The sequence below is a fragment of the Mycobacterium sp. NGS51 genome, from assembly GCF_059812525.1.
This window is the reverse complement of the sequence record NZ_JCALCV010000025.1, coordinates 1-57,671: the sequence shown is the minus strand read 5'-3', so window position 1 is coordinate 57,671 and position 57,671 is coordinate 1. Positions and strand designations below refer to the sequence as shown.

52 protein-coding genes and 1 pseudogene (1 of these 53 running past the window's edge) are annotated in these 57,671 nt (G+C 65.9%); 22 read left to right on the top strand and 31 right to left on the bottom strand.

The genetic code is table 11. The annotated features are described in order from the left end of the window. The 6 genes from gyrA to dnaA form a co-directional block, all read right to left on the bottom strand. A protein-coding gene (gene gyrA, locus AC5Y5W_RS23240; RefSeq protein WP_500012250.1) for a DNA gyrase subunit A crosses the window boundary here: on the bottom strand, positions 1–209 show its start. Its footprint begins 2,296 nt before the window's first position; 209 of the gene's 2,505 nt are visible here — the first part of the coding sequence; its start codon is at positions 207–209; the stop codon falls past the left edge of the window. Positions 210–227: 18 nt separating this feature from the next. Next, positions 228–2,261, bottom strand: a complete 2,034-nt coding sequence (gene gyrB, locus AC5Y5W_RS23235) for a DNA topoisomerase (ATP-hydrolyzing) subunit B (protein ID WP_500012252.1) — start codon at positions 2,259–2,261, stop codon at positions 228–230. Positions 2,262–2,480: 219 nt separating this feature from the next. Further along, a complete protein-coding gene (locus AC5Y5W_RS23230; protein WP_500022639.1) occupies positions 2,481–3,038 on the bottom strand; it encodes a DUF721 family protein in 558 nt (185 codons plus the stop codon). After that, complete coding sequence (gene recF, locus AC5Y5W_RS23225; protein WP_500022638.1) at positions 3,035–4,183, bottom strand: DNA replication/repair protein RecF; 1,149 nt, start codon at positions 4,181–4,183, stop codon at positions 3,035–3,037. Before recF ends, AC5Y5W_RS23230 begins: the two co-directional genes overlap by 4 nt. Positions 4,184–4,192: 9 nt before the next feature. Further along, on the bottom strand, positions 4,193–5,392 hold the full coding sequence (gene dnaN, locus AC5Y5W_RS23220) for a DNA polymerase III subunit beta (protein ID WP_500022637.1): 1,200 nt from the start codon (positions 5,390–5,392) through the stop codon (positions 4,193–4,195). Positions 5,393–5,856: 464 nt separating this feature from the next. After that, complete coding sequence (gene dnaA / locus AC5Y5W_RS23215; protein ID WP_500022636.1) at positions 5,857–7,347, bottom strand: chromosomal replication initiator protein DnaA; 1,491 nt, start codon at positions 7,345–7,347, stop codon at positions 5,857–5,859. 622 nt (positions 7,348–7,969) lie between these two features. Here dnaA and rpmH point away from each other — a divergent pair. The 9 genes from rpmH (at position 7,970) to AC5Y5W_RS23170 (ending at position 14,419) form a co-directional block, all read left to right on the top strand. After that, positions 7,970–8,113, top strand: a complete 144-nt coding sequence (gene rpmH / locus AC5Y5W_RS23210; protein WP_081968348.1) for a 50S ribosomal protein L34 — start codon at positions 7,970–7,972, stop codon at positions 8,111–8,113. Positions 8,114–8,134: 21 nt separating this feature from the next. Next, entirely contained in the window at positions 8,135–8,488 is a 354-nt protein-coding gene (gene rnpA, locus AC5Y5W_RS23205; RefSeq protein ID WP_500022635.1) for a ribonuclease P protein component, read from the top strand. Continuing rightward, on the top strand, positions 8,485–8,829 hold the full coding sequence (gene yidD / locus AC5Y5W_RS23200; protein ID WP_500012260.1) for a membrane protein insertion efficiency factor YidD: 345 nt from the start codon (positions 8,485–8,487) through the stop codon (positions 8,827–8,829). The genes rnpA and yidD overlap by 4 nt, the downstream gene beginning before the upstream one ends. A 43-nt stretch (positions 8,830–8,872) precedes the next feature. After that, positions 8,873–9,940: a membrane protein insertase YidC gene (gene yidC, locus AC5Y5W_RS23195; RefSeq protein ID WP_500012334.1), complete on the top strand. Its 1,068-nt coding sequence runs from the start codon at positions 8,873–8,875 to the stop codon at positions 9,938–9,940. Positions 9,941–10,044: 104 nt separating this feature from the next. Further along, positions 10,045–10,605, top strand: coding sequence for a Jag family protein (locus AC5Y5W_RS23190; protein ID WP_500012262.1), 561 nt, complete (start codon positions 10,045–10,047; stop codon positions 10,603–10,605). Positions 10,606–10,665: 60 nt separating this feature from the next. Then, positions 10,666–11,388: a 16S rRNA (guanine(527)-N(7))-methyltransferase RsmG gene (gene rsmG, locus AC5Y5W_RS23185; protein ID WP_500022634.1), complete on the top strand. Its 723-nt coding sequence runs from the start codon at positions 10,666–10,668 to the stop codon at positions 11,386–11,388. Beyond that, positions 11,385–12,350, top strand: a complete 966-nt coding sequence (locus AC5Y5W_RS23180) for a ParA family protein (RefSeq protein WP_500022633.1) — start codon at positions 11,385–11,387, stop codon at positions 12,348–12,350. Before rsmG ends, AC5Y5W_RS23180 begins: the two co-directional genes overlap by 4 nt. A 45-nt stretch (positions 12,351–12,395) precedes the next feature. Beyond that, positions 12,396–13,382, top strand: a complete 987-nt coding sequence (locus AC5Y5W_RS23175) for a ParB/RepB/Spo0J family partition protein (protein WP_500012268.1) — start codon at positions 12,396–12,398, stop codon at positions 13,380–13,382. Between the two features lie 305 nt (positions 13,383–13,687). Next, on the top strand, positions 13,688–14,419 hold the full coding sequence (locus AC5Y5W_RS23170; protein WP_500022632.1) for an acetyltransferase: 732 nt from the start codon (positions 13,688–13,690) through the stop codon (positions 14,417–14,419). Here AC5Y5W_RS23170 and AC5Y5W_RS23165 read toward each other — a convergent pair. From AC5Y5W_RS23165 to AC5Y5W_RS23130, 8 genes are all read right to left on the bottom strand, one after another. Next, positions 14,406–15,626 carry an N-acetylmuramoyl-L-alanine amidase gene (locus tag AC5Y5W_RS23165; protein ID WP_500022631.1) on the bottom strand — a complete coding sequence of 407 codons (1,221 nt, stop codon included), beginning with the start codon at positions 15,624–15,626 and terminating at the stop codon, positions 14,406–14,408. The two genes, AC5Y5W_RS23170 and AC5Y5W_RS23165, sit on opposite strands and share 14 nt — an antisense overlap. Positions 15,627–15,762: 136 nt before the next feature. Further along, positions 15,763–16,110, bottom strand: coding sequence for a thioredoxin (trxA, locus tag AC5Y5W_RS23160; protein WP_500012274.1), 348 nt, complete (start codon positions 16,108–16,110; stop codon positions 15,763–15,765). Beyond that, the gene (gene trxB, locus AC5Y5W_RS23155) at positions 16,107–17,117 is read right to left on the bottom strand and encodes a thioredoxin-disulfide reductase (protein WP_500012276.1); all 1,011 of its coding nucleotides are present in this window, start codon (positions 17,115–17,117) and stop codon (positions 16,107–16,109) included. The genes trxA and trxB overlap by 4 nt, the downstream gene beginning before the upstream one ends. Before the next feature lie 150 nt (positions 17,118–17,267). Further along, positions 17,268–18,002: an RsmA family anti-sigma factor gene (locus AC5Y5W_RS23150; RefSeq protein WP_500022630.1), complete on the bottom strand. Its 735-nt coding sequence runs from the start codon at positions 18,000–18,002 to the stop codon at positions 17,268–17,270. 47 nt (positions 18,003–18,049) lie between these two features. After that, a complete protein-coding gene (sigM, locus tag AC5Y5W_RS23145; RefSeq protein WP_500012280.1) occupies positions 18,050–18,619 on the bottom strand; it encodes an RNA polymerase sigma factor SigM in 570 nt (189 codons plus the stop codon). A 52-nt stretch (positions 18,620–18,671) separates the two neighbouring features. Further along, entirely contained in the window at positions 18,672–22,340 is a 3,669-nt protein-coding gene (gene murJ, locus AC5Y5W_RS23140; protein WP_500022629.1) for a murein biosynthesis integral membrane protein MurJ, read from the bottom strand. Then, positions 22,337–24,730: a hypothetical protein gene (locus AC5Y5W_RS23135; RefSeq protein ID WP_500022628.1), complete on the bottom strand. Its 2,394-nt coding sequence runs from the start codon at positions 24,728–24,730 to the stop codon at positions 22,337–22,339. Before AC5Y5W_RS23135 ends, murJ begins: the two co-directional genes overlap by 4 nt. A 71-nt stretch (positions 24,731–24,801) precedes the next feature. After that, the gene (locus tag AC5Y5W_RS23130) at positions 24,802–25,551 is read right to left on the bottom strand and encodes an NUDIX hydrolase (protein ID WP_500012286.1); all 750 of its coding nucleotides are present in this window, start codon (positions 25,549–25,551) and stop codon (positions 24,802–24,804) included. A gap of 142 nt (positions 25,552–25,693) precedes the next feature. Between AC5Y5W_RS23130 and AC5Y5W_RS23125 the strand changes: the two genes are divergently transcribed. Together AC5Y5W_RS23125 and AC5Y5W_RS23120 are read left to right on the top strand one after the other, a co-directional pair. Then, a complete protein-coding gene (locus tag AC5Y5W_RS23125) occupies positions 25,694–27,136 on the top strand; it encodes a CCA tRNA nucleotidyltransferase (RefSeq protein WP_500012288.1) in 1,443 nt (480 codons plus the stop codon). Between the two features lie 24 nt (positions 27,137–27,160). Continuing rightward, positions 27,161–27,670 (top strand): pullulanase, encoded by a 510-nt coding sequence (locus AC5Y5W_RS23120; RefSeq protein WP_500012290.1) that lies wholly within the window; start codon positions 27,161–27,163, stop codon positions 27,668–27,670. A 183-nt stretch (positions 27,671–27,853) separates the two neighbouring features. On the opposite strand, the gene AC5Y5W_RS23115 is transcribed toward AC5Y5W_RS23120, so the two are convergent. After that, positions 27,854–28,627 carry a TIGR03084 family metal-binding protein gene (locus AC5Y5W_RS23115; RefSeq protein WP_500012292.1) on the bottom strand — a complete coding sequence of 258 codons (774 nt, stop codon included), beginning with the start codon at positions 28,625–28,627 and terminating at the stop codon, positions 27,854–27,856. Beyond that, the gene (locus tag AC5Y5W_RS23110) at positions 28,614–29,963 is read right to left on the bottom strand and encodes an MFS transporter (protein ID WP_500012294.1); all 1,350 of its coding nucleotides are present in this window, start codon (positions 29,961–29,963) and stop codon (positions 28,614–28,616) included. The genes AC5Y5W_RS23115 and AC5Y5W_RS23110 overlap by 14 nt, the downstream gene beginning before the upstream one ends. Before the next feature lie 136 nt (positions 29,964–30,099). Between AC5Y5W_RS23110 and AC5Y5W_RS23105 the strand changes: the two genes are divergently transcribed. After that, on the top strand, positions 30,100–30,705 hold the full coding sequence (locus tag AC5Y5W_RS23105) for a YqgE/AlgH family protein (protein ID WP_499889828.1): 606 nt from the start codon (positions 30,100–30,102) through the stop codon (positions 30,703–30,705). 17 nt (positions 30,706–30,722) lie between these two features. Here AC5Y5W_RS23105 and AC5Y5W_RS23100 read toward each other — a convergent pair whose 3' ends face one another. Both AC5Y5W_RS23100 and AC5Y5W_RS23095 read right to left on the bottom strand, forming a co-directional pair. Next, the gene (locus tag AC5Y5W_RS23100) at positions 30,723–31,082 is read right to left on the bottom strand and encodes a hypothetical protein (RefSeq protein ID WP_500012297.1); all 360 of its coding nucleotides are present in this window, start codon (positions 31,080–31,082) and stop codon (positions 30,723–30,725) included. 30 nt (positions 31,083–31,112) lie between these two features. Beyond that, positions 31,113–32,087, bottom strand: a complete 975-nt coding sequence (locus AC5Y5W_RS23095) for an LpqN/LpqT family lipoprotein (RefSeq protein ID WP_500012299.1) — start codon at positions 32,085–32,087, stop codon at positions 31,113–31,115. Positions 32,088–32,259: 172 nt separating this feature from the next. Here AC5Y5W_RS23095 and leuS point away from each other — a divergent pair, with 172 nt between their 5' ends. Further along, positions 32,260–35,139 (top strand): leucine--tRNA ligase, encoded by a 2,880-nt coding sequence (leuS, locus tag AC5Y5W_RS23090; protein WP_500012301.1) that lies wholly within the window; start codon positions 32,260–32,262, stop codon positions 35,137–35,139. A gap of 4 nt (positions 35,140–35,143) precedes the next feature. Here the strand turns inward: leuS and AC5Y5W_RS23085 are convergent, their stop codons facing one another. From AC5Y5W_RS23085 to AC5Y5W_RS23055, 7 genes are read right to left on the bottom strand one after another with little or no spacing between them, the layout of a single operon-like run. Further along, positions 35,144–35,809 carry an SDR family oxidoreductase gene (locus AC5Y5W_RS23085; protein WP_500012303.1) on the bottom strand — a complete coding sequence of 222 codons (666 nt, stop codon included), beginning with the start codon at positions 35,807–35,809 and terminating at the stop codon, positions 35,144–35,146. Between the two features lie 30 nt (positions 35,810–35,839). Continuing rightward, positions 35,840–36,349, bottom strand: a complete 510-nt coding sequence (locus AC5Y5W_RS23080) for a MarR family winged helix-turn-helix transcriptional regulator (RefSeq protein WP_499889816.1) — start codon at positions 36,347–36,349, stop codon at positions 35,840–35,842. 54 nt (positions 36,350–36,403) lie between these two features. Then, a complete protein-coding gene (locus AC5Y5W_RS23075; protein ID WP_500012304.1) occupies positions 36,404–37,153 on the bottom strand; it encodes an amino acid ABC transporter ATP-binding protein in 750 nt (249 codons plus the stop codon). Further along, complete coding sequence (locus tag AC5Y5W_RS23070; RefSeq protein WP_500012306.1) at positions 37,150–38,943, bottom strand: ABC transporter substrate-binding protein/permease; 1,794 nt, start codon at positions 38,941–38,943, stop codon at positions 37,150–37,152. The genes AC5Y5W_RS23075 and AC5Y5W_RS23070 overlap by 4 nt, the downstream gene beginning before the upstream one ends. A gap of 52 nt (positions 38,944–38,995) precedes the next feature. Beyond that, entirely contained in the window at positions 38,996–39,673 is a 678-nt protein-coding gene (locus tag AC5Y5W_RS23065) for a GntR family transcriptional regulator (protein ID WP_500012308.1), read from the bottom strand. Positions 39,674–39,731: 58 nt separating this feature from the next. After that, on the bottom strand, positions 39,732–40,529 hold the full coding sequence (locus tag AC5Y5W_RS23060) for an LLM class F420-dependent oxidoreductase (protein ID WP_500012310.1): 798 nt from the start codon (positions 40,527–40,529) through the stop codon (positions 39,732–39,734). A gap of 22 nt (positions 40,530–40,551) precedes the next feature. Further along, positions 40,552–41,709, bottom strand: a complete 1,158-nt coding sequence (locus AC5Y5W_RS23055; RefSeq protein ID WP_500012312.1) for an NADH:flavin oxidoreductase — start codon at positions 41,707–41,709, stop codon at positions 40,552–40,554. A gap of 54 nt (positions 41,710–41,763) precedes the next feature. Between AC5Y5W_RS23055 and AC5Y5W_RS23050 the strand changes: the two genes are divergently transcribed. Beyond that, a complete protein-coding gene (locus AC5Y5W_RS23050; RefSeq protein WP_500012314.1) occupies positions 41,764–42,777 on the top strand; it encodes an NAD-dependent epimerase/dehydratase family protein in 1,014 nt (337 codons plus the stop codon). On the opposite strand, the gene AC5Y5W_RS23045 is transcribed toward AC5Y5W_RS23050, so the two are convergent. From AC5Y5W_RS23045 to AC5Y5W_RS23025, 5 genes are all read right to left on the bottom strand, one after another. Beyond that, positions 42,718–43,323, bottom strand: coding sequence for a TetR/AcrR family transcriptional regulator (locus AC5Y5W_RS23045; RefSeq protein WP_500012316.1), 606 nt, complete (start codon positions 43,321–43,323; stop codon positions 42,718–42,720). The genes AC5Y5W_RS23050 and AC5Y5W_RS23045 overlap by 60 nt on opposite strands. Positions 43,324–43,328: 5 nt before the next feature. Continuing rightward, complete coding sequence (locus AC5Y5W_RS23040; protein ID WP_500012318.1) at positions 43,329–44,222, bottom strand: Rv0045c family esterase; 894 nt, start codon at positions 44,220–44,222, stop codon at positions 43,329–43,331. Positions 44,223–44,296: 74 nt separating this feature from the next. Beyond that, positions 44,297–45,391, bottom strand: a complete 1,095-nt coding sequence (locus AC5Y5W_RS23035) for an inositol-3-phosphate synthase (RefSeq protein ID WP_500012319.1) — start codon at positions 45,389–45,391, stop codon at positions 44,297–44,299. Between the two features lie 58 nt (positions 45,392–45,449). Beyond that, positions 45,450–45,992, bottom strand: coding sequence for a PadR family transcriptional regulator (locus tag AC5Y5W_RS23030; protein WP_499889799.1), 543 nt, complete (start codon positions 45,990–45,992; stop codon positions 45,450–45,452). Between the two features lie 123 nt (positions 45,993–46,115). Further along, positions 46,116–46,958 carry a DUF1707 SHOCT-like domain-containing protein gene (locus AC5Y5W_RS23025; RefSeq protein ID WP_500012321.1) on the bottom strand — a complete coding sequence of 281 codons (843 nt, stop codon included), beginning with the start codon at positions 46,956–46,958 and terminating at the stop codon, positions 46,116–46,118. A 112-nt stretch (positions 46,959–47,070) separates the two neighbouring features. On the opposite strand from AC5Y5W_RS23025, the gene AC5Y5W_RS23020 reads away from it, so the two are divergent. The 8 genes from AC5Y5W_RS23020 to AC5Y5W_RS22985 all read left to right on the top strand — a co-directional run bounded on the left by AC5Y5W_RS23020 (position 47,071) and on the right by AC5Y5W_RS22985 (position 57,033). Next, complete coding sequence (locus AC5Y5W_RS23020) at positions 47,071–47,505, top strand: DUF5318 domain-containing protein (protein WP_500012323.1); 435 nt, start codon at positions 47,071–47,073, stop codon at positions 47,503–47,505. Continuing rightward, complete coding sequence (locus AC5Y5W_RS23015; RefSeq protein WP_500012325.1) at positions 47,498–50,026, top strand: transglycosylase domain-containing protein; 2,529 nt, start codon at positions 47,498–47,500, stop codon at positions 50,024–50,026. The genes AC5Y5W_RS23020 and AC5Y5W_RS23015 overlap by 8 nt, the downstream gene beginning before the upstream one ends. Continuing rightward, positions 50,023–51,663 (top strand): glycosyltransferase family 87 protein, encoded by a 1,641-nt coding sequence (locus AC5Y5W_RS23010; protein ID WP_500012327.1) that lies wholly within the window; start codon positions 50,023–50,025, stop codon positions 51,661–51,663. Before AC5Y5W_RS23015 ends, AC5Y5W_RS23010 begins: the two co-directional genes overlap by 4 nt. Positions 51,664–51,822: 159 nt before the next feature. Continuing rightward, positions 51,823–52,113, top strand: coding sequence for a 30S ribosomal protein S6 (gene rpsF / locus AC5Y5W_RS23005; RefSeq protein ID WP_499889791.1), 291 nt, complete (start codon positions 51,823–51,825; stop codon positions 52,111–52,113). 87 nt (positions 52,114–52,200) lie between these two features. Next, the gene (locus tag AC5Y5W_RS23000) at positions 52,201–52,722 is read left to right on the top strand and encodes a single-stranded DNA-binding protein (protein ID WP_499889789.1); all 522 of its coding nucleotides are present in this window, start codon (positions 52,201–52,203) and stop codon (positions 52,720–52,722) included. Positions 52,723–52,753: 31 nt separating this feature from the next. After that, a complete protein-coding gene (gene rpsR / locus AC5Y5W_RS22995; RefSeq protein WP_499889787.1) occupies positions 52,754–53,008 on the top strand; it encodes a 30S ribosomal protein S18 in 255 nt (84 codons plus the stop codon). A 30-nt stretch (positions 53,009–53,038) separates the two neighbouring features. Further along, positions 53,039–53,497, top strand: coding sequence for a 50S ribosomal protein L9 (gene rplI / locus AC5Y5W_RS22990; protein WP_500012328.1), 459 nt, complete (start codon positions 53,039–53,041; stop codon positions 53,495–53,497). Between the two features lie 458 nt (positions 53,498–53,955). After that, positions 53,956–57,033 (top strand): replicative DNA helicase, encoded by a 3,078-nt coding sequence (locus tag AC5Y5W_RS22985; RefSeq protein ID WP_500012330.1) that lies wholly within the window; start codon positions 53,956–53,958, stop codon positions 57,031–57,033. A gap of 126 nt (positions 57,034–57,159) precedes the next feature. On the opposite strand, the pseudogene AC5Y5W_RS22980 reads toward AC5Y5W_RS22985, so the two are convergent. Continuing rightward, positions 57,160–57,671, bottom strand: a pseudogene (locus AC5Y5W_RS22980) (hypothetical protein); the annotation flags it as partial.

The following is a 57,671-nucleotide window of genomic DNA, read 5'->3' as shown; positions in this document are numbered from 1 at the left end:
CTACGGTCGGGGCGGAACCCGGAGTCGAACATCGCGTAGAGCACCCGCCGGTGTACCGGCTTGAGTCCGTCGCGCACTTCCGGCAGCGCGCGACCGACGATGACGCTCATGGCGTAGTCGATGTAGCTGCGCTGCATCTCCTGCTGGATGTCGACCGGTTCGACGCGGTCTCCGGCTTCACCGCCCGGTGGCAGCGTGGTGTCTGTCATCTATATCCCTTGTACGTCTTAAACATCCAGGAAGCGAACGTCTTTGGCGTTACGCGTGATGAAGCTACGCCGCGCTTCGACGTCTTCGCCCATCAGAACCGAGAACAATTCGTCGGCGGCGGCCGCGTCGTCGAGAGTCACCTGGCGCAGCACCCGAACCGATGGATCCATGGTGGTCTCCCACAGCTCCTTGGCGTCCATTTCGCCGAGACCCTTGTAGCGCTGGATGCCGTCATCCATGTTGATCTTCTTGCCGGCGGCCTTACCCGCCTCCAGCAGACCGTCGCGTTCCCGGTCGGAGTACGCGAACTCGGGATCAGATCCGCGCTGCCACTTCAACTTGTACAACGGCGGCTGCGCCAAGAACACGTGCCCGTTCTCGATCAGCGGACGCATGAAGCGGAAAAGCAGTGTCAGTAGCAACGTGGAGATGTGCTGACCGTCGACGTCGGCGTCGGCCATCAGCACGATCTTGTGGTAGCGCAGCTTGGTGATGTCGAATTCGTCGTGAATGCCGGTGCCCAGCGCGGTGATGATCGCCTGGACCTCGGTGTTCTTCAGCACCCGGTCAATACGGGCCTTCTCGACGTTGATGATCTTGCCGCGCAACGGAAGGATCGCCTGGAACATCGAATCGCGGCCGCTCTTGGCGGAGCCACCGGCCGAATCACCCTCCACCACATACAGTTCCGACTTACGCGGATCGGTGGAACGACAGTCGGCGAGCTTGCCGGGCAGCCCACCCAAATCGGTAGCGCTCTTGCGGCGCACCAGTTCTCGGGCTTTACGGGCAGCGATGCGGGCTTGCGCCGACGACACCGCCTTGTTCACCACCGTCTTGGCGTCACTCGGATTGGCCTCGAACCAGTGGGTGAGCTGTTCGTTGCACACCTTCTGCACAAACGACTTGACTTCGGTGTTGCCCAGCTTTGTTTTGGTTTGACCCTCGAACTGCGGTTCGCTGACCTTCACCGAAATCACCGCGGCCAAACCCTCACGGATGTCATCCCCGGTGAGGTTGGGATCTTTGTCTTTGAGCAGCTTCTTGTCTTTGGCGTATTTGTTCACCACCGAGGTCAGCGCCGCGCGAAAGCCCTCCTCATGAGTACCGCCCTCGTGCGTGTTGATCGTGTTGGCGAATGTGTGTACTGACTCCGAATAGCCGGCGTTCCACTGCATGGCGATTTCGACCTCGTGGCCCGGGCCCTTGCCGGAGAAGTCGACGATGCTGCTGTGGATCGAATTCTTGGTGCGGTTGATGTGTTTCACGAAGTCGACCAGGCCGCCCGGGTAATGGAAGGTGCGGTGCTTGACCTTCTGCGGAGCGTTGCGCTCGTCGGCCTGCTCACGCGCTGACTTCGGCGCTTCGGCCGTGTCGCTGACGACCTCGTCGACCACTTCCTCGGCAGCGACGCGCTCGTCAACCAGGTCGATGGTCAACCCCTTGTTGAGGAAGGCCATTTCTTGCAGCCGCCGCGCCACCGTCTCGAAGTCGTATTCGGTGGTCTCGAAGATGTCCGGGTCGGCCCAGAAGCGCACCGTCGTTCCGGTCTTCTTGGTCTTCTCGCCCTGTTTGATGGTGCCGGGCACCGAATGGTCGTAGAACTGTGCCCATTCGTAGCCGTCGCGGGAGATCTCGACCTCGAGCCGAGTCGACAACGCATTGACCACCGATACGCCTACCCCGTGCAAGCCGCCCGAGACCGCGTACGCGCCGTCATCGCCACCGAACTTGCCGCCGGCATGCAGCTGGGTCATCACGACGTCGACGGTGGGCATGCCCGTCGAATGCATCGATACCGGGATACCGCGACCGTCGTCGGTCACCTGAACGCCGCCATCCTCGAGGATCTTCACGTCCACTGTGGAGGCAAAACCGGCCATGGCTTCGTCCACCGCGTTGTCGACGACTTCCCAGATAAGATGGTGCAGACCCCGCTCGCCGGTGGACCCGATATACATGCCCGGTCGTTTGCGAACGGCTTCCAGCCCTTCAAGAACCTGGATGTCCCCGGCGTCGTACGAATTGCGGGCCTTCTTCTGGGCAGCCACGGTCGGACAGCTCTCCTTGGGGTTGCGTGGACGCGGTGCAGTTACCGCGCGCTGGTTCTCGGCCAGTCTACCGGTAAGGGCCGACAGCACCGACTCTGCGAGGGCGTTTCTACACAGCTATCCGGCTCGTGCGCGGAATTTTTCAGTCTTGGTTGCGTCCTGACGCTTGCCAGACGAACTCGCTTCCTTGTGACGGCTGTGAGCCGATCGTTGAAATCCTCAGCCATAGGTATCGCGCGGGCCCCTTCCGGCGATGTGCAGTGGGCCTTTCCGCCACGACGGCGCCGTCGGTCCGGTGATTTTCAGCGAGGTCACCACACCGTTTCCGACTTCCGCAGCGATTTTTGCTATCAGCTGGGCCTGCATGATCCGCAATTGGGTCGCCCAGGCCGTGGATTCGGCCGCCACACTCAACACCCCGTCGCGCAGCGCCGTCGGTGTGGCGTGTTCGGCGATCTGTTGACCCACTACCGAGGACCATTGCCCGAACACGGCTCCCTCGGCGACCCGTGCAGACCATCCCCGCTTCTTGGCCACATCGCGCGCCGCCCTGCCCAGCGGTTGCGGGTCTCGAGTATCGGGACCTGGCCCGGACCAGCGTCGGCGGCTCGAGCTACCGGCTACCCGACGGGCAGTTGGCCGCAACGGCCGGCCGCGCCCGACATCTTTGCCCTGACTGCGGGCAGCGCCGCGCGCCTCCTCGAGGGTGCGCCTGACCAGGTCCATACCGGGTAAGCCGCGGAGGTGTTCGGGCGGACCCGCCTCGGAGCCGGTCATGGTTGAACCACCGAGATGCGGCCGTCGTCACCGTCGTGCAATGCGATAGTCACCCGGGTGGCATCCCAGTCGCGGGGTATGTCATCGGCGACCGCGGCGGTCACCAATACTTGCTCCGCCGACGCCGCTGCAGCGGCCAAGGCTTGCCGCCGGCCCACGTCGAGTTCAGCGAACACGTCGTCGAGCAACAACACCGGCTCGCCTCCGTCTGCGCGCAGTAATTCGTAGGCGGCCAGCCGCAGCGCCAACGCCATCGACCACGATTCCCCGTGGCTGGCAAAGCCTTTCGCGGGCTGATCACCGAGCCGCAATTCCAGATCGTCGCGGTGCGGACCAACCAGGGACACCCCCCGTTCCAGTTCGGTGTCGCGGCGCCGGGACATCTCCGCCAATAATGCGCCTTCGAGGAACACCGGGTCGATACCGGCATCGGGGGAGGTATCGATGCTGGCGCGGTAACCGATCGAGGCCAACCGCGAGCCGGGGGCCAACAGCTCGTAGGCTTTCTGAACTTCGGGGGCCAATTCGTTCACCAACTCCATCCGGGCCGCCATCAATTCGGCGCCGCGGGCGGCAAGGTGTCCGTCCCATACGTCGAGCGTGTCCAGCACACCGTGGTCATCGCGGTATCGTGCGCCAGCCGCCGACTTGAGCAGCGCTGTGCGTTGACGCAGCACTTTGTCGTAGTCGGCCCGTACCGCCGCAATCCGGGGCCGCCGTACGGTGGCCAAATCGTCGAGATAGCGTCGGCGCTCCGCAGGGTCACCGCGGACCAGCGCCAAATCCTCTGGGGCGAACAGCACCGCACGTAGCACTCCCACCACTTCACGGGCACTGCGTACCGGCGTGCGGTTGAGTCGCGCCTTGTTGGCGCGTCCAGCGGTGATTTCCAGGTCGACCGCGCATTCCCGGCCGTCGTTGACCACAATCGTCGACACCACCGCCCGCGATGCCCCCACCCGAATCAGCGGCGCATCCGTGGCCACCCGATGAGAATTCAGAGTTGACGAATACCACAGCGCTTCAACCAGATTCGTCTTCCCGTAGCCGTTGGGCCCGACAAGGACGGTGCGTCCAGGTCCCAATTCGAGGTCAACATTTGACCACGACCGGAAGTCGCGCAGGCCAAGACGACGCACGTACACGCGACCCCGCTAACCGGGCAAACGGACCGGCATCAACAAGTAGACGTAGTCGGTCGGCACGGCAGGAAAGGGCCCGTTATCGCTTGCCGCGACGTCGTCGGATGCGGGCCGTAACACGGCGGGCCGGCTGGGCGTAGTAAAGCCGAACGAAACGCGTTCCGAATGCAGCGACCCCAGCCCGTCAGTCAGGTAGGTCGGGTTGAACGCGATCGTCAGGGGCTCACCGGCGAACTCGACTGGCAGATCCTCTTCGGCACGGCCGACGTCATCTGCCCCGGCCGAAAGTCGCAGCGCATCCTCACCGAATTCCATCCGGACCTGCGCGCCCCGGTCGGCGACCAGCGCGACACGTTTGATGGCTTCGGTCAACTCGCTCACCCCGACAGTTGCCACCGCCGTATGTTCGGTCGGCAACAGCTGGCGAAACTTCGGGAACTCGGCATCCAGCAACCGGGTGGTACTGCGCTTGCCATTACCGCTGATCCCGAGCAAGCCGTCTTGACCGACGGCGGACCCAGCGCCCAACGACAACCGCACATCCGAGCCGTCGGCGCCGGTCTTGGCGGCCTCGGCCAGTGTCTTGGCCGGCACCAGCACCGCGGCTTCGATGTCGGGCGTGATCGACGACCAGGAGAGCTCGCGAACCGCCAATCGGAACCGGTCGGTGGCGGCCAGCACCACCGTGTCGCCCGAAATCTCAACCCGGATTCCAGTCAGCATCGGCAACGTGTCGTCGCGGCCGGCTGCCACGGCAACCTGGCCGATGGCTTCGGCGAACAGATCCGCTGACAACGCCCCCGTCTCTTCGGGTAGTGCCGGCAGCGTCGGGTAGTCCTCGACGGCCATCGTCGGCAGCGAAAACCTGGCGCTTCCGCACGTCAACGACACCCGCGTCCCGTCGACGTGGACGTCCACAGGTTTGTTCGGCAACGCCCGGGTGATATCCGATAGCAGCCTGCCGGACACCAAAACCGTTCCAGGTGAGGCGATTTCGGCCGCAAGTCGGACCTCGGCGGAAACCTCGTAGTCGAATCCGGAAATGGTCAGCCCGTCGTCCGAGCCGGTCAGCAGTACGCCGGCAAGCACTGGCACCGTCGGCCTGGAGGGCAGATTCCTCGCCACCCACGCCACCGCGTCGGCGAAGTCTTCCCGCACCAGGCGGAACTTCAAGTCGGTGAGGCCGACTCTCGTCGTCGTCGCCACGTCCATAGCGTCCCTTCATCACCTCGAACAAGATTCATACTCAGCGGCTACTCCCCGGTGACGAACGCCTGTGCGTGTAATCCGCCGCGACGGCCGTAACGGCAGTCGAACAACAACCGTAGAGCTTCCGGCGCCATCTTGAAAGCTAATCGATCGCAATGACACTCGATGGCGGCGCCGCGCCTTCCCAGGTGTGGAACGGTGCTTCCCCAGGGTTGTTTTCGAAGAACAAACTACGAAGAGATACCAGTAACAGTATTAAGTCCTGTGCAAACTGGGGACGACGCGGTGTCCGCGCTGCTGGGGGAGTCGACGGGCTGTGGATGACGTTACGGGCGGCTGTGGGGTTTGTGTGTGGCCGCTGGGGATCGCGCGGGTTCTGCACGAGATACCGCAACACAGCTGGCTCATGCCGACCAGTTGCTCACAGCTGTATGCACAGCACGAGAAGGTCAAAAAATTTTGGAAACTCAGCGCTTGGAACGCTGGCGAATGCGGGTGGTGAGTTCTTTAACGTGATCGAAGACCTCGCGTCGCTCGGCCATCTCGCCACGAACCTTGCGTTCGGCATACATGACCGTGGTGTGGTCTCGGCCGAATGCCTGTCCGATCTTGGGCAGCGACAGGTCGGTGAGCTCGCGGCATAGATACATCGCGATTTGTCGGGACTGGGCCAGCGCGCGGGTCTTGCCAGGGCCGCGGAGCTCCTCAACGGTGGTATCGAAGTATTCGGCAGTGGCGGCCATGATGGTGGCCGAGCTGATCTGCATCGTGCTGGCATCGGCGATGAGGTCACGCAGCACGATCTCGGCGAGCGCCTTGTCGATCGGCGTCTTGTTCAGCGACGCGAACGCGGTGACGCGGATCAATGCGCCTTCGAGTTCGCGGATGTTGCGTTCGATGCTGCTGGCGATCAGCTCGAGTACATCGTCGGGAACAGCCAAGCGTTCCATCTGCGCCTTTTTGCGCAGGATGGCGATTCGGGTTTCGAGCTCGGGCGGCTGCACATCGGTGATCAGTCCCCACTCGAAGCGGGTCCGCAGCCGGTCTTCCAGGGTTGCCAGTTGTTTCGGCGGGCGGTCGGAAGAGATCACGATCTGCTTGTTGGCGTTGTGCAGCGTGTTGAACGTATGGAAGAACTCTTCCTGGATGCCTTCTTTGCCCTCGATGAATTGGATGTCGTCGACGAGCAAGACGTCCACGTCGCGGTAGCTGCGTTTGAAGGCCACCTTGCGGTCATCGCGCAATGAGTTGATGAAGTCGTTGGTGAACTCTTCGGTGGAGACGTACTTGACGCGCATGCCAGGGAACAGCCGCTGGGCGTAGTTGCCGGCCGCATGCAAAAGGTGTGTCTTACCCAGTCCAGACTCGCCCCAGATGAACAACGGGTTGTAGGCGCGGGCGGGTGCTTCAGCAATCGCCAGGGCGGCCGCGTGAGCGAACCGATTAGACGCTCCGATGACGAAGGTTTCAAATGTGTAGCGACGGTTGAGGCTGGTGCCGCCGCCGGCCGCCGCGTCGTTGCCGTTGGGGCGTTCGGTGAAGTAGGTCGGCCAATTTGCGTGCGCCGCAGCGAGCGCTTCGCGATCGTCATCGACTTCGTCGGAGTCGTCCGGGAGCGCTGTCGCGCTGGAGTCGGGCTCGTCTTCGGGCGGCGGGGCGATGCGCACGCCGAGCTCGACCTGTTGTCCGAGTCGTCGGCTCAGGGCCTCGGTGATCTGACTGCGTAGATGACGCTCGATTTCGTTTTGCACGAAGCCGCTGGGCACCGACAGCAGAGCAAAGCCTTCGACGATCGTGAGCGGCTGCACCAGGTTCAACCAGGCTTTTTGCTGGGGTGTCAGCGGTGTGAGGAAGGGTTCACCGTTGCTGGGGGCGTCGTCCGGATGGAGTTCACCGTTGAGCTCAGAGACAACCGCGTTCCAGACGGTCGCAAAACCTACACCGGGATCATCGCTCAACGACGGATCCCCCTGCTTCGAACTCGAGCTATAACCATTAATCGCGCCGACGAGCTGTCCACATGGTTATCCACAGGTGTGGACAGGAGGGTCGTCATCGCGGCACTATCTGCTGTCGGCGATGGCATGCGAGATCGGCGCTTCCGACAGCCAGCATAGGTTGTCTGGGCAGTGGGCCGAACCGCCATCCTCGCTACGTTGTCGGGGACCGTTCCGATCTGGAACAGCTTGAAAACTGCACCGCCCGAAGCTAACAGTTTTCCGTGGAAGTGCCAACCATTCTGCGACATTCGCCGCCGCCTCGATGAGGTTGCGACAAGGCGCCGTGACGGGTGTGAAAACAGTTAAGGATCGAACCCGGTTCCGGCCACGCGCGGGGAATCGCGGGCGCTGTCCGGCGGCCTTCCGGCGGGAGCAGGTTTGACCCGGAGAGGCCTCGTCAGTACCCTCAAACAGTCGCCCGAAAGTCGGCGATACGGCAGCGATCCGGGTGATCCGTCCGGGGCCCGCGCCGGTTACCACCGAGACACAGAGCCTATCGAGGGCTTCGTGCGGGCGATCGCGTCCGACCCACCTAGCTAAGTGGCCGGAATGCGATGCCAGATGCGACGAGGAGAGAGCCGTGGCGAAGGGCAAGCGGACCTTCCAGCCGAACAACCGGCGCCGAGCCCGCGTGCATGGCTTCCGGCTGCGGATGCGCACCAGGGCCGGGCGCGCGATCGTTTCCAGCCGGCGTCGCAAGGGGCGCCGCTCACTCACTGCCTGACCCTTCCCAGGTGTCAGAGCGGTGCTTCCCGCGCACAACCGCATGACGCGGTCCGTAGATTTCGACGCCACGGTTAAGCACGGACGACGAGCCGTGCAACCCGACGTCGTGATCCATGCCCGGCAGGCCCCGCCCGCGACCTCGCCGAAGATCGGGTTGATCATCGCGAAATCAGTTGGCTCGGCAGTGGACCGCCACCGGGTGGCGCGGCGGCTACGACATGTGGCACGAGCGGTATTGCCCGAGTTGGACAATGTCGACCAGGTGGTGATTCGCGCACTGCCCAGCAGTCGCGAAGCGATCTCGCCGCGATTGGAGCAGCAATTGCGAACCGGCCTAGCGCGGATACGTCAAGCGACGGGACCGGCGCAGTGAAGGCGGTGACCGCCGGTCGCGCTGGCCGTATCGGCAAGGCGGGGGCAGCCGCAGCACGGGGGTTGATCTTCTTGATCCAGCTGTACCGGCACATGGTGTCGCCGCTGCGGCCGGCGACATGCCGGTTTATCCCGACCTGTAGCCAATACGCGGTGGATGCGCTGGCCGAATACGGCCTGCTGCGGGGGAGTTGGCTGGCCGCAGCCCGGCTAGTCAAGTGCGGACCGTGGCATCGGGGAGGATGGGATCCGATACCTGAGCGCCGGACCGTTCCGGCCCAGATGGGGCATGCCGGCGGCACCCCAGTGAAGCAAGGGGAGAGTGCGTCCGTTGTCGTTTGATCTGGTCAGCCTGGACATCTTCTACTATCCGGTGTCCGCGATTATGTGGGTCTGGTACAAGGCGTTTGCCGCCGTGCTGGGCCCCTCGAACTTCTTCGCGTGGGCGTTATCGGTGATGTTCCTGGTGTTCACCCTGCGTGCAATCCTCTACAAGCCGTTCGTCCGGCAGATCCGCACTACCCGACAAATGCAGGAGCTGCAGCCGCAGATCAAGGCGCTGCAGAAGAAGTACGGCAAGGATCGCCAGCGGATGGCGATGGAAATGCAGAAGCTGCAGCGCGAACACGGCTTCAATCCGATCCTGGGCTGCCTACCGATGCTGGCCCAGATCCCGGTGTTTCTCGGGCTTTATCACGTGCTGCGTTCGTTCAACCGTACGACGGGTGGGTTCGGGCAGCCGCACTTGTCGGTGGCCGCGAACCGCGCCACGGGCAACTACGTGTTCAGCCCGACGGATGTGGCGCACTTCCTGGATGCCAACCTGTTCGGCGCGCCGATCGGCGCGTTCATGACCCAGCGCACCGGGCTGGATGCGTTCACCGAATTCAGTCGCCCAGCCGTCATTGCGGTGGGGTTGCCGGTAATGATCCTGGCCGGGGTGGCGACGTACTTCAACAGCCGCGCATCGGTCGCCCGGCAGAGCCCTGAGGCCGCCGCGAATCCGCAGACCGCGATGATGAACAAGCTTGCGCTGTATGTCTTTCCGCTCGGCGTGGTGGTCGGTGGACCGTTCCTGCCGCTGGCGATTATTCTCTACTGGTTTTCCAACAACATCTGGACCTTCGGTCAGCAGCACTATGTGTTCGGGATGATCGAGAAAGAGGAAGAAGCGAAGAAGCGCGAGGCGTTGGAGCGGCGCGCGGCGAACGCGCCGGCGCCCGGAGTTAAGCCGAAGCGCTCCGCGAAGTCTGGGCCGGCCGGCGGGGGAGAGTCGCCGACGGCCGCAACCGAGGAAATGGCGGAGGCGTCAAGCGCCGAACCCAACGGTGAGGCAACCGATTCCCAACGGTCGAAGGCGAAAGCGGGTAAGCCCAATCAACCGACGCGCGACGGTAATTCGCCCAGTCGGACCCCGCGTCCCGGGGCCAGACCGAAAAAGCGCAAACGGTGACGGCGCCGCGACGATTGACGCAGACGTGCAAAAGCACCGCGCGACTTGAGAACTAGCCGGGTGAAGAAGCAGCCCCTGGCGCACCGGAAGAGAAAGAGGCAGGCATGACCGACGCCGACACAACCGAACGCGAAGCCAAAGATGAACTCCTGCAGGACGAGACGGTGACCGCTGAGGGCGCACCCGAAGCGGACGGCGATCTGGAGGAGAGGCTAGTTGCCGAGGGTGAGATCGCGGGCGACTATCTCGAGGAGCTGCTGGACTTGCTGGATTTCGACGGCGACATCGACCTAGATGTCGAGGGCAGCCGCGCCGTCGTCAGCATCGACGGCAGCGATGACTTGAACAAGCTGGTTGGCCGCAAGGGCGAAGTCCTCGATGCGCTACAGGAGCTGACCCGGCTGGCGGTGCATCAAAAGACCGGTGTGCGCAGCCGCCTGATGCTCGACGTCGCCAGCTGGCGCCGGCGTCGTCGCGATGAGTTGGCGACGCTCGGAGACAAGGTCGCCCGTCGTGTGCTCGAGAGTGGGGAGCGAGAAGAGCTCGCACCGATGACCCCGTTCGAGCGAAAGATCGTCCACGATGCCGTGGCGGCAGTTCGTGGCGTTCGCAGCGAAAGCGAGGGCGTCGAGCCTTCGCGACGGGTTGTCGTACTGCCTGACTGACCCAGGAGAAAGTTACAGGCGTGTAGTTCGCGGCTGCGCCAAGGTCCACAAACCGGAGGAATGTTTCACGTGAAACATGTCGAAGTGGCCGCACCGCCGCCGGCCGCTGCGACAGTCTTCGGGCCCCGGTTGGCCGCCGCCCAGCGCTACGCCGAACTGCTGGCGGGAGCCGGGATCGACTGGGGCATCGTCGGACCGCATGAGGTCGACCGGATCTGGGAGCGCCACATCCTCAACAGCGCAGCAGTCACGGAACTATTGGCGCCTGCGGAGCGCGTGGTCGACATCGGAAGCGGCGCCGGCCTGCCGGGAATGGCGGTCGCGATCGCCCGCCCTGACCTACGGGTGCTGCTCGTCGAATCACTGCAACGCCGAGCCGATTTTCTGCGGGCGGTTGTTGCCGAGCTCGAGCTCGATATCGAGGTGGTACGCGGCCGAGCGGAGGAGCCGGCCGTGCGCGACCGCATCGGCAGCGGCGACGCCACGGTTTCTCGGGCTGTCGCGTCCTTGGACAAGCTGGCCCGGTGGAGTCTGCCGTTACTGCGGCCGGACGGCCGGATGTTGGCGATCAAAGGAGAACGGGCCGCCGACGAAGTCTCACGATACCGGCGTGTGATGATCGGGTTAGGCGCCGCGAATGTCAGGGTGGTGAAATGTGGCGTGAACTACTTGACTCCGCCCGCAACCGTGGTGGTGGCGGAGCGCGGGACACCAACGCCGTCGAGGCGCCGGCCGCGCCCGTCGCGCCAGCCCTCCAACCGGGACAAGAGGGAGGCGTTATGACCGCGCCACGTGGACCGGCTGCACGCGACCCCGGATCCTCTCGGGTGCCGGCGTCGGATGTTTCACGTGAAACATCGCCGGAATTCGACACCCCGATCGGGGCCGCCGCCGAGCGCGCGATGCAAGTGCTGCACACCACGCACGCGCGGTTACAGCGGCCTGTCGACCGGCGGCTGTTCACCATCGCCAACCAGAAGGGTGGAGTCGGGAAGACCACGACGGCGGTCAACCTCGCAGCAGCCCTGGCGGTCCAAGGCCTCAAAACGCTTGTCATCGACCTCGATCCGCAAGGCAACGCCAGCACCGCGTTGGGTATCGCCGAGCGTCATTCCGGCACCCCGTCGTCGTACGAGGTGCTGCTCGGTGAAATCCCGTTGCGCGACGCGCTGCGCCGCAGCCCGCACAGCGACCGGCTGTACTGCGTACCCGCCACCATCGACTTGGCCGGCGCCGAGATCGAGTTGGTCAGCATGGTGGCCCGGGAGAACAGACTGCGGACCGCGCTGACCGAATTGGATAACACCGACTTCGATTACGTCTTCATCGATTGCCCGCCGTCGCTTGGGCTGCTGACCATCAATGCACTCGTCGCTGCTCCCGAGGTGCTGATTCCGATCCAGTGCGAGTACTACGCGCTGGAAGGTGTGTCGCAGCTGATGAACAACATCGAGATGGTGAAGGCACATCTGAACCCTCGCCTCGAGGTGACCACCGTCGTCCTCACCATGTACGACGGTCGAACCAAGCTCGCCGATCAGGTCGCCGACGAAGTACGACGCTACTTCGGCAATAAGGTCTTGCGCACAGTGATCCCGCGCAGCGTCAAGGTGTCCGAAGCGCCCGGCTACAGCATGACCATCATCGATTACGATCCCGGTTCGCGGGGCGCGATGAGCTATCTCGACGCCAGCCGCGAACTTGCCGAGCGCGACCGACCATCATCCGCGAAGGGACAACCATGACCCGCCGGCGACGATGCAGAACGAACCGATGAGGAGGAGCGGCGCATGAGCCAGCCGTCACGGAGGAAGGGCGGCCTGGGCCGCGGCCTGGCCTCGCTGATCCCGACCGGGCCATCGGAAGGCGAGACCGGGACAACCGACCTGGGACCGCGGATGGGTGCTGCGGCCGCCGATGTGGTGCTCGGCGGCCCGACCGGGTCAGCGCCGGCCGGCATCGGCGCGGTGTACCGCGAGATCGACCCGGCGCTCATCGAGCCGAATCCACGGCAACCGCGGCAGGTTTTCGACGACGAGGCGCTCGCCGAACTGGTGCACTCGATCCGCGAATTCGGTCTCATGCAGCCGATCGTGGTCCGGGCGCTGGACGGGGCGCCGGAGGGCCGGCGGTATCAGCTGGTGATGGGGGAGCGGCGTTGGCGCGCCGCCCAGGAGGCCGGAATGACGGCCATCCCGGCGATCGTGCGGGAGACCGGCGACGACAATCTGTTGCGCGACGCTCTGTTGGAGAATATCCACCGCGTGCAGTTGAACCCGCTGGAAGAGGCGGCGGCCTACCAGCAGCTGCTCGACGAGTTCGGTGTCACCCACGACGAACTTGCCGCCCGCATCGGACGGTCCCGCCCGCTGATCACCAACATGATCCGGCTGCTGCGGTTGCCGATCGCCGTCCAGCGACGCGTCGCGGCCGGCGTGTTGTCGGCCGGCCACGCCAGGGCCTTGCTGTCACTGGAGGGCGGATCGGAAGCTCAAGAAGAACTGGCCGCACGGATCGTCGCCGAAGGCCTCTCGGTGCGAGCCACGGAGGAAGCGGTCACCCTGGCCAATCGCGGCGACGTCGGCAAGCCGGCACCACCGCGGCGCAAGCCGATTCAGATGCCGGGACTCCAGGATGTTGCTGAGCGGCTGTCGAGTGCCTTCGACACCCGGGTCACCGTCAGCCTCGGCAAACGCAAGGGCAAGATCGTCGTCGAGTTCGGGTCGGTGGACGATCTGCAGCGGATTGTGGACCTGATGAACTCGTCGAACCCGTGAACCGCCACCCGCAGTAGTTACGTCACTGTGACATTCTCGTGATCCGGGTGATCGGTCGGGGCGGTCAACGAGTCAATCATGGTGCGTGCCAGCGGTTTTCATTTCCACGCCGGCGGATACGGCGCGGCTGGGCCGATAGCGGCCCGACGGCGGCCAAGTCGCTTATTCTGGGTAAGTCAATTGCGTCTGTCAGCCCGCAACGATGCGGGCCTGCTCGGGGTACTCTCGCCTGCGAGGGGCGGGTACTACCCGATCGCGAGGAAGCCCGATCACATGGCGGCGCCGCACCAAGGTCCAGGAGTCTAGTGTCAGCTCGAATCACGCCGCTGCAGCTCGAGGCGTTCGAGCAGCTGCCCAAGCATGCGCGCCGGTGCGTCTTCTGGGAGGTGGACCCGGCGACCCTCGGCAAAGAGGAGCATCTCGCCGACCCGGAATTCGAGAAGGAAGCCTGGTTGTCGATGGTGATGCTGGAATGGGGTTCGTGCGGCCAGGTCGCCATGGCGATTCCGTCGGAGTGTGGCCCGAGCGAACCGCCGTGCATGGGCTACGTGCTCTATGCACCGCCGCGGGCGGTGCCCAGGGCGCGCCGGTTTCCCACGGCGCCGGTATCGCCTGACGCGGTGTTGCTCACGTCGATGGGTGTCGAGCCGGGGCGCCACGCCAATGACTTGCCGTACAGCCTCATCGCGCGAGTGGTCGACGAATTGGTGCGCCGCGGAGTCCGGGCGCTGGAGGCTTTCGGCCGCTCACCCGAAGTCGCCGAGCTGCTCAACCCGCAGGCCGCCGACCCCGATCTACGCCCGGTACTGGAGGCGCTCGGCGACTGTTCGGTCGACCACTGCGTGATCGGCGCCGACTTCCTGCGCGATGCGGGATTTGTCGTGGTGGCACCGCACCGCTACTTTCCGCGGCTGCGCCTCGAGCTGGACAAGGGCCTGGGCTGGAAGGCCGAGGTCGAAGCGGCCCTCGAACGACTACTCGAAAATGCTCAGCTGCAGCAACCGGTAGCGGCCGGCTCGTCGGCTACGAGCCGCTGAGCCTGCTGGCCTGTTCCACCGACAACTCGTGAGCCAGTAGCTCAGCGAAAGTGAAAGTGCCGGTGGGCCGGTCGTTTTTGCCTAGCAGATACAACCGCTTGACTGCGGCGAGAACCCCTTCGGCGATCGCGTCGCGGGTCTGCGTCGTAACCAGCATGCCGCGGTCATGCGGGTTGGTGATGTAGCCAACATCGACCTGAACCGTCGGCATCCTGGTCAGCCGCAGCAGATCCCACGTGCGTCCATGGGTGCGGCAGTCGCGTAAACCGGTACGCGCCACCACTTCTCGTTGAATGAAGTCGGCGAGGTTGCGGCCGATCGTGGATACCGAACCGTGCGAATTACCGAAGTGAAACGAGGCCACGCCGTTGGCCGACGGGCTGGCCTGGGTGGCGCAGCGCAGGCTGATCATCAGGTCGGCGCCCACGGCGTTTGCAGTCGCGGCGCGTTCGGCGTCCGACGGACTGCCGTTGGTCGGCCGCGACAAAAACGTCTCCATGCCGATGGCCGTCATCCGGCCTTCAAGCCGACTTGCCAAGTCCCACAAGATATCCGCTTCGCTGGTCGGGCCGGCGGCGTCATGTGTGAGCAGCCCGTGGTCGGCACCGCCGCCTCCAGGATCGATGATGATCCGCTTACCGGACAGCTTCGGGCCGGAGCTGCGCACCAGCTCCTCCTCGCGGATGGCGTGCGGAGACCCGCCGCTAACCCGGGCGGAGAGAAAGTACAAGGAGCGCAATGTTTCTGGGCCGCAGATGCCATCGGCATACAGCCCGTACTCGCGTTGGTATGACATCAACGCGTTGTGTGTCTGCAGCCCGAAGTAGCCGTCGACCAAGCCGGTGTAGAAGCCAAGGTCCTGCAACCGGGATTGCAGGGTGGCGACGTCGTCACCGTACATCGGTGCGCCGAATTGATGATGCAGCGTGCGGGCGCCCAGCCGATAGGACGCTTCTTTCAGCGCGCGGTAGGTAGCTTCGCCGACGACGCCGTCCACCAGTAGGCCGCGGTGCTGCTGGAACGCCCGAACTGCCTGATCAAGCTCCTCGTCGAACAGGTCGAGTGCGACATGTCTTCCGGTGGTGATGTCCTCGTCAGGACTGTGTAGATGCCCCAGCGCCGCTAGCGCTGCCCGGATCTCGGTGACCGCTGCACTGCGGTCACCACAGCGCAGCGCTTCGCCGGCACCGCGGTGCGGAGTCGACATTCCAGGGGGCCTCCGGTAAGCCAGTGTGAATGACCCTGCCAGTGCTAGACAGGCTTGGCGGTATTGTCGCAGACGCTCGGCGAATTCGGGAAAACACCAGGCAAACCGTTATGAGGCGTGGCGAGCAGGACTTTCGTTACTGGGAGTCAGGCACCACGTCGGAAAGCTCGCGTAATAGCGCCGCTTTGCCCTTGGCGCCGACGATCCTTTTGACCGGCTGGCCGCCCTGGAACAAGATCAGCGTCGGGATCGACACCACCTGGAAATCGCGCGCGGTTTCCGGGTTGGCGTCCACGTCAAGTTTGGCGACGGTGAGCTGCCCCGCCTTTTCCGCTGCGATCTCCGCGAGCACCGGCGCAACCATCTTGCACGGGCCGCACCAGGTAGCCCAAAAGTCAACCAGCACAGGGTTATCGCTGGATAATACGTCCGTGGCGAACGTCGCGTCCGATACCTCCACGGGGGTGCCGGTGTTCTGGGTCATCGGGGCGCTCCAATCATCTCACTGCTGCCGGCGGCTCCGGTGGCCGTGGTCTGTGCAGGCTGGTCAGGGTCATCGTGGTCGGCCAGCCAACGTTCGGCGTCGATCGCTGCGGAACAGCCGGTGCCGGCGGCGGTGACGGCCTGGCGGTAGGTGCGGTCCACCAGATCGCCGGCCGCGAACACGCCGTCGAGCGAGGTGTGGGTGGAGTTGCCCCGCACCAGCACGTAGCCATCGGTGTCGAGGTCGACGGCGCCGCGCACCAACTCAGAGCGCGGGTCGTGGCCGATCGCGACAAAGACCCCGGTGACGGCCAGCTCGGATTCCGCGCCGGTAGCGGTGTCGCGCAGCCGTAGCCCGGTCACCGTGCCGTCTCCCTCGACGGCGACCACCACGCTGTTGGTCAGGAAGCGGATCTTGTCGTTACCCCGGGCCCGGTTGAGCATGATCTTGGAGGCACGGAACTCGTCGCGGCGGTGGACGATCGTGACGCTGCGCGCGAAGCGGGTCAAGAAGGTGGCCTCTTCCATCGCTGAGTCGCCGCCGCCGATGACCGCGATGTCTTGGTCCCGGAAGAAGAACCCGTCGCAGGTTGCACACGAGCTCACACCTCGGCCCAGCAACTCTTGCTCGCCGGGCACATGCAGGTAGCGGGCGGCCGCGCCCATTGCCAGGATGACGGCGCGCGCCTGATGGGTCTGCCCGTCGGCGGTGACGACGGATTTGACCGGGCCGTCCAGCGACACCGATTCGACGTCTTCCATCCGCAGGTCAGCGCCGAACCGCAGCGCCTGCTCGCGCATCTGGTCCATCAGCTCCGGACCGGTGATCCCGTCACGAAAGCCTGGATAGTTCTCTACCTCGGTCGTCGTCATCAACGCTCCGCCGAACGAGGTGCCTTCGAATACCAGCGGCGCCAGCTGTGCGCGTGCGGTGTATAGAGCGGCGGTGTATCCGGCCGGGCCCGAACCGATGATGATCACGTCGTGAAGAGGGGTGGTCTCAGTCATGGGAGCCTTTCGAGTACGTCAAGCCGGGTTCAGACACTCGAACGCCAGGGTAGGCGGTGGTGTTCCCCGCGCTTCCGTGGCGATCGCCAGCGCGGCGTACGGGGGCGCCGGGGGCACCTCCCGCTTGCGGGGGACGGGTCGCCACGCATCCTACCGAGGCCGTGGGACAACCCGGTCAGCCAGCAACCCGGTGTTGGCTGAGTTGCAGCTCGGAGCCACCGCCAGCGCCAGCACCGTGTCGGGCGCGTCGCCCGCTAGTACCAGTAGCACACCGGGATGCCCGGTTATCTGGACAGCCTGAGCACCCAACACCCTGGCCGACGCCGGGTAGCCCAGACCGCTCAGGCAGGTGGCCCGGCGCCCGGGATCGGCTAATGCACCGTAGTCCGGCGTGGCGTCCAACAGGGCGAGGATTTGGGCGTCCGACAAGGGAATCACCGCAGGGGGCCGTGGCACGGTGATGTGTTGGGCAGTGGTCGGGCTACTCGGGGCGGGTGGCGGCGCGGCGATCAGAGCGGCGGTGCCGAGCCCGATCGCGGCGGCCGCGGCCGCCAGGCCGGCGACGGCCGCGGCCACTCGCGCCGGACGAGCGCCTGGCCTGGCGGCGTGGGCAGGGCGGTCGGCGAGGTCCGCGCGGCGCAGCGCGCCGCCGATGCCGGCCACCACGGCGGGCGGAACTTCGTCGGCGGCGGACGAGTCAGCACCCAGCATCACGATGTCGCGACGCGCCCGGTTCAGCGCATCCAACATCTGTCGGGCGGCCGGATCCGCCCGGAGGCGGCCACGCACCCGCGCGGCGGTGTCGTCATCAAGCAAGCCTGCCTGCAGTTCGGCGAGTAACTCCGCCGTCAGCGGCAGTTCGGTAGCAGCATCGTCGTCGCCCATCGGCCCTAGTGTCCGCCATGTGCCCGCCAACTGGCCACGGGCCGTGGCTAGCCTGCCGAGTGCTCGGGAGCTGGATCCAGATAGCCGAGGGCTGCGGCGAGGCGGGCCCGGGCACGGGCGCACCGGCTTTTGACGGTGCCGGTGGCCACCCCCAGCAGTTGGGCGGTGTCGGCGACGGAGTAGCCGTGCATGTCGACGGCGACCACCGCTGCTCGCTGCTCGACCGGCAGTCTCATCAGCGCGCGCTGCACCGCGATAGCGGTCTCCACCTGCGTGGTCCGATCAGCGACCGGGTAGATGTCCTCCAAGGGCGTAGTGAGATGAGACTTGTTGCGGCGCAATCGGTCCAGGCAGGCATTGACGACGATGCGGTGCAGCCAGCTACTGACCGCGGCGTCGTGCCGGAAAGCTGCGGCACCGCGGTGAGCGGAAAGCATCGCGTCCTGTAACGCATCGGCGGCGTCCTCGGGATTGCGACTGGTGAAGCGGGCAAGCTGATACAGCTGCCGGTGATGGCGATAAAAGAGCTCTTCGAAGGCGTGGCGGTCGCCGGCGACGTGATCGGCCAGCAGCTCGGCGTCACTGCGTTCGCGCCGCACCCGGTAGCCGAAACCCACGGCCGGACAGTAACTTATCGGCCGGTGTGCGGCACTTCACCCGACCGCACGGTCAAGAGGCCGCCTGCACGGTGACCTCGGAGATCACCGCTTCGCTCTTGCCGTCAGTGGTTCCCAGTGTGGAGATCCACACCAATAGGTTCGACGTCGGCGCCGACGCATTGACCTTGATGGAGTTGTGGCCCGGGTGTAGCGAGGTCGGTTCAGTCAGCGCGGTGGTGTCCTCCAGCTTGGCCGGAGTCGACGTCGATGACGATCGGAGTTGCATCTTGGTGCCCGTGGAGTTGATGTCGACGGTCACCGTGCCCACGGTGGTGGGTTTGGGTAGCTGTAGCAGCAGTCCGACACCGTTTTTGAAGCTGGGGAATGGCACAGCGTCGGTGTAAATGTCGGTTGCCCAGGACGTGGACGGGTTCCCGTCGATGGCCTGCCCCGCCTGGCTCGGGTTATCGGCTTCACCGCCAGGAGAGAAGACGGTGGCGCGCGAGGGTTTGACCATGCTGCCGGACGCCGCAGAACCGCCCGACGAAGCGGAGGACGACGACGGTGCGTTGAGCCCGAGTTGGTCTTTGTCCAGGCCACCGCCGAGATCACCGAAGATCCGGCCCAGCACCGACGCCAGCACCAGCAGCGCCACCACGATAACGGCGACACCGGCACCGACACCGATCATCACGTTGCGGCGGCGACGGAGCTGCGCCTCTTGGTCTTCCGGCTCGCGCGGCCGCCCGCGACCCGGCCGCGCAGTTCCGGGCACCGGTTCGTCGATCGGTGTCAGCAAGTCGGTACGGTCGGCCACCGCCGTCGCCTGTTGCAGCAAGTTCAAAAGCGTTGCTGCGCTGCGTATTCCGCCGTCACCTTGGAGCGAGTGGGTGGCTGCCGCTGAGATCTGGAATGGGATGTCGCGGTTGATCAAACGCGGTTCGATCGGCTGGCCCGACCGGTCCCGTTCGGCCGGAGGCAGCCCGCTGCGCATTCCGGATTCCGACAGCGGCCACCGGTTGACCAGCAGGGCATATAGTGCCGCGCCGATTCCACGGATGTCGGCTTCCAGGGTGGCCTTGGGCATGGTCGCCGGAAACGCCAGCACCACATCGCCTTCGATGCTGACCCGCACTCGGCTGGGGTGGTCGACTGATAATGCGACCCCGGCATGGTGGGCGGCCTCAGCGGCGCCGGCCAGCGTCTGCATCGCGCGCGCGGCACCAACCGGAGACGGTGATGTGTTGGCCACCTCCTGCAACGAACCGCCCCGGATCCACTCGGCGACGACTAGGCCGCCGCTGCCGGAATCAACGACGTCGAGCACCCGCGCGACACCGGGGTTGTCAATCCGGCTGAGCCGCAGCGTGCGGGACAGAATTTCGCGTAGTTCGTCGTCGGGCAGTACGCCGTCGGGGTCGACGAACGTCAGAGCCACCTGTCGATCCAACGCGGTGTCGAGTGCTTGCCAAAACTGCAGGCCTGGTGCGCCACCGTGGAATACCAGTAGGCGGTAGCGACCGCCGCTGATACTGGCGCCCGGCACCAGGTGGGCTTCGTCTTGCGCCGCCGGTCGTTCGGTCGCGCGCTTGCGGGCCGCGTCGAACTCGATCGGTTCATCGTCGGCGGGGTAGGCCGCGGGCTCGTGGGCCGAATCTGACGAGAAGTCGCCGTTGGATCCCTTCGGCGGGGCTGGTGCCGAAACGACATCGACGTGAAGATCGGGCGGAATGTCTGGCTGGAAATCGTCGGCGGACGGCGACGATCCGGACTGCCGCGGCCGGTCCGGCTCTGAGCCGGCGTTGGATGCCGTGCTATCCGATGGGCCGTCGGTCACCTCCGGTCCTTTCCGCATGCCCGTCTCGGTTACCCGCTCCGGAGGCCCGCGCCGGATGGGTTCCCGAACCGGATCCCCTCCCGCCCTGAACGAATTCCTCTGCTCAGAGTACGTGACCGTGCCCTGACCGGACAGCTCATCGTGACGCGTAGGTTGGGCCGCTTTGCCGTCGGCGCCGAGCCACCCGCGGACCCTGGCCAACGCAGCCTGTGCCTCGGGAACCTGCGCGCGCAGCATGACGACGGCGATGATCGGGGCCATGATCACCGCGAGCACGAATAGCCGGAGCAGCGATCCGGCGCCGCCACCGTAGGCCGTCAGGGTCTCGAGCCCGAGCAGCCGATCCGCCGTGTGAGCCACTAACCCGGACAGCAGCGAAGCTGCAACGGTCACCAGAATTGTGCGCACCTCCGCGGCACCGACCAGATGCCCACCGGGCGGCCGCAGGGCATTCCGCAGCAGGAAATACCCGACGATCGCGCCGGCCAGAAACCCTAAACCGTTGGCCAGCCCCAGGTAGCCCGCAACCAGTTCACGGTTGTCGGTGAGGTGCGGCGCGAGCAGCGAGGCGACGATCTTGACGGTCGTGATGACGACAATGACCACGATCGGTGTCCAAGGCTGCTCACGGGCATAGAAGACCCGTAGCTGCAATAGCACCAGCGCGTAGGGGATCAGCGTGAACGCCGACAACGCGATCGCCGCGCCCAAATAGCCGGCATCGACTTCGCCGAAACGCCCGTAGGCGAACAGCGCGCTACCGATCGCCGGGCCGCCGACCGTCATGAACGCCACCGCGGGAATCAGCGTGATCATCGTCAGCCGGGTGGCTAGCGACAGGTCTGCCAGCACCGCCGGGGTGTTGTCGGCGGCCGCGTTGCGGCTCAACCGCGGCATCACCACGGTCAGCACCGTTACCCCGATCATGCCGAACGGCAGCATCAACACCAGCCAGGTGTAGTTGTAGATCGCCGGGCCGGAAGCGGCTGCGGTACTGGCGATCTGGTTGCCGACCACCAGACCGAGCTGGCTGATCAGCACGTAGAACACCATCGCGGCGGCCATCGCACCGAAACGCTTGAGCCGCTGGTCGATTCCCCACAACGGACGCAGGCTGATGCGCTGGCGCCGGATCGCCGCCAGTAGCACCGCCGTCTGCGCGAACACCCCCAACGTCGTGCCAATGCCCAGAACCAGCAGCTTGGCGTTGCCCATCCGTACCGGGTCGACCGACAACTGGCCGGGCACCGCCAGGTAGACGCCTAACGTGACGATCGCGACGAGGTTGTTGACGACGGGTGCCCACGCGGGCGGCCCGAATATATTGCGGGTGTTCAGGATCGCCATGAACACCGACGACAGGCCGTAGAAGATCACCTGCGGTAGCAGCAGGTAGGCGAACGCGGTGGTGAGCGCCTCGTTGACCTGGGGGTCGTGGCCGAGCATCAATCGCACCAGCACCGGGGCCGCAGCCACCGAGAGCAGCGTGGTCACCAGCAGCAAGGTGGTGGCCAGCGTGACCAAGCGGCGGACGAACGCCCGTCCGCCATCGCCGTCGTCCTGTTCGGCGCGGGCCAGCACCGGAACGAAGATCGCGGTGAAGGTGGCTTCCAACACCAGCGCCGCGACTAGGTTGGGCAGCTGATTGGCCACCGAGAAAGCGCTCGACAACGCCGCACCCAAGATCGCGGCCAGCAGCACGATCCGGGCGAAGCCGGTGACGCGGCTGATCAGCGTCGCCAGCGCCATACCCCAGGACCGCGATACCAGTGCCGCATCGGAGAGTTCGGCCCGCTGCTGTCGCGGTGGCTGCGCCGAGGGCGGCAGCCCCGGCGGCGGAGGGGCGGACCCACGCGTCGGTGGCTGTGCCGGTGGCGGCACCCGCCGGCCGGCGGACCTCATACCCGGCGCTCTTCGTCGACGAGGTCTTTGGCCGGAGCGCCTTTCGCGGTCGGCAGCGCGTCCACGGGGTCGGGCGGGTCCTGCGGACGGTCCAAATCGGCACGGTCGGGCTGGCCGCGGAAGCGGTGCCACAGCCGTCGTCCCGCCAGCGCCACCAGCACCGCCGCGGCGGTCAACGTAATCGCGAACAGCACTTTGCCGTAGGCGTTGGAGTGCACCGAAAGCCGGACCGGTTCGCCCAGCGACACCCCTTGAGGGGTGTGCAGCGAGACATCGATCGCGACACGCTGGGTGAAGTTGACTTCGATGGGCACCCGCAGCGGCAGATACCCGGGCGGGAGTTCGATTTCACCGAGGTCGGTCACCGTCATTCCCGGGGGTGCGTCCACCTGAAGCCGCACCCGGATAGGGACCGCCAAGCCGTTGTGCAGCGCCAGCGGCAACGGGCTGTGCTCGGTGGCCAGCGTGTAGGACCCGCTTGGGTTGACGATTGTGACGGCGCCGAACAGGTCGTCGATGGAATTGCCGACGGTGTCCAATCGGTGATGGGCCAGCCCGTTGCGAGTGTCGGGTCGCTCCGATTGACTGACCGCGCGCAGCATGTCTTCGCGCAGGGGTGCGGTGTAGCCGGCCCCGCTTAGCCCGGTGCGGGCATCGGTCGTCAACGCCGAGGTCAGATCGCGCAGCCGACTCATCTCGTGGGAGATCTGGGTGATCACCTGGTCGTCGAATCGGCCACGTTGGGCGGCGTCGGCAGTTGGCGGTCGGGGCGCAGCGGTGTTGGCGGCAGCGTCGGCGATCAGCGCCGGCAGCGATCGGGGCGCGGCCAACCCGGAGCGAACTGCGGTGGCCAGCGTGGTCAGGATGGCGGCCGCGTCATCGGATTGCAGAGTCCAGGTCGTCGGCGGCAACAAAATCTCGGTGCGCTGCTCGACGTCAGGCCGCAACCCCCGCCACAGCATCGACCCCAGCGCGTCTTGGCGGCGGGCGGTGGTGGAGTCGTGACGAAGCCGGACCGCCAGGGCCGGGTCGAGGTAGGTCGGTGCGATGGGGTCGGTGCCGGCGGCTGCCAGCGCTGCGCCGACGGTCGGGTCGAACGGGGCGGTGACCACGTGCGGCGAGACCCGGTACGCGGCGGTATCTGCCGTCGCGGGCCCGCCGGTGGCCGAGTCCGCTGCAGCGAAGTCTGCGGCGGCAACCGCCACGGTGTCGGCGTCGTCGCCCAGCAGGTCCACGGTGCGGCGGGTCAGCGGACCGTCGGCGATCAGCGTGGCACCGCGAATCGACATGACTCCCAGGATCTGGTCGACGATATCGCTGCTCGTGGTGGTGGCGATGACGCTGAGGCTGTCATCGCCGACGCGTTGCAGGGCGTCGAGATCCGCCTGGGCATAGGGGATCGCTGTTACACACGTCCGGCGAGCCAACGCGCGCAGTCTGTCCAACCAGCCCGCCGCTGCGGCCTGGCCGGCGCCGGGATGCGCCGGAGTGCCCGGGCCGGCTTTGTCCGGGGCGTCGGAGACGACATAGCCGCTGGTCATCGCATTGACAGTGACCAGCAGGTCCGGGTCGACCGCGAGGCACAGTGAACGGCCGACCGCACCGTCGGGATCGACGTCGCGGCTGGTTGCAAACTCGGCGGCGGCCAGCAAGATATCCAGCCGCCCACCGGTGGCCAGGGCGGTTGCCAGCTCGTCGTCCAGCAACCGAACCGGCACTGCGCCGCCGGGTACACCGGGGGACAACCGGGGCCGGTCAGCCAGTGGCCACAGCATGGTGATCTGCACCGGTTTGGAGGTGTCCGGCGCGACGACGGAGCTCAACGCGTCCGTGGAGTTGTCCGTCGGGTCGGCCGGCACCCCTACTACCGGCAGCAGAAATCGGGCGTTGTCGAGCCGGGCGGGCTCACCGTAGTCCGGCGTTCCATTGACATTGACTAGCAGTGGGTACACGCCGGGTTTGCCGATCGCCAGCGACGTTGCGCTCACCGAGCGCAGCGGGGCGGACAACGTAAAGCCGGCGCCCTGCCCGCGCTGCAGTTCGCCGGCCACCGTCAGAAAGTCGGCCACCGGCTGGTACTGGTCGGTGCTTCCGTCGAGGTTGGTGCGCAGGCCGGCCGACGAGCTCACCGCGTCCGCGCGCTCGAGGCGGACCATCACATCACGCACCGGCCGGTCGCCGACATTGGTGACGATTCCGCTGACGGTGACGACGGGTTCACTGGTGGTGGTGACCACGTCGGGGGTCACCTGATCGACCCGGATCTGGACGAACGGGGTCGTGCCAGGTTCGCCTGCGACGGCGCGCGGTGCCGCGGTCGGTAGCGTGAGTACGGCCCCCAGACCAGCCAGGATGCCGGCCACTACGGCGAGGCGCAGTAGAGCCGCCACTTGGACGTGGCGATCGCAAGCGCGGCGAAGCCGGGCGCAGCGGGTCGCCACTTGGATCAGCCGTGGGCCGGTCACGGTCCTCGACCGCGACCGTTCTTCCGAGGGGGCGCGGGTTGCCGGTGGTGGGCGCGGGAGTGCGTCTGTGGCCGGCGGCGCGGCGAGGTGGGCGGCAATGGCGGCAGCGCGGTCGGCCCGTCGGTTTGCAATTTGTCGATCAGTTCGTCGGCGACCTCGGCCAGCCGCCGCTCGTCGGCGTAGGCCAGTCGGGCGGGCAACTCGGGGATCGGCACCCACGCCACCTCGGCCACCTCGAGGTCCTCATCGCACAACTCTCCGCCCGAGCACCGCATCAGATAGTGGTGCACGGTCTTATGTACGCGTCGCCCGTCGGTGACGAACCAGTAGTCGATGCTGCCCAGCGCGGCCAGCACGCTGCCGCGAATTCCGGTCTCCTCGGCGACCTCCCGGATCGCGGTCTGCTCGGCGGTCTCGCCGAGTTCGATGTGCCCCTTGGGGAGCGACCACAGCATCCGACCGCGCCGGTCCACTCGACCGATCAACGCGGCCATCTGGTCTTCGCGCGGCCCGTCGATCCCCTCGATGACAAGTCCACCGGCGGAGGTCTCGTGGACGGTGCGCAACCGCTCGGGTCCGCGCCCGGCGGAGCGTGCACGTCCTGAATTTGCCGGCCCGGCAGCCGCGGCCGCGCCTGCGCCATTGATCTGACCGGTGTCGGTGCGCTTTTCGGCCGGACCGGCAGCCCGTCGCCCGCGGCGCCTGCCCCGGCGCCGACGTGGTTTGGCATGTTCGCCGTCCGACACCCAAGCGATAGTAGCTGGCACGCCTGGGCCGTCCGGCCGCACTCGCCGGTAGTGCGGTGATGTGCTGCCGATGGGACTCTTTCCGCCCGCTCCACGATGCGCGCCGGGACGGCGTGAAACCGACCCGGACTACGCTCTCCACGTGCCAGAAACCGCCCAGGACGCTGATCTGCTGACCGCAGCCGCCGTCGCGTTGAACAGGTACGCCGAGCTGTTACGTGAACTCGGCTCGTTGTTCGCTGCGGCCGGCCACGAGCTGTATCTGGTCGGCGGATCGGTGCGTGATGCACTGCTGCGACGGTTGAGCCCCGATCTGGATTTTACCACCGATGCACACCCGGAGCAGGTTCAAAAGATCGTGCGCCCCTGGGCCGATGCGCTGTGGGACACCGGAATTGAATTCGGCACCGTGGGCGTCGGCAAGGGCGATCAGCGGTTGGAGATCACTACCTTCCGCACCGACCGCTACGACCAGGTGTCGCGCAATCCGCAGGTCCGTTTCGGCGACCGCATCGAGGACGATCTGGTGCGCCGCGATTTCACCGTGAACGCGATGGCGGTGCGCATCACAGCGCACGGAGCGGGCGAATTCGTTGATCCATTAGGCGGTTTGGCGGCGCTTCGCGCTGCGGTCCTGGACACGCCGGCAGCGCCGTCGGTGTCGTTCGGCGACGACCCATTGCGGATGCTGCGCGCTGCGCGGTTCGTCTCGCAGCTAGGTTTCACCGTTGCGCCGCGGGTTCGCGCAGCGATCGAGGAGATGGCAGCCGAACTGGGCCGGATCACCGCTGAGCGGGTGGCCGCCGAATTGGACAAGCTGCTGTTGGGCAACGATCCGGCCGCCGGGATCGACCTGATGGTGCAGACCGGGATGGGGGAGGTGGTGCTGCCCGAAATCGGCGGCATGCAGATGGCCATCGACGAGCACCACCAGCACAAGGACGTCTACCAACATTCGCTGACCGTGCTGCGCCAGGCCATCGAACTCGAGGACGACGGGCCCGATCTGGTGTTGCGGTGGGCGGCGCTGCTGCACGACATCGGCAAACCCGCCACCCGTCGCCACGAGCCCGACGGCGGCGTGAGCTTTCACCATCACGAGGTGGTCGGCGCCAAGATGGCCCGCAGGCGGCTGCGGTCGCTGAAGTACTCCAAGCAGATGGTCGACGACATCTCGCAGCTGGTGTATCTGCATTTGCGGTTCCACGGCTACGGCGGGGGACGGTGGACCGATTCGGCGGTGCGCCGTTACGTCACCGACGCCGGCCCGTTGTTGCCGCGGTTGCACAAGCTGGTGCGCGCCGACTGCACCACCCGCAACAAGCGGCGCGCGGCGAAACTGCAGGCCAACTACGACAATTTGGAGACGCGGATCGCCGAGTTGGCCGCCGCCGAAGACCTGCAGCGGGTTCGCCCGGACCTCGACGGCAACCAGATCATGGAGTTGTTGGCCATTCCGCCCGGACCGCAGGTCGGTGAGGCGTGGCGGTACCTGAAGGAGCTGCGGCTGGATCGCGGGCCGCTGTCTCGCGACGAGGCGAAGGCCGAGCTGCTGGCGTGGTGGCAGGTACGGGGGAACCGGTAGCACTCGAAGCGAGTCGTTCTAGGTATGGAGTACTGCTTGGGCGCGGCCGATGGCACGGCGACGATTTGGGACGGCCAACCCGACCTCGACGTCGACGGTGACGGTCAGCTGGATGCGGTCGGCTTGGACTTCGACGGCGACGGGTTGCGCGATGACGCGCTGGCGGACCTCGACGGTGACGGGGTCGCCGATCATGCGGTGCTGGATCTCGACAACGACGGCACCGCGGAAAGCTACTTCACCGACGATGGGTCTGGCACCTGGGCGGTTGCGGTCGACCGGGGCGGGCCGCTGCGTTGGTTCGGGCTCGACGGCGTCGAACACACCGGCGGGCCGCTGGTCGACTTCGACGGTGACGGCCAGGCGAACGATCGGCTGCTCGACAGCGACGGTGATGGACTGGCCGACCGCGCGATGTGCGTCGGCGACCACGGCATGACCGGATACCTCGACACCGACGGCGACGGCCAGTGGGATCTACGACTTACCGACAGCGACGGAGACGGCGCCGCCGACGGTGCAACGACGCTGTAGTCGCGGCGCCGAACGTCGAGAAGTTGTGCGCAATACGCGGAAATCGCGCAACAACCCCACGCTCGACGAGAATTCATCGCCCCGGGCTGGGTTGCGGGGCCCGGTCTCTCTTCGCGCGCGGCGCGCGCTCATCGCCCCGGGCTGGGTTGTGGGGCCCGGTCTCTCTTCGCGCGCGGCGCGCGCTCATCGCCCCGGGCCCGGCGGCCCGGCAAAGGCTTGTGCGATGTCCAGCCAGCGCTGCGCATCGTCGCCGTCCGCGGCGATATCCAGCGCGCTACGCGGGCGTCGTTGCGTGACCAGGAAACAGAAATCCTCGGCAGATCCGCTGACCCGCTGGGCGGCGTCGGCCGGGCCCCACGACCAGATGCCCCCGTCGGGTGCCCGCAGCTCGATCAGAAACGGCTCGGTCGGCGGTGTCAGACCGTTGACCACGAAGGCGTAGTCGCGGGTCCGCACGCCGATGTGCGCGATGGATCGCAGTCGGGCGGTGGGCCGTCGCTGGACGCCGAGCGCATCGGCGACGTCAAGGCCGTGTGCCCAGCTCTCCATCAACCGGGCGGTGGCCATCGACGCTGCGCTCATCGGTGGACCGAACCACGGAAGTTTTCGGCCGTCGGAAACGGTCGACAGCTTGTCGTGCAACCGCATCCGAGTGCCGCGCCAGTCGGCAAGCAGTTGGGCGGGCGGCGTCGTTGCCAGATCGTCGGCTCCCGCGTCGACGAACCCGGTCGGGTCGGCGGCCGCAGCCTCGAGCACGGTGGCGAAGGCGGACTCGTCGGTGACCGACGTCAGCGCAACCCGGTCGGTCCAAAGCAAATGGGCGATCTGGTGTGCGATCGTCCAGCCCGGCGCGGGCGTGGGCTCGGCCCAGCGGTCAGCGGCGAGCGGCGTTACCAGCGCGTCGAGCTCGTCGCTTTCGGCGCGCAAATCCGCCACGATCGAATCAAGGCCGGCCATCCGAATACCTTAACGAGGGCGCATCCTCCTCCGACGGGGTTGGTGGGCGGCGGCTCTCGTCGCGCGAGGCGCGCATCGCCCGCCGACCGACGACGGCGTGAACGGCAAGTCCGGCAAGGTAAATCGCCGTCCCGGTCAGCACCAGCGCGGGTGCGCGCCCGTCGTCGGGGATGACGAACGCCACCGCGGTGATCGCCGCGATGAACGAGACCCAGAACAGCGCATCCTGCACCGCGAACACATGGCCGCGCAGGGCATCGTCGACGTCGACCTGCATCGCGGTATCGGCACACAGCTTGACGACCTGACCGGCTGTGCCGAGGAAGAACCCGCAGGTCACCATCACCGGCAGTTGCAAACCGGCGCCGATGACCTGGATGGTGGCCGCGATCGCCAATGCGCCGTTGGCGGTGGCGTAGCGGCCCCACCGGCGCACCGCAGGCGGGGTCAACACGTTGGCCAGAAACGACCCGGTCCCCGTCGCTGCGACGAACAGCACCGCGGTACCCAGACCAACGACGGACGTGTCTCCGGCGTGGCGCATCAACAACAACACCAGCAAGGTGTTGATGCCGAAAGCCATCCGATGTGCGGCCAGCCCGGCGAGGGTGGCGGCCACCGTCGGCCGGGCCAGTACCGTCCGGGCGCCGTGCAGCCAACCGGTCACCACTAAGTAGACCACCGGTCCATGGAGCGCACGCTTGGTGTCGTCCGGGCCCAGCGCGTGCGGCCTGAACCGCAACGACAGCAGCAGGGCGATCAACACCGGGACCACGACGAGGAAGATGATCGAGGCCGAGCCGTTGTCGCCGGCTCCGAATAGCCAGCGGGGCGCCAGCATGAAGTTGGCGCCGAGGAAAGCCGCGACCGCACCGGTCGCGGCGGACACCGAATTCATCGTGACCACCTGGTCGCGCGGCACGACATGAGGCAGCGCGGCCGATAGACCCGAGGAGACGAACCGGCCGAAGCCGTTGACGATCAGCGCGCCGCATAACACCGCCTGATCGCCGCTCCCGACGGCCAGCAGGGCGCCCACCGCGGTCACCGACAGCAGTCGCCCCAGGTTGGCGCCGACCAGTACGAGCCGCCGGTCCCAGTGATCCATCAGCGCACCGGCAAATGGACCCAGGATCGAATACGGCAGAAACAGCACACTGAAGGCGGCCGCGATCGCCAGCGGATGGGCGGCCCGCTCGGGGTTGAACAGCAGCGCACCGGCCAGTCCCGCCTGAAACAGACCATCGCCGAATTGGCTGACGGCACGTAATTCCAGCAGCCGCCAAAAGTCGGGCAGGCTGCGCACGGAGCGCCAGACAGCGGCGGGTGCGCGCATGTGGATCACAGAACCTACTTCCGCGGGCGGCCCGGCAAGCTAGGCCTCGACTAGAGGCCCAAACCAGCCTACAAATGTTGGGCAGCGCGCCGCTTGTTCACCGCAGGGATCCGCGCGTGGATGCCATGATGGTGAGGTGGCTCAGCCCGAAGATCCCGAGGACTTTGTCGCTCCCACCGCGCATCGAGTGCGGGCGGGAACTCTGCTCCTTGCCAACACCGACCTGTTGGAGCCGACGTTTCGTCGCAGCGTGATCTACATCGTCGAACACAACGACGGCGGCACGCTGGGGGTGGTACTCAACCGGCCGAGTGAGACCGCCGTTTACAACGTGTTGCCGCAGTGGGCGAAGTTGGCCGCCAAACCCAAGACGATGTTTATCGGCGGTCCGGTGAAACGCGACGCGGCGCTGTGCTTGTCGGTGCTGCGGGTGGGCGCCGATCCCGACGGTGTGCCGGGGCTGCGCCATGTGTCGGGCCGGTTGGTCATGGTCGACCTCGACGCCGACCCTGACTCCATCGCGCCGCTGGTGGAGGGGGTGCGGATCTTCGCGGGCTACTCCGGCTGGACGATCGGACAGCTGGAGGGTGAGATCGAACGCGACGACTGGATTGTGTTGTCGGCGTTGCCATCTGACGTTTTAGTACAGCCCCGAGTAGATCTGTGGAGCAGAGTGCTGCGCCGGCAGCCGCTGCCACTTGCGCTATTGGCCAGCCACCCCATCGACATCAGCCGCAACTAAGCAGGCCGGCCGCCGGATCAGTGGCAGGGCCGTGCGTCAGTACTTAGCGCGCAGGCTGCGCAAACACCGCTGCAACCGGCCGGGACGGCTTCGCGGCGCAGCGCATAGCGCGCGCTTTGCCAGGACCCGGCAGCGACGGTGGCGAGCGCGCCGAGGACACAAATACCGACCACCGTCAGCACCGCGGCGTGCCGCGGGACGGCCAAAGCCGCCGACCCTCCGGCGGCCAGCATGACCGAGGCGGCCAGTTGTGCCGGCGCCACTGAACGCGCCAATTGCCCGGAGGCGCCGGTCGCCGCCGGCCGCCACAACGACCACAGTGCGAGTGCGGCGCAGACGGTCGCCGCGCACACGCAGAGCACCCCAGCGATCAGCATGGGGCCACAATACGAGGCCGCCGACAAGACTCAGCGTGTCGGGGCGGGCGACAATCCGGGCAGCGTCGGGACCGTGGGCAACGCCGGCAGTGCGGCCTGCACCGGTGGCGCGGGCGGAACGGCAGGCGCAGTGCCGGCGGGTGCGCTCACCCGGAAGCCGTTGACGACGGCATCAGTGGCCGGCGCCTCGGCGACAGCCTGGGCGGCGTCCGTGGTCACCGCCAGGGACACCAGGTAGCGGTCCGCTCCTGAGGTCGCGATGACGTGACGACGCGAGGTGTTCAGCGTCATATCGTTCTGGCGATAGGTGCCCTCGATGATCGCCGACGGGAAAGGGCCGAAATTACCCAGCGAGGCGTTGGTGGTTTGCCAGGTGGGCAGCTGCTGACTGTCGACGTAGCCGTGCGTGATGGCCTCTTGAGGATCGAAGTCGCCGACCAGCTTGTAGACCACCACCTGGGCATTCGAGGTGTACAGACTGTTGCTGGAGCGGTTGGCGATCACCGCGAAGGGATCGGGAACGTTGGGATCGGGCACCTGGGTCCAGCCTGGTGGCATCGGCAAGGTGATGTCGAGAGCCTTGAAGCCGCGGGGCTGCTGCGGTTCGAGCTGAACCCCCTTGCCGTGGAAATAGTCGCGCAGCGTCCCGGAACTGGCCGGCAGCAGCGACGGCTGCGGCGGTGCCGCGGCAGCCAGCGGCGGAGAGACCTGAGTCGGCGCGACGGGGAGCTGGGCCGGCTGCGCCGGCACAGCGGCGGGCAGCGGCGAGGAGACCGGAGGCGGCGCCAGCGCCGGGGCGGTGCCCGGCATGCTGTTGCCGACCGAGCCGAGAGTGCCGAGGCTGTTCTGGGTGGCTACCGGCGGAGCGGGGACTGGCGCAGGATTGGGCCGCGGTGGGAACACCGGGTCGGCCGACGCGGTCGCGCCCGCCAAGCCCATCACACCCACGGATCCGACAGCCAGACCCGCTATCAATAACCGCCAGCCACGGGCGATCTGCATCATGAGCGTCGGTCCTTCCCGGTCACGCAGGGTTAGAGGCCGAATGTAACCAGCGCCACGCGCCTATCGCCAGGCTCGCAATACACCTGGGATGAAGCCCTGATCGCTCCGCAACGTAACCGAGACCGACCCGTGGCCGACGTACCGGTCAGGGCGGGCCTTATACCCTGTTGGCGTGACCGAACCCCCGATCGTGGCCAGCGCCGGTGCGGGCGACGCGGACTCCGACGTGCCGCGGTATCGCTACACCGCGCAGCTGGCCGATCGCATCGAACGGACCTGGCAGGACAATTGGGCCAGGTGGGGAACCTTCAACGTGGCCAATCCGGTCGGCTCACTGGCACCCGCGGATGGTGGCTCGGTGCCCGAGGACAAACTGTTCGTGCAGGACATGTTTCCGTACCCATCGGGGCAGGGACTGCATGTCGGCCACCCACTGGGCTTCATCGCCACCGACGTCTACGCGCGCTACTTCCGGATGAATGGCCGCAATGTCTTGCACGCCTTAGGGTTCGATTCCTTTGGCCTGCCTGCTGAGCAGTATGCGGTGGAGACAGGCACACATCCGCGTACGCGTACCGAAGCCAATCTCGTCAATTTTCGGCGTCAATTGGGCCGACTGGGTTTCGGACACGACACCCGTCGCAGCTTCTCCACCACCGACGTCGATTACTACAAGTGGACACAGTGGATCTTCTTGCAGATCTACAACGCTTGGTTCGACACCGCCGTCAACAGGGCGCGGCCTGTCACGGAACTGATCGCCGAATTCGATTCGGGCGAGCGCGCTTTGGCCGACGGCACAGACTGGGCGGCCCTGTCGGCCAGCGAGCGATCTGACGTCGTCGACGGCTACCGGCTGGTCTACCGGTCGGATTCGATGGTGAACTGGTGTCCGGGGCTGGGCACCGTGCTGGCCAATGAAGAGGTGACCGCCGACGGCCGCAGCGAACGGGGAAACTTCCCGGTGTTCCGGAAACGGCTGCGGCAGTGGATGATGCGTATCACTGCGTACTCTGACCGGTTGCTTGAGGATCTCGATCTGCTGGACTGGCCGGAGAAGGTCAAGACGATGCAGCGCAACTGGATCGGGCGCTCGGCCGGCGCGGCGGCGATGTTCGGCACCGACGCCGGTGAGATCGAGGTCTTTACGACCCGCCCTGACACGCTGTTCGGCGCTACCTATCTGGTGTTGGCGCCCGAGCACGACCGCGTCGACCGCTTGGCCGCCGCCGAGTGGCCAGACGGCGTGGACCCGCGCTGGACATTCGGTGCCGCTACGCCGGCAGCGGCGGTCGCGTCGTACCGGAAGGAGATCGCCGCAGAGTCGGACCTGGAGCGCCAAGAGAACAAAGCCAAATCCGGTGTGTTCCTTGGTAGTTACGCAACCAATCCGGCTAGCGGCCAGCGGGTGCCGATCTTCATCGCCGACTACGTGCTGGCCGGCTACGGCACCGGTGCCATCATGGCCGTCCCCGGCCACGACCAGCGCGACTGGGAATTCGCCCGCGAGTTCGGCCTGCCGGTCGTCGAAGTCATTGCCGGCGGCGACATTTCCCAGGCCGCCTACAACGGTGACGGGACGTTGGTCAACTCCGGCTATCTCGACGGCATGGACGTGTCGACGGCCAAGCAGGTCATCACCGACCGGTTGGAATCCGACGGCCGTGGCCACGCCCGTATCGAATACAAACTGCGGGACTGGCTTTTCGCGAGGCAACGTTATTGGGGCGAACCGTTTCCGATCGTCTACGACAACGACGGGCGCCCGCATGCGCTCGATGAGGCCGCACTGCCCGTCGAGTTGCCGGATGTCCCGGACTACTCGCCGGTGTTGTTCGACCCCGACGACGCCGACAGTGTGCCCTCGCCACCGCTGGCCAAGGCCAGCGACTGGGTGCACGTCGAACTCGACCTCGGCGACGGGCTGAAGTCCTATACCCGCGACACCAACGTGATGCCGAATTGGGCCGGCAGCTCGTGGTACGAGCTGCGCTACACCGACCCGCAGAACTCGGAGCGGTTCTGCGCCAAAGAGAACGAGGCCTACTGGATGGGGCCGCGGCCAGCCGAGCACGGCGCTGAGGACCCCGGTGGCGTGGACCTGTATGTCGGCGGTGTCGAACACGCGGTGCTGCATCTGCTGTATGCCCGGTTCTGGCACAAGGTGCTCTACGACCTGGGCGAGGTCAGCTCCTGCGAGCCGTACCGCCGGCTGGTCAACCAGGGCTACATTCAGGCGTTCGCCTACACCGATGTCCGAGCGTCTTACGTGCCGGCGGCCGACGTGGTCGAACGCGACGGCAGGTTCTACTATCCCGGCCCGGAGGGCGAGATCGAGGTCTTCCAGGAGTTCGGCAAAATCGGTAAGAGCTTGAAGAATTCGGTGTCGCCTGACGAGATCTGCGAGGAATACGGCGCCGATACACTGCGGCTCTACGAAATGTCGATGGGTCCGCTGGAGGCATCACGTCCGTGGGCCACCAAGGATGTCGTCGGTGCGCACCGGTTTTTGCAGCGGGTGTGGCGGCTGGTGGTCGACGAGCAAACCGGCGAAACGCGGGTGGCCAACCATGCGGCCATCGCGGAGGACACCCTGCGGCTGCTGCACCGCACCATTGCCGGCGTATCGGAAGACTATGCGGCGCTGCGTAATAACACCGCGGCGGCCAAGCTGATCGAGTACACCAACCACCTCACCAAAACCCACCAGGGTGAGGTGCCGCGCGCCGCGGTCGAGCCGCTGGTGCTGATGCTGGCGCCGTTGGCGCCACATGTCGGTGAGGAACTGTGGCAGCGGTTGGGCAACGCTACGTCGTTGGCGCACGGACCGTTTCCCGTCGCCGATCCCGCCTACCTGGTCGAAGACACCGTCGAATATCCAGTGCAGGTCAACGGCAAGGTGCGCGGCAAGGTGGTGGTGGCCGCCGACGCCGACGCCGACACTCTGGAAGCGGCCGCGCTGGCCGACGAGAAGGTTCAGGCGTTTCTGAACGGCGCCGCCCCGAAGAAGGTGATCGTGGTGGCCGGTCGACTGGTCAACCTCGTCGTCTGATGTTTCAGCGTTGGCGGATCACTACTTCGTGCACATGACCGTCGGGCGGGGTGGCCACCACATTGGCGACCACCTCGGCGACGGTTTGTGGCCGCAAAAAGCGGCCGGGGTCATATTCGCCGCCCTCGAACGCGACCAGGTCTCGTTGCATGTCGGTGTCGACGCGGCCCGGGTAGACGGTGGTGACGCGCAGCGCGGGCTCATCGGCGCGCAGTGAATCGGCGAATGCGCGGAGCGCAAACTTGCTCGCCGAGTAGGAGGGCATCCCCGGTGACACGGTGCGGCCCGACCCGGAGTTGACGAACACCACCTGGCCGTGAGTGCGTCGCAGGGCGGGCAGCAGCGCCAACGTAACAGCCACCGCCCCAACGACATTGACTGCGAACGTGGTGCGCCACTGGTCGACGGTGGTATCGCCGACATGGCCGGGCAGCGACACCCCCGCGTTGTGCACCAGCACATCGAGTTCCGTGATCGAGGCGGCGTCGGCGGCGATCGCGTCGGTGTCGGTCAGGTCCAGCGGGAAGGTCGTAGCGGCGAGGCGATCGGCGACGGCGTCGAGGCGCGCCGACGGGCGCGCAGCCAGCAGCAGGTTATGCGTCGGTGCCAGGGCCTCGGCAATTGCAGCACCGATACCACGGCTGGCGCCGGTGATGAGTGCGGTCGGCATATCAGCGGAAGTGTTGTGGCTCTGCGGCTTTCAGGCCTGCTCGTGGGCAGGCGAGGCGTCGGCGGGCCCGTCGGCCACGTCGCCACCGGCGAGGCGTTCCAGCGGCCGCAGTGCTTTGGTCAGCGTGTCCAGGTCGGATTCGCTGAGCTGACTGAGCATTCCGGCCAAGGCGGCGATCCGGTTGGACAGCGACTCGCGGTGGACCGCCAGGCCGCGAGGCGTGATATCCACCAGCACCGCGCGCAGGTCAGAGGGGTCGCGGGACCGCTTGACCAGGCCGACCTTCTCCAATCGGCGAATCGCCACCGTGGTGGTCGGGGTGCGGACCCGTTCGTGTGCGGCCAGGTCGGTCATGCGGATCGGGCCCTGGTCGAGCAGCGTCACCAGGATCGACAACTGCGCCAGGGTGAGTTCGCCGGCCGTCGCGGCGCCCGCGGAGGGGTCACCGCGGCGCAGGATCGTGAAAAGTTTGGACAGTGTGCGGTGTAGACCTTCAGCCAGCTGTGTCACTTCGGGCACGGTGGCTTCACGTTCCGCCATAATTCGCCAGTCTAACCTGATGGGCCTCAGGCAGGCCGAAAATCAGTTGTACTGTCAAAGTACTTGGGAGAGGAACCGTTGCAACCGCTCGGTTGTAGCCGCCTCGAAGATCTGCTCGGGCGCCCCGGTTTCCACCACTGCGCCGTTATCCATGAAAACCACGGAATCCGAGGTTGACCTGGCGAAACCCATTTCATGGGTCACGACCACCATCGTCATTCCCTCGTCGCCGAGGTCAGCGATCAGCGCCAGGATGCCTTTGACCAGCTCGGGGTCCAGCGCCGAGGTGGCTTCATCGAACAACATCACCTGCGGCGCCATCGCCAACGCGCGGGCGATCGCGACCCGTTGCTGCTGCCCGCCCGACAGCGCGCCGGGACGGCTGTCGGCTTTGTGTTTCATGCCGACTCGGTCCAGTTGGGCCAGCGCCAGCTCGCGGGCGGCGTCGGCCGGCAGCCGTTTCAGCTTGCGCGGCGCCAACATGACGTTATCCAGCACGCTGCGATGCGGGAACAGGTTGAAGTGCTGAAACACCATGCCGATGCGCTGGCGCAGCCGGTTGGGGTCCTCGGCCAGCACCGAGCGACCATCGAGCAGGACGTCGCCACGGTCGGGCTCGTGTAACCGATTCAGGGTCCGCAGCAACGTCGACTTGCCGGAGCCCGACGGGCCGATCACCGCTACCGTGCTGCCTGCGGGCACCTCGACGTCCACGCCGCGCAGCACCGTGTTCGTACCGAATGCCAAATGAATGTCCTTGCCCGCCAACGATACCGGCTGCGGGCGCTCGATACTTTCTGTCACGTCATCTCCTGCCCGGTTGTCGAGGCAATCCGGTCGAGGGGATCTTCTGGCTCTGCTGAGGCGCGGCCCTGGCGAAGCCGATTGTCGACGAAGTTCACCAGGTGGGTCAGCGGAACGGTCAGGATCAAGTAGAAGATCCCAGCCGCCACCAAGGGCGAGAGGCTGCCAGTCTGCGCGTTGAAATCCCGGCCGACCTGGAACAGCTCACGTTGCCCGGCGATCAGCCCGAGGAAGTAGACCAACGCCGAGCCCTTCAGCAGCGCGATGAACTGGTTGACCAGCGCCGGCAGCACCCGCCGTATCCCCTGCGGAACCACCACCAGCCGCATCGACGACCGGTAGCTGAGCCCCAGCGCACGGGAGGCTTCCAGCTGCCCGGACTCGACGCTTTGGATTCCCGAGCGGAAGATTTCACCGACATACGCCGCGGCGGTCAACCCCAGCGCGGCAATACCCAGCGGGTAGGGGTTGTTGTTGGTCAGCCCGCCGACGATCGGGCCCACACCCAGGCCGATCAGCAAGATGATCACCACTTCGGGCAGGCCGCGGAAGATGTCGGTGTACATCCGTGCCGGCCACCGCAGCCACCGAGTGCGGGAGATCCCGGCGACGGCCAGCACAATCCCGACGCCCAACCCGATGACGCTGGCGCTGATGGTCAATATCAAGGTGTTGGGCAGCCCGGTTTTGAGTAGTACCGGAATCGTCTGTTTGTAAAGGTTCCAGTCGAGGAAGGATTCCCGCAATTGGGCGAGCGTGGACGTCGGTGCGGGCGGTCCGGCCTTGGGTCGGTGATGACGCTCGGCGATCTTGGCGAAGTCCGGCAGGTGTGGTGTCAGCGCTTCCTTCGATCCCGGTTTCCAGTCTGGCGGTAGCGGGCGCGGCGCCCATTCCGAGTACAGACCCGACCAGGTGGCGTCGGCGATAACAGCGTCCAGTCCCGAGTTCAGCGCATCGAGCAGCGGTCGGTTGTCTTTCGCGACGGCGTAGGCCACGAAGTCGCCCTCGTTGAACGAGTTGGCGACGATCGCGGCGGGGTCGCCGGGCCGCACGGCGTTCATCGCCTCCAGTCCACCCGCGACCCAGGCGTCGATCTGATGAGTCTTGAGGCTGCTGTAAGCAGTGATGATGTCGGGGAACTTCACTGGCTGCAGGCCCAACGTCTCGGTGACGTAGGCGTCCTGCACGGTGCCCTGGACGACACCGATCCGCTGCCCGGCGGCGAGGTCGTCGAATCCGGTGATCGGCGAGCCTGGCTGGACGACCAGGGAGGCATAGCCGAAGTCATAGCCGTTGGTGAAGCTGACGATGCGTCGCCGCGCTTCGCTGGCCATGATGGACGCCGAGCCGACGTCGAAGCGCCGCGACGCCACCTGGGCGAGCAGTCCGGCGAAGTCGGTACCGACGAAGCGGACCTGCAAGCCCAATTTTGCGGCGATGGCCCGCAGCACCTCGTTGTCGAAACCGGTGAACTGCCCGGCTGCGTTGATGCAGGCGTTTGGCGGTGATTCCGACATGGTGCCGACCGTCAACGTGCCCGGCGTGATGAGACCCAGCGCAGCGACGTCCACCGAAGACAGCGGCTCGACGCTGGCGGTCGTGTACTTGTCCTCGTGAGTGCGTTTCGCCGTGGCCAGTTTGGGAGGTAACTCGGTCGCGCTCTCCAGTCCGGGCGGGGTGCACCTGTCGGGATTCGCCACTGCCGGTGCGGCCGTTCCAAGGCTGCAGACCAGCAGTGTCGTGGCGATCAGCGCGAACAGCTTTGCTGCGCAGCCGGGGTTGAAATCCATAACCGCAAGGTATCGGCCGACGGTCGGTTCGGCCACGTTCAGCCGGGCTGGCTCAGAACGCGACGGCGGGCTTCTGCGGCGGAGCGAGCACTCCACGGCGCACGAGTTCGGTCACCATGATCTTGGCCATCAACGCGGCGCAGCCGCTGCAGGCGGCCCGTGCGGCGTCGGGGTCGCGGCGGTGGATCGCGGCGGTCTCCGCCTCGTAAAACGGCAACATCTCGGCGACGACGTTGGGGTAGCTGAGCAAGAACGCCCGCGGAATCAGGCTCGCCGAGGCTCGGATCGCGGCGTGGAGTCGCGGACCGGCATATTCGTCGTTGACGGCGCGCCGGTATTCGCGCGCGGTCTGCTGAAAGGCGCGTGGTTCCTTCGCGCTGCGCAGTGTGCGGATGAGGGCGTCGAGCTGATCGAGGATCCGTGGGGTGGGGTTGGCGGCGGCCCGCGCCGAGGCGATGCCGGTCAGCACACCGTGCAGCTCGTGATGCTCGAGAATGGTGTCCTCGTCGAACCGCTCGACGAACGCGCCGCGGTGGTACTGGGTGGACAGCACCCCGTCGTGTTCCAGCTGCACGACGGCTTCCTGAATCGGGACGCGGCTCATCCCCAGCTCCCTGGCGACTTCGTTGCGGTCGACGCGGTCGCCGGTGCGCAGCTTGCCGGTCAGGATTTGGTTGAGGATGTAGCCAACAACCTGATCCTTTTCCTTCGCCCCGTATTTCTTGGGCATCGCTCAATTCCCGTCGACGAATCCGCGGGCCAGTTTCTCATGCGTGGCTGTGAATGGCCTACCCGCGATCCCGCCAGCGGCACAACGTTTCTGCCGCGGTTAGGTCGTAGTCCGGGCCGTTGCAGCCAACGGTCAGCATGGTGACACCGAGGCCGACCAGTGCCTCCGCCTCGGCGATCAGCTCATCCGCCCCGCCACGGCCGGTCTCGCCGCCCACCGCCGTCGAGCGTTCGATCTCTTCTGCCGGGCGACCGACAGTGCTGCAGTGGTCGGCCAGTACCGCCGACTTGGCCGGATAGCTCTCGGTATTGGCGAAGCTGTGCCAGATGTCGGCATGCTCGGCGACCAGGCGCAGCGTCTTCTTCTCCCCCTCACCGCCGATCAGTAGCGGGATCTGGCGGGTGGGGGCCGGATTGAGCTTGCCCAGCCGCGCTTTGATGCGGGGCAGCGCGAGAGCCAGGTCATCGAGTCGGCTGCCCGCAGTGCCGAATTCGTAGCCGTACTCGTCGTAGTCTCGGCGTTTCCAGCCGGAGCCGATGCCCAGGATCAGCCGGCCGTCGGAAATGTGGTCGACAGTGCGGGCCATGTCGGCGAGCAGTTCCGGATTGCGGTAGGAGTTGCAGCTGACCAGCGCACCGAGCTGGATGCGCGACGTCTGCTCGGCCCAGGCAGCCAGCATCGTCCAGCATTCGAAGTGGGCGCCGTCGCGGTCGCCGTAGAGCGGAAAGAAATGGTCCCAGTTGAATGCGATGTCGACACCGATGTCTTCGCAGCGGCGGACCGCGTCACGGAGGTAGCTGTATTTCGGGGCGTGTTGGGGTTGCAGTTGCACGGCGATACGGACGGGGCGAGTCATGCCACCACCGTAGGACTCGAGCTCATCCGGTCGGCAGGCCGCTCGCAATGTGGCGGACCGGACAGTGTGTTCCGCTGTAGACGGTGGGCATGCATTTCATGCAGTGGATGCACAGCCCTTCGCGGGCGCTGCCCTCACGGAAGGCATTGACCAGGTTCGGGTCTCGGAGCAGCGCGCGGGCCATGGCCACCAACTCGAACCCGTCGTCAAGCGCCTTTTCGACGGTGTCGAGCCGGTTGATCCCGCCGAGCAACATCAGCGGCATCGACAGCGCCGCCCGGAATTGACGCGCGAGCGGCAAGAAGAACGCTTCTTCAAAAGGGTAGGCGCGGAACATCCGTCGACCGATAACCCGTAGGCCCAATCCCACCAGCCGAGGCTGAGAGGCGATGAACTCGTCGAGAGGGACATCGCCGCGGAAGTAGTACATCGGATTGAGTAGCGAACTGCCTCCGGTCAGTTGCAGCGCATCGAGGTGTCCGTCGGATTCCAGGAGGCGCGCCGTGGGCAGGCTGTCGGTCAGCCAGAAGCCGCCCCGGACCCCGTCGTCCATGTTGAACTTCGCGGTGACGGCCACAGATTGCCCGACGGTGAGCCGAACGCGCTCAACTACGCGACGGGCCAGCTCGGCGCGCTTGTTCACATTCGGGCTGAAGAACGAGCTGAGCAGATAACCGTGGCCCATGTGGATTTCGATCGCGTCGAAGCCCGCTTCGACGGCGTTGGCGGCGGCTGCCGCGAAGTCGTCGATGACGCCGTCGAGTTGTTCGGTGGTAGCGGCCCGCACCAGCCCCATGGCCGGTGCGCTGAGCCGAGTTGACGGGGCCAGCGTCGGTGTCCGATTCGACCGCGTGTTGGCGACCAGCCCCGCATGGCCGATCTGCGCGCAGACCAGGGCGCCCTCGGAATGGACCGCGTCGGTGAGCCGGCGCAGCTGCGATATGCGATCGCGGTCCAGTACGACGGTGTCGCGATGAACCCGGCCACCGGGCGAAGTGGCGCAGTAGGCGACGGTCGTCATGGCCGCTCCGCCGCGGGCGACTTCGACGTGGAAATCGATCAGCGCATCGCTGACCTGGCCGCGTGGCATCACGCCCTCAAACGTCGCCGCTTTGACGAACCTGTTCTTCAGGGTCAGCGGGCCCAGCCGCGTTGACGTGAACGCTAGTTTCGATACCATTGGCATCGAAATATAGTACGGCGGAGGGTTCCGTCACGGCGAGGAGGCTGATCGGTGCGCATCGCGGTCACTGGCGGAACCGGCTATTTAGGGGCGCACACCGTGCGCGCGCTGCTACAGACCGGCCACCAGGTGAGTCTGTTAGTGGCACCGGATGACCCGGCCGCCGTCGTCGAGCGGTTCCGCACGCTCGGCTCCGTGACGGTCGTCGTCGGCGACGTTCGGGCGGCGTCGACGATCGAAGAACTGCTGAGCGGCGCTGATGCCGTGTTGCATGCCGCTGGCATTGTCGGCACCGATGAACGCCGGGCCCAGGCGATGTGGGACATCAACGCCTATGCAACCGAAATGATTCTCACCCGCGCCGTCGAGCTTGGCCTCGATCCGGTGGTGTCGGTGAGCAGCTACAGTGCCTTGTTCCCGCCGCCGAACGGGATCATCTCACCGGACTCGCCGACGGCAAGTGGCCGCAGCGCCTATGCCAAGACCAAGGGCTACGCCGACCGGGTCGCCCGCCGACTGCAGGAAGCCGGCGCACCGGTCGTGGTCACCTATCCCTCGAGCGTGGTGGGCCCCGCGTTCGGCACCGCCCCCGGGGTGACCGAGCGAGGCTGGGCGCCGATCGTGCGCTGGGCGGTCGCGCCGAGCGTGCGGGGCGGCATGCAGATGGTCGACGTGCGTGACGTCGCCGACGTGCACTCGCGGATGATGGAAGCCGGCCGGGGCCCCCGCCGCTACGTCTGTGGCGGGCAGCTGCTCAGCTTCGACGAGATGGTCGACGCGCTCGAAGAGGGTTTGGAGCGACGAGTGCGACGTGTCCCGTTGTCGCCGAGCGTGTTTCGTGGCATAGGCCGTCTCGCCGACGTGGCCGGCCGGTATGTGACGCTTGCCGACGGGCTGAGCTACGAGGCGGCAATGCTGTTGACCGCCGCCACCCCCACCGACGACAGCAAGACGTTGCGCGAGCTCGGGATCACCTGGCGCAGCCCGAAAGCCGCGATCATCGAGTCATTGCGCACGGGACGCGGTGATCGCCGTAGTCAGCAATTGCGCGATCCGGTTTCGTAGCGCCGGGGAGTCGTCTTCGACCGCAATCGTCGTCGCGAATAGCGCGGCGCCCGCCGCCATCGCCAGCGACGCCCGGGCGTCGAGGTCGGCGCGTCGTCGTTCGGGACGCGTCGTCGCGTTCACGTCCTCGGCGAACAGCCGGACTGCGGGGCCGCTGAACTCCGCCCACAAGGTCTTGCGGAGGTCGTCGTTTTCACTGAGCGCCAGCAGCAAGCCCGGCACCGCCGCCCGCACGTCGGCTCTGCTGAAAAGTTCGTGACTGCCGCGCACCACCCACTGAATCCAGCCGGTTACGTCGGTACCGGAAAATGGTGACAGATCGGGGGTTTCGCCCAATATGGCGTGCAGCACCAACTCTGCTTTAGTGGCCCAGCGACGGTTCACGCTGGATCGGCCCACCCCGGCCCGCGCCGCCACCAAGCGCATACTCAGGTCGTCCCAGCCGACTTCCGCCAGCAGTTCCCGCGTCACCGACAGCACCCGCTCATCGATCGACGTGTCACGCGGCCGCCCGACAGAGGTGGCGTGGTAATCGTCGTTGGTCATCTGGCTCAGCGCGCGTCGAGCACTGCCCGCAGGATGTCGACCAGTGCGCGAGGCTGGTCGCTTTGCACCGAGTGCCCAGAATTCTCGACGATGTGCGCGCTCCGGAAATGCTGTGCGCGACGGCGCAATTCAGCGACGTCATCGTCGCTGACGAAGCCGGAGGCGCCGCCGCGAATCAGGGTGACGGGCGCGCGCAGGGTGTCGACGTCGGTCCACAGACTTGCGAAGTCGGGGAAGGTGCGGATGGCGTCGTAGCGCCACGTCCAGCGGCCGTCGTCGAGCCGCCGAGAGTTGTGGAACACGCCGCGGCGCAACGCTTTCGGGTCCCGATGTGGCGCGGCGGCGGTGGTCAGCTCCAGCATCGCTTCGAAGCTGGGGAACTCGCGCTCGCCGTGCATCAACGCTACGGTGCCCTGTTGTTCCTTGGTCATTTCGGCGTGCCGCTGCAACGCCGACGGAGTGACGTCGATGAGCACGAGTTCCTTGACGAGTTCTGGTGCCATCGCCGCCAACCGGATCGCGGTGAGCCCGCCGAGCGACATGCCGACAACAAGCTCGGCGTTCGGCGCCAGGGTGCGCAGCACCGGCGCCAGGGCGTCGGCGTTGAGCTGCGGCGAGTAGTCACCGTCGTCGCGCCACGTCGAATGGCCGTGGCCGGGCAGATCCATGGCCAACGCCGGCTCGCCCACCCCGGCGATCACGGTGTCCCAGGTGTGCGCGTTCTGCCCGCCGCCGTGCAGGAAGATCACCCGCGGCGGGCGCTCATCCCAGCGCAGCGCGCTGATGCCGCCGGTGTCGATCCGGTGCACGTCCGGTAGCCGGCGTGTCACGCCGGCCTGTTCGGCGTTTTCATGCAGCAGCGCGAACTCGGAGAGTCCGGCCAGTTCGTCGTCGGTCATCGCTACTCTGCCGCGAAAGTGCAACTAGCTACGCATTTTCCAAGAAGAGCCGTCGGCAGTTGCACTCTCGTGGGCTAACCGATGATGAACTGTTCGAGTTGGGCGCGCGCGACGTCGTCGGGCAGCTGCTTCGGCGGGCTCTTCATCAGGTAGGCCGACGCCGGCACGATCGGGCCACCGATCCCGCGGTCCTTGGCGATCTTGGCCGCCCGCACCGCGTCGATGATGACGCCCGCCGAGTTGGGCGAGTCCCACACCTCGAGCTTGTACTCCAGGTTCAGCGGCACATCGCCAAACGCGCGGCCTTCCAGCCGCACATAGGCCCACTTGCGGTCGTCGAGCCAGCCGACGTGGTCGGACGGGCCGATGTGCACGTCCTTGGTCTTGAACTCGCGCTGCAGGTTCGACGTCACGGCCCGCGTCTTCGAGATCTTCTTCGACTCCAGCCGCTCACGCTCGAGCATGTTGAGGAAGTCCATGTTGCCGCCCACGTTGAGCTGCATCGTGCGGTCAAGCTGCACACCGCGGTCCTCGAACAGCTTGGCCATCACCCGGTGGGTGATCGTCGCGCCGACCTGACTCTTGATGTCGTCGCCGACAATCGGCACTCCTGCGTCGACGAACTTCTTGGCCCACGCCGGGTCGGAGGCGATGAACACCGGCAACGCGTTGACGAACGCGACTCCTGCGTCGATCGCGCACTGGGCGTAGAACTTGTCGGCCTCTTCCGAGCCGACCGGCAGGTAGGAGACCAGCACGTCGACCTTGGCGTCGCGCAGCGCCTTCACGACGTCGACGGCGTCGACGTCGGACACCTCGATGGTGTCGGCGTAGTACTTGCCGATGCCGTCCAACGTCGGGCCCCGCTGCACCACCACGTCGGTGGGCGGCACGTCGGCGATCTTGATGGTGTTGTTCTCCGACGCGAAGATCGCCTCGGACAAATCGAAGCCGACCTTCTTGGCGTCCACATCAAACGCGGCGACGAACTTGACGTCGCGCACGTGGTACGGCCCGAAGCGCACGTGCATCAGGCCCGGCACCGAGGCCGCCTCGTCAGCGTTCTGGTAGTACTGGACGCCCTGTACCAGCGAGGACGCGCAGTTGCCGACGCCGACGATGGCGACCCGGATTTCTGTCGACGCCTCTGCCGCGGTTTGGTCAGTCATTAGGGCGTTCTCCTTACTTCTCCCTGTGTCGTGGGTATTTCGGTGTTGCTGGATTGTTCTAGGACTGCTCCGCGCGGTGTTGCGCCACGCGTTCGGCTGCGATCAGCTCGTTGAGCCAGTTGACTTCCCGTTCGCTCGACTCCAGCCCGAGCTGGTGCAGCTGGCGGGTGTAGCGGTCGAACGAGTTGCTGGCCCGCGCCACTGCTTCACGCAGGCCCTCACGGCGTTCCTCGACCTGGCGGCGCCGGCCCTCCAGGATGCGCATCCGAGCTTCGGCCGGGGTGCGGTTGAAGAACGCCAAGTGCACCCCGAAGCCGTCGTCGGTGTAGTTGTGTGGCCCGGTGTCGGCCACCAGCTCAGAAAACCGCTGGCGGCCGGCGTCGGTCAGCTGATACACCCGACGGGCCCGTCGCACCGGCGTCCCGGCGGGGGCGGCGTCCTCGGCGATCAGCCCGTCGGCCTGCATGCGGCGCAGCGCCGGGTAGAGCGACCCGTAGGAAAACGCCCGAAACGCGCCGAGCAGACCGGTCAGCCGTTTGCGCAGCTCGTAGCCGTGCATGGGCGACTCGAGCAGAAGGCCGAGGATGGCAAGCTCCAGCATCGAGGCACCTCCTTTGCTCGGCCGTTACGACGGTTGGATGTGTCGGGGTATAGCTTCGCGCAATAGTATCGCCCCGATATATTTGCCACCACACCAGCTGGTGTTCGCACTGCGTTCAACTGGTCAGGACGGGTAGTTCACCCGTTTGACGGAGCCGTCACCGGCGAACTCGATGTATCCGCCGCCGTAGTCGCTGGAGACATACACCGACAGTGACAGTGCCTGCGGCGTGGTCGAGTCGCGCGAGGGCTGCACGATCAGATAGGTGGACTTGACGTCGGCCGGCTTGATTCCCAGCGTTTCCGGTGCGCCCCGCAGAATGCCGACCGTCGCCTTCGGGTCGAACTGCCCCAAGTCGACGAGCGCAGCGTCACTGCTTTTAGCTGAGCTGGTCGGATCGCCCCACCCGCCGCGATAGGTGTAGCTCAGTTGCCGGCGCTGCTCATTGGGGTCCGCGCGCTCCATCGACGCGTAGTCGGGGTAGATCACCAGGCGATAGCCCATGGTGTCGCCGAACTTCTTGCGCGCCTGCTCCATCAGCCCGGTCAAGCCGCCCAGCGACTGCAGCTGACGCGGCGGCGTCAGTACCACCGGCGCGATACCGTCGGGTTTTTCGCCGGGATCCGACGTGAAGCTCAGCGGCGAGCTGGTATTGCCGTAGAGACCCCAACCGATTCCGATGCCGAGCAACACCGCGACGACCAGCGCGGCCGCGGCGATACCGCGGCTGCCGAGCGTCGGGGATTTGGCGAGTGCCGGCAGTTGCACCGGGGCGCTGGCCGTCTGCAGATCACCCACCAGCGTGTGCAGATCACCAAGTGTCACCGCACTGGTGGCCGCGCTGATCCGTTCCCGGTGCTCCTCCATCGACAGCTGGCCCTCGTTGAGCGCGCCGTCGAGAATCTTGCACGTGTCGTCCCGGTCGCTGTCTTTGGCCCGGGTCGCCGTCGTTTGCCGCGTCGCCACGGCGATGATCGTAGAGCCCACAATGCGCCGCAACGCAGAAACGCGCAGCTCGAACTCGTTCGCCGGGTCCGTCACACATCGGTACTCGGTCACTCGTCGTACTCTGGTGGGCGTGCGATTGCAGCGACAGGTAGTGGACTATGCGCTTCGGCGTCGCTCACTGTTGGCCGAGGTCTATTCGGGGCGAACCGGGGTGTCCGAAGTTTGTGACGCCAACCCGTATCTGCTGCGCGCCGCGAAGTTCCACGGCAAGCCCAGCCCGGTGATGTGCCCGATCTGCCGCAAGGAGCAGCTCACGCTGGTGTCGTGGGTGTTCGGCGACCATCTGGGCGCGGTTTCCGGTTCGGCGCGCACCGCCGAGGAGCTGGTGGTGCTGGCGTCTCGCTACGAGGAGTTCTCGGTACACGTCGTGGAGGTATGCCGGACCTGCAGCTGGAATCACCTGGTCAAGTCGTATGTGCTCGGCACCGCACGCCCCGCCAGCCCGCCCGGGGGATTGCGCAGCACGCGGACGGCGCGCAACGGCGCACGCACGGCCAGTGAATAACGAAGGGCGCCAAGACCGGTCAGCCACTGACGGCCCCAGCGGGTCAGCGGCCGACGGTGAGTCCGAGCGCCGACCGGAAAGTGCCAAATACCGCGGTGGGCATCGAACACCCGGCCCGCGGCAGCGTCGTCCCGTCCCGCCCGACGACCGATTGACGACGATTCTTCCACCGGTCACCGACGACCGATCACAGCGACTGCGCGACCCGATCGAGGCGGTCAAGGCCGCGCTGGACGCCAGCTCGCCAGCGAGAAGCGCACGGGACGATCTCCTCGGCGAACGGGCGGCATCCCTCGGGGAACGGCGTGGCGGCGGAAAGCCGCCCGGTGGCAGCCCGCCCGGTCCGCCACCCCGCGGCCCGGCGCAACCGAACTGGGAGTGGTTCCGCCAGCTGGACTGGACTTGGCTGCGGCGGATCAACTGGATGTGGGTCCGGCGTGGGCTCTACGTGACCGCGGCGGTGGTGTTGCTGTTGCCGATCGTCACGTTCGCGATGGCCTACCTCATCGTCGACGTGCCCAATCCCGGCGACATCCGGACCAACCAGGTGTCGACGATCCTGTCCAGTGACGGCTCGGAACTCGCCAAAATTGTTCCACCCGAAGGCAACCGGGTCGACGTCAACATCAACCAAGTGCCGGTGCACGTGCGCCAGGCAGTACTCGCCGCCGAAGACCGCAATTTCTATTCCAACCCAGGGTTCTCGCTCTCGGGTTTCGCTCGGGCGGTCAAGAACAACGTCTTCGGCGGCGATACGCAGGGCGGCTCGACGATCACCCAGCAATACGTCAAGAACGCACTGGTGGGCTCGCAGCGCGCCGGGGTGAGCGGATTGATCCGCAAGGCCAAAGAACTCGTCATCGCCACCAAGATGTCGGGGGAGTGGTCCAAAGACGATGTGCTGCAGGCCTACCTCAACATCATCTACTTCGGCCGCGGCGCGTACGGGATTTCGGCAGCAGCCAAGGCCTACTTCGACAAACCCGTCGAGCAACTCGACGTCGCCGAAGGCGCGCTGCTGGCCGCGCTGATCCAGCGCCCGTCGACACTGGATCCCGCCGTCGACCCAGGAGGCGCCAGAATCCGGTGGAACTGGGTGCTCGACGGCATGGTCGAAACTGAGGCGTTGACGCCGAAGGACCGCGCTACCCAAGAGTTTCCGGCGACGGTGCCACCGGACCAGGCCAGTGCCCAGAACCAAACCACCGGGCCTAACGGTCTGATCGAGCGGCAGGTGACCAAGGAGCTGCTCGAGCTGTTCAACATCGACGAGCAGACCCTCAACACGCAGGGCCTGCAGATCACCACCAGTATCGATCTGCAGGCCCAGAAGGCTGCCGAGAAGGCGGTTGCGAAGTACCTCGAGGGACAGGATCCCGACATGCGGGCCGCGGTGGTTTCGATCGATCCGCATGACGGCGCGGTGAAGGCCTATTACGGCGGGACGGATGCCTACGGCTTCGACTTCGCCCAGGCCGGTCTGCAGACCGGGTCGTCGTTCAAGGTGTTCGCTCTGATCGCCGCGTTGCAACAAGGCATCGGCCTGGGATATCAGGTCGACAGCTCCCCGCTCACGGTCGACGGCATCAAGATCAGCAATGTCGAGGGTGAAAGCTGTGGAACCTGCAACATTGCCGAAGCGCTCAAACGGTCGTTGAACACCTCCTATTACCGGCTGATGCTCAAACTCAAAAACGGTCCCGAGGACGTCGCCGAGGCCGCACACCAAGCGGGCATCGCCACCAGCTTCCCGGGGGTGTCGCACACGCTGTCCGAAGACGGTGAGGGCGGACCGCCGAACAACGGGATCGTGTTGGGCCAGTATCAGACCCGGGTGATCGACATGGCCTCCGCGTACGCCACGCTGGCCGACTCCGGCGTCTACCACCCGCCGCATTTCGTGCAAAAGGTGGTCAACTCCGACGGCAAAGTGCTTTTCGACGCCAGCACGTCGGATAACTCCGGCGAACAGCGCATAGACAAGGCCGTCGCCGACAACGTCACGTCAGCCATGCAACCGATCGCCGGGTACTCACGCGGGCACAACCTCGCCGGGGGCCGGCCATCGGCGGCCAAGACCGGGACCACCCAATTGGGCGACACCGACGCCAACAAGGACGCCTGGATGGTCGGCTACACCCCGTCATTGTCGACGGCAGTGTGGGTGGGCACCACCCAGGACAACGAGCCACTGGTCAACAAATGGGGCTCGCCGGTCTACGGTTCGGGGCTGCCGTCCGACATCTGGAAGGCGACGATGGATGGTGCGCTGAAGGGCACAAACAGCGAAACCTTCTCCAAGCCAACCGAAATCGGCGGGTACGCCGGTGTCCCAGCTGCGCCACCACCGCCGCCACCCAAGCCGGAGGAGCCGCCACCCGGGACGGTTATCCAGCCCAGCATCGAAGTGGCCCCCGGCATCACCATCCCGATCGGACCACCCACCACCATCCCCGCCGCTCCCGCCGTCCCCGTCGGGCCGGCGCCCGGAGCACCCGAGGCGCCTGTTCCGCCGCCGTGACGGACGCCTCGCCAGGCCGTTCCGCCACGGTTTCACCGGGGCTCTTGGCTGCTGACTTACGTACTGTCGACGAGCGCGATTGTCCAAGCCGTACCGACTTTTTGGGTTCGGCACTGGCGGGCGTCATCGGTGGTCCGGTGGGCCGGCATGCGTTGATCGGCCGGACCAGGTTGTGGACACCGTTGCGGGTGATGTTCGTGTTTGCGCTGGTGTTCATGGCGCTGGGATGGTCGACCAAGGCGCCGTGTCTGGTGTCCACCGGGTCTGGGCCCGGGGACCATCGGGTGGCCAATTGGCAAAATCAGCGGGCCTATTACGAGCTGTGCTACTCCGACACGGTGCCGCTTTACGGTGCAGAGTTGTTGAGCCAGGGCAAGTTTCCCTACAAGTCGAGCTGGGTCGAGACCGACGGCAGCGGCAAACCACAGGTTCGTTACGACGGTCAACCCGCGGTCCGCTATATGGAATACCCGGTGTTGACTGGCGTCTACCAGTACGTGTCGATGGCGTTGGCCAAGACCTATACCGCGTTGAGCAAGCTGATCCCGCTGCCGGTGATCGCCGAAGTGGTGGTGTTCTTCGACGTTGCTGCGCTGGGCCTGGCGTTGGCGTGGCTGGCTACCGTGTGGGCCACCGCGCGATTATCGGGCCGGCGGGTGTGGGATGCGGCGCTGGTCGCCGCGTCGCCGGTGATCATCTTTCAGATGTTCACGAATTTCGATGCGTTGGCAACGGCTTTCGCGATGGGCGGCCTGCTGGCGTGGTCGCGCCGACGGCCGGTGTGGGCCGGTGTGCTGATCGGCCTTGGCGTTGCCGCCAAGCTCTACCCATTGTTGTTGTTGGGCCCGTTGCTGGTGTTGGGTATCAGGACCGGTCGCCTCGGTGAGCTGGCCCGCACCGCGGCCACGACGGTTGCGACGTGGCTACTGGTGAATTTGCCGGTGATGGTGCTGTTTCCGCGCGGCTGGTCGGAGTTTTTCCGGCTCAACACCCGCCGGGGCGACGACATGGATTCGCTGTACAACGTCGTCAAATCGTTCACCGGTTGGCAAGGTTTCGATCCCTCCCTGGGTTTCTGGCAGCCGCCGACGGTGCTGAACACCGTCGTGGCGGTGTCGTTCGTGTTGTGTTGCCTGGCAATCGGTTACGTCGCATTGACCGCCCCGCAGCGGCCCCGCGTTGCGCAGTTGGCATTTTTGGTGGTCGCGGCCTTCCTGTTAACCAACAAGGTGTGGAGCCCGCAGTTCTCGCTGTGGCTGGTGCCGCTTGCGGTGTTGGCATTGCCGCACCGCCGGGTGCTGTTGGCGTGGATGACGCTGGATGCGTTGGTGTGGATACCGCGGATGTACTACCTCTACGGCGTGCCCAACCGTGGGCTGCCCGAACAGTGGTTCACCGCGGCGGTGCTGGTGCGCGACGTCGCGGTGGTGGTGCTGTGCGCGATCGTGGTGCGCCAGATTTATCGCCCCGATGAAGACCTGGTCCGTTGGCGCGGGCGTATCGACGATCCAGCGGGCGGAGTGTTCGATCGCGCCGACGATGCTCCGCCGCGCTGGCTGCCGGGTTGGCTACAGCCCGCGCCCCCGCCTCGCCGAGCCTGCGCCCAGAGCGAGAAAATCGCCCGAGTCACGACCTGACCGCAGTCTCGACGCCGTCACCGCAGTCTCGACGGCAGCTGTCGGATTTCGCAGGCACAAGCACTGTCCGGTAGCCTGAGTCGGTTGCCGACGCAGGCGACCCTCCTGCCACGGAGAAGACCGTGGCCGCAGACGACCATAGGAGGTGATGAGGTTCCCATGCGTCCATACGAAATCATGGTCATCCTTGACCCCACTCTCGACGAGCGCACCGTAGCTCCGTCGTTGGAGGCCTTTCTCAATGTCATCCGCAAGGACGGCGGCACGGTAGACAAGGTCGACATCTGGGGCAAGCGCCGGCTGGCGTACGAGATCGCGAAACACCCTGAGGGCATTTACGCCGTGATCGACGTCAAAGCCGAGCCGGCGACGGTGTCCGAGCTTGACCGTCAGCTCAGCCTCAACGAGTCGGTGCTGCGCACCAAGGTGATGCGCACCGACAAGCACTAGGCCTGTGGGCGAATGGTCGCGGGGCGTCGTAGCCCTTGCGTAGGCTCAGCGAAATGACAATCCACCCGCCGATGCCAGGAGGTCGTTGTGGCTGGTGACACCACCATCACCGTTGTCGGAAACCTGACCGCTGACCCCGAACTTCGGTTCACCCCGTCCGGTGCTGCGGTGGCGAACTTCACCGTGGCCTCGACCCCGCGGATCTATGACCGCCAAGCCGGCGAATGGAAAGACGGCGAAGCGCTGTTCCTGCGGTGCAACATCTGGCGGGAAGCTGCGGAGAACGTCGCGGAAAGCCTGACCCGGGGTTCCCGGGTGATCGTGCAGGGCCGGCTCAAGCAGCGTTCATTCGAAACCCGCGAAGGCGAGAAGCGCACGGTGTTCGAGGTCGAGGTCGACGAGATCGGCCCCTCGCTTCGCTACGCCACCGCCAAGGTCAACAAGGTCAGCCGCAGTGGCGGCGGCGGTGGCGGCTTCGGCGGTGGTGGCGGCGGCGGCTCCCGCCCGGCGCCCGCGCAAGCCCCCGCGGCTGGCGGCGGCGACGACCCGTGGGGCAGCGCCCCCGCCTCCGGCTCGTTCGGCGGCGGTGACGACGAGCCTCCCTTCTGATACCTGAACGACAGAACGAAAGAGACAAACAATGGCCAAGTCCAATAAGCGGCGTCCGGCTCCGGAAAAGCCGGTCAAGACGCGCAAGTGCGTGTTCTGCGCCAAGAAGGACCAAGTGATCGACTACAAGGACACCACGTTGCTGCGCACCTACATCAGCGAGCGCGGCAAGATCCGCGCTCGCCGGGTGACCGGCAACTGCGTCCAGCATCAGCGTGACATCGCGCTCGCGGTCAAGAACGCCCGCGAGGTAGCGCTGCTGCCCTTCACCTCCTCGGCGCGGTAAATCCGCACCGCAGAACGAAAGCACGAAACGATGAAGCTGATTTTGACTGCCGAGGTCGACCACTTGGGTTCCGTCGGTGACACCGTCGAGGTTAAAGACGGGTATGGACGCAACTTCTTGCTGCCGCGGGGGCTGGCGATCGTCGCGTCTCGGGGCGCGCAGAAGCAGGTCGACGATATCCGTCGTGCCCGCGAAACCAAGCAGGTGCGCGACCTGGACCACGCCAACGAACTCAAGGCGGCAATCGAGGGGCTGGATGGGGTGTCGCTGCCGGTCAAGACGTCCGGTGACAGCGGCAAGCTGTTTGGGTCGGTGACCGCTGGCGACGTCGTGGCCGCGATCAAGAAGGCCGGCGGCCCCAACTTGGATAAGCGCATCATCCGGCTGCCCAAGGCGCACATCAAGGCGCTCGGCAGCCACCCGATCACGGTGCATCTGCATCCCGACGTCAACGTCGAGATCGCGCTGGACGTCGTCGCCGAAAGCTGACCCGTTCCACCCCCACCCCGGCGGGAGCCCAAAGCGGCGCCGCCGGGGTTGTCGGCGTTGGGCTGGCGAACTTTTCCCGCGGACGCCCATTAGCGAACGTAACCGTCTGTTAACGCGAGGCATAGTCGGCCGCAATGCAACACGCCCGAGTCGGCAACCTGACACGACACGCCGAAGAGATTCCCATCCACACAATTTGCGTGCCGTTGTGGTGCGCTTATCTGCAGTAATGCGGTCCGGCTCGACAGTGCTCCACAGGTTCTCCACACCCCCCTAACACAGCCGCTGACAGATATGCACAGTCGATCCACAGCTTCATAAACAACACCGTTTGGAGTCCGTGCCAGCAACCCTTACCGTCAACCCGGCGCTCGGCAGTGTCGGTGCATTGACCTAGCGTTCACAGCATCGGGATCGAATGGACGTTCGACCGGTGTGCCGGAGGAGGTGGGGAGCTCATGGCGGTCGTTGACGATCTCGGAAACCCCGGCACGGATGCCCCCAGCGAAGACTTCGGCCGCCAGCCGCCGCAGGATCTCGCGGCCGAGCAATCGGTGCTCGGTGGGATGCTGCTGAGCAAGGACGCGATTGCCGACGTGCTGGAGCGGTTGCGGCCAGGCGACTTTTACCGGCCGGCGAACCAGAACGTCTACGACGCCATCCTCGATCTGTACGGCCGTGGCGAGCCGGCCGACGCGGTGACGGTTGCCGCCGAACTGGACCGCCGCGGTCTGCTGCGACGGATCGGCGGTGCGCCGTATCTGCACGACCTGATCTCGACGGTGCCGACGGCAGCCAACGCCGGCTACTACGCGAGCATCGTGGCCGAGAAGGCGCTGCTGCGCCGGCTGGTCGAAGCCGGCACCCGGGTGGTGCAGTACGGCTATGCCGGTGCGGAAGGCGCCGACGTCGCCGAGGTGGTCGACCGGGCGCAGGCCGAGATCTACGACGTGGCCGACCGCAGGCTCTCGGAGGACTTCGTCCCGCTGGAGGACCTGCTGCAGCCGACGATGGACGAGATCGACGCCATCGCCTCCAACGGCGGGGTGGCGCGCGGTGTGCCGACCGGGTTCGTGGAACTCGACGAGGTGACCAACGGTCTGCATCCCGGGCAGATGATCATCGTTGCGGCCCGACCCGGTGTCGGCAAGGCGCTGGCGCTCGATACCCCGCTGCCGACACCGACCGGTTGGACCACGATGGGCGATGTCGCCGTCGGCGACCTGTTGCTCAGCGCCGATGGGCAGCCGACACGAGTGGTAGCCGCGACCGAGGTGATGCTGGGCCGGCCCTGCTATGAGGTCGAGTTCTCCGACGGGACAGTGATTGTCGCCGACGCCGATCACCAGTGGCCGACACGCTATGGCGTCCGAACCACGGCCCAGTTGCGGTGCGGGCTGGACACCATCGCCGGCGCCGGCTCAATCGGGCGCTATACCCAAGGCGGCACAACGCTGATGGCGCCGGTGCTGCAGCTAGACGCGGTGCGACGCGTGACCAGCGTTCCGGTGCGCTGTGTGCAGGTCGACAACGGCGCCAGCCTGTATCTGGCCGGCCGGGGCATGGTGCCGACGCACAACTCCACGCTCGGGCTGGATTTCATGCGGTCCTGCTCGATCAAGCACCGGATGGCCAGCGTGATCTTCTCGCTCGAAATGAGCAAGTCGGAGATTGTGATGCGGCTGTTGTCGGCCGAGGCGAAAATCAAGCTCGCCGATATGCGTTCGGGTCGGATGAGCGACGACGACTGGACCCGGCTGGCGCGGCGGATGAGCGAAATCAGTGAGGCGCCACTGTTCATCGACGACTCACCGAACCTGACGATGATGGAGATCCGCGCCAAAGCACGGCGGCTGCGGCAGAAATCAGATCTGCGGCTGATCGTGATCGACTATCTGCAGCTGATGACCTCGGGCAAGAAGTTCGAATCGCGTCAGGTCGAGGTCTCTGAATTCTCAAGGCACTTAAAGCTTTTGGCCAAGGAACTTGAGGTCCCGGTCATCGCCATCAGCCAGCTCAACCGTGGGCCCGAGCAGCGGACCGACAAGAAGCCGATGTTATCGGACCTTCGCGAATCGGGCTGTCTCACCGCTGCGACGCGCATCCTGCGCGCTGACACCGGTGCAGAGGTCACCTTCGGTGAGCTGATGCGCACGGGTGAGCGGCCGCTGGTGTGGTCGCTCGACGAGCAACTGCGGATGGTGGCGCGTCCCATGACCAACGTGTTCCCGAGTGGCCGCAAGGAGGTGTTCCGGCTGCGGTTGGCGTCCGGACGTGAAGTTGAGGCCACCGGTAACCATCCGTTCATGACGCTCGACGGCTGGACTCCATTGGATCAGCTCACGGTTGGCGACCGGCTTGCTGTACCGCGTCGGGTTCCCGAGCCGGTTGCAACGCAGCGAATGGCTGACTCCGAGGTGGTACTGCTCGCACACATGATCGGCGATGGCTCCTGCGTCAAGAACCAGCCGATCCGGTATGCCTCGATCGACGAAGCCAATCTGGCCGCGGTGACGATTTCCGCTGCCCACTTTGGTGTGACCGCCGTGCGGGACGACTACCCGGCAGCGCGGGTCACGACACTGCGACTCCCAGCGCCATACCACTTGACGCACGGGCGACGTAACCCGATTGCCGCATGGCTGGATGAGCTGGGGCTGTTTGGATTGCGCAGCTACGAGAAGTTCGTGCCGGAGCGGGTTTTCGCATTGCCGACCGATCAAGTGTCGTTGTTCCTACGCCATCTGTGGGCGACTGATGGCTCGGTGAGTTGGGACGACAAATTTCGCGGAGCGCGCATTTACTATGCGTCGACGAGCCGGCGTCTGGTCGATGAGGTGGCAGCCCTTTTGCTTCGCGTCGGGGTATTCGCTCGGATCAAGCGGGTGCTGAAGGCCGGATATCGCGACTGCTGGCATCTGTACATCTACGGTGCGGAGAACCAGACAAGGTTCCTCCACCAAATAGGCGCACATGGTATGAAAGCCGTTGCCGCACAGAAGGTGCTCGCTAAACTTGAGCGTGTCGTCCGTAACACTAACCTCGACACCGTGCCAAAAGAAGTGTGGTCTCAGGTTAAGACATCGTTGGTAAGCCGGGAGATGACACATCGGCAGTTCGCTGCCGCCATGGGCACCCAGTTCTGCGGATCCACGATGTGGAAGCACGCACCCAGCCGGGGACGCTTGCACCGTGCCGCGGCGTTGCTTGAAGACCGCGAGATTCATGCGCTAGCTACCAGCGATGTGTTCTGGGATCAGATCGTAGAGATTACGAGTCTTGGCGAGATGGATGTCTACGACGGAACTGTTCCAGGCACGAATAACTTTGTAGCACAAGGTATTTCAGTCCATAACAGTCTCGAACAAGATAGTGACATGGTCATCCTGCTGCACCGGCCGGATGCGTTCGAGCGCGACGATCCGCGCGGCGGCGAAGCGGACTTAATTCTCGCGAAACACCGTAACGGCCCGACCAAGACCGTGACTGTCGCCCATCAGCTGCACCTGTCGCGGTTTGCGAACATGGCGCGGTGAGAGCTACATAATAAGCGTGAGCCGCGGCGGCGGTCGTCAGGACGAGAAATCTGCCCCGGGGAGTGCCGATGTCCGCTGCCTAGTCGAGAATTGTTGGTGTCATAACGGAGTGCCGCGGCCATCGGACTACGTCCGGTTCCAGAGTCGTTCGAGAATCGCGACATCGCCGGAGTCCAAATCTTGATCGCCGAAAATTGCAAATACCGTTGTGTCCCAGGGTCGTACAGCATCGTGACGCGGTGTCAGCATTACCGCGACGGTGACTGCCTCAGGACGAATTGACTGGTCAAGTGCAGATGTCCACTCGTGATGTCGGAGCATCGTCCACCTGCGGAAGGCCTCTTTATGCAGCTCGGTGAATTGATTGCAGACGACGTATCCAAGATGCAAGTACGCGGCTCCAAGTAGGTAGCGCCGCATGTCCCAATGGGCCGTGCCCTGGCTGACAGCCGATGTTCGGCCGAGATGCGTGAGCAGCCGCCGACCGATCACCGATCGTTCCGCGACAGGCAGTTGATCGAGGAACCACAACAGCTTCAGACGATCGGTCTCGTCTCGATCCCACGGTCCGTCGGCGATGTCTTCAAGCATCTGCCGGTATGTCCGCGTGCCGTATTCGTCAGCGGTGCTGACGGGCT

What these genes read in the sequence shown, in the direction of transcription:
- AC5Y5W_RS22985 (WP_500012330.1), top strand. Translation starts at nt 53,956, where the DNA reads ATGGCGGTCGTTGACGATCTCGGAAACCCCGGCACGGATGCCCCCAGC.
- AC5Y5W_RS23115 (WP_500012292.1), bottom strand. Translation starts at nt 28,627, where the DNA reads ATGGCCGGCCTTGATTCGATCGTGGCGGATTTGCGCGCCGAAAGCGAC.
- yidC (WP_500012334.1), top strand. Translation starts at nt 8,873, where the DNA reads ATGTGGGTCTGGTACAAGGCGTTTGCCGCCGTGCTGGGCCCCTCGAAC.
- AC5Y5W_RS23055 (WP_500012312.1), bottom strand. Translation starts at nt 41,709, where the DNA reads ATGGTATCGAAACTAGCGTTCACGTCAACGCGGCTGGGCCCGCTGACC.
- AC5Y5W_RS23030 (WP_499889799.1), bottom strand. Translation starts at nt 45,992, where the DNA reads ATGCTGGAGCTTGCCATCCTCGGCCTTCTGCTCGAGTCGCCCATGCAC.
- AC5Y5W_RS23230 (WP_500022639.1), bottom strand. Translation starts at nt 3,038, where the DNA reads ATGACCGGCTCCGAGGCGGGTCCGCCCGAACACCTCCGCGGCTTACCC.
- AC5Y5W_RS23120 (WP_500012290.1), top strand. Translation starts at nt 27,161, where the DNA reads ATGGAGTACTGCTTGGGCGCGGCCGATGGCACGGCGACGATTTGGGAC.
- AC5Y5W_RS23100 (WP_500012297.1), bottom strand. Translation starts at nt 31,082, where the DNA reads ATGCTGATCGCTGGGGTGCTCTGCGTGTGCGCGGCGACCGTCTGCGCC.
- AC5Y5W_RS23065 (WP_500012308.1), bottom strand. Translation starts at nt 39,673, where the DNA reads ATGCCCAAGAAATACGGGGCGAAGGAAAAGGATCAGGTTGTTGGCTAC.
- AC5Y5W_RS23040 (WP_500012318.1), bottom strand. Translation starts at nt 44,222, where the DNA reads ATGACCGACGACGAACTGGCCGGACTCTCCGAGTTCGCGCTGCTGCAT.
- AC5Y5W_RS23180 (WP_500022633.1), top strand. Translation starts at nt 11,385, where the DNA reads ATGACCGCGCCACGTGGACCGGCTGCACGCGACCCCGGATCCTCTCGG.
- trxB (WP_500012276.1), bottom strand. Translation starts at nt 17,117, where the DNA reads ATGACTGAGACCACCCCTCTTCACGACGTGATCATCATCGGTTCGGGC.
- AC5Y5W_RS23060 (WP_500012310.1), bottom strand. Translation starts at nt 40,529, where the DNA reads ATGACTCGCCCCGTCCGTATCGCCGTGCAACTGCAACCCCAACACGCC.
- dnaN (WP_500022637.1), bottom strand. Translation starts at nt 5,392, where the DNA reads ATGGACGTGGCGACGACGACGAGAGTCGGCCTCACCGACTTGAAGTTC.
- AC5Y5W_RS23175 (WP_500012268.1), top strand. Translation starts at nt 12,396, where the DNA reads ATGAGCCAGCCGTCACGGAGGAAGGGCGGCCTGGGCCGCGGCCTGGCC.
- AC5Y5W_RS23095 (WP_500012299.1), bottom strand. Translation starts at nt 32,087, where the DNA reads ATGATGCAGATCGCCCGTGGCTGGCGGTTATTGATAGCGGGTCTGGCT.
- AC5Y5W_RS23110 (WP_500012294.1), bottom strand. Translation starts at nt 29,963, where the DNA reads ATGCGCGCACCCGCCGCTGTCTGGCGCTCCGTGCGCAGCCTGCCCGAC.
- murJ (WP_500022629.1), bottom strand. Translation starts at nt 22,340, where the DNA reads ATGAGGTCCGCCGGCCGGCGGGTGCCGCCACCGGCACAGCCACCGACG.
- AC5Y5W_RS23045 (WP_500012316.1), bottom strand. Translation starts at nt 43,323, where the DNA reads ATGACCAACGACGATTACCACGCCACCTCTGTCGGGCGGCCGCGTGAC.
- rplI (WP_500012328.1), top strand. Translation starts at nt 53,039, where the DNA reads ATGAAGCTGATTTTGACTGCCGAGGTCGACCACTTGGGTTCCGTCGGT.
- AC5Y5W_RS23035 (WP_500012319.1), bottom strand. Translation starts at nt 45,391, where the DNA reads ATGACTGACCAAACCGCGGCAGAGGCGTCGACAGAAATCCGGGTCGCC.
- rsmG (WP_500022634.1), top strand. Translation starts at nt 10,666, where the DNA reads ATGTTTCACGTGAAACATGTCGAAGTGGCCGCACCGCCGCCGGCCGCT.
- rpsF (WP_499889791.1), top strand. Translation starts at nt 51,823, where the DNA reads ATGCGTCCATACGAAATCATGGTCATCCTTGACCCCACTCTCGACGAG.
- AC5Y5W_RS23150 (WP_500022630.1), bottom strand. Translation starts at nt 18,002, where the DNA reads ATGGGCGACGACGATGCTGCTACCGAACTGCCGCTGACGGCGGAGTTA.
- AC5Y5W_RS23165 (WP_500022631.1), bottom strand. Translation starts at nt 15,626, where the DNA reads ATGTCGACTCCGCACCGCGGTGCCGGCGAAGCGCTGCGCTGTGGTGAC.
- rpsR (WP_499889787.1), top strand. Translation starts at nt 52,754, where the DNA reads ATGGCCAAGTCCAATAAGCGGCGTCCGGCTCCGGAAAAGCCGGTCAAG.
- AC5Y5W_RS23190 (WP_500012262.1), top strand. Translation starts at nt 10,045, where the DNA reads ATGACCGACGCCGACACAACCGAACGCGAAGCCAAAGATGAACTCCTG.
- AC5Y5W_RS23070 (WP_500012306.1), bottom strand. Translation starts at nt 38,943, where the DNA reads ATGGATTTCAACCCCGGCTGCGCAGCAAAGCTGTTCGCGCTGATCGCC.
- AC5Y5W_RS23085 (WP_500012303.1), bottom strand. Translation starts at nt 35,809, where the DNA reads ATGCCGACCGCACTCATCACCGGCGCCAGCCGTGGTATCGGTGCTGCA.
- AC5Y5W_RS23080 (WP_499889816.1), bottom strand. Translation starts at nt 36,349, where the DNA reads ATGGCGGAACGTGAAGCCACCGTGCCCGAAGTGACACAGCTGGCTGAA.
- trxA (WP_500012274.1), bottom strand. Translation starts at nt 16,110, where the DNA reads ATGACCCAGAACACCGGCACCCCCGTGGAGGTATCGGACGCGACGTTC.